Source organism: Pseudomonas helleri (assembly GCF_001043025.1).
GTDB classification, from domain to species: Bacteria; Pseudomonadota; Gammaproteobacteria; order Pseudomonadales; family Pseudomonadaceae; genus Aquipseudomonas; species Aquipseudomonas helleri.
On the sequence record NZ_JYLD01000011.1, the window covers coordinates 1 to 54,678 of the forward strand.

Consider the following 54,678-nt stretch of genomic DNA (forward strand, 5'->3'; position numbering starts at 1 on the left):
GACCGCGACCCGCTGTGGCAACACCAACCCGTGGCAAAACCGTTCAACGCCATGGCCTGGTACCAGTGCGACCACCTCGGCACGCCGATGGAACTCACCGACCAACGCGGCGAGATTGCCTGGAGTGGGACGTATCAAGCGTGGGGGCTAGCCAAGGAAAAGCGTACCGACAGCGCAACTCGCGAAAACATCCGCAACCCGCTGCGCTTTCAAGGGCAGTACTTCGACACTGAAACCGGGCTGCACTACAACCGCTATCGGTACTATGATCCGCAAGTCGGGAGGTTTATCAGCAAAGACCCGATCGGGTTTGCGGGTGGGCTGAATGTCTATGCGTATGCGCCGAATCCGGTGGGGTGGGTTGATCCGCTGGGGCTAATGGCAAAGATTACTTGCCCAATTTGCTGTGATGGCTCCCACGGAAGATCAAACAAACAAGAAAGACTTCGGGCACTGGCTGACGACCCAAAACAACCGAGTCATGTCAGAGGCTGGATACGGAATGAACTACGTCATATTGAGACAGGAAATCGGACATCAATTCGACTCCCCAGTAATTCACGAAAATCAAAATCTCCCGGCCTCGAACTAGCTCACGGCCATACAACACCGGCCAAAACAGGCCACTGCTATCGCCACTCAGAACCACAGAATGCAGACATACATAAAATTCAGCACAGAATAGGTGGTTACTAATGAACACTCACCCGAACAAGATTCAAAACGTCATATCACTAACTCAACAAGAACGATATGACTACTTTGTCCGAAAAACAGCAGATTCAATGCACCTATGGGGATTATTCCAAGATGGCTGGGCAATCTCACAAGGGAATTCAATTTCAATTCCATTCTGGCCCGAAGAATGTTTCGCACAAATGTGTGCCACAGCTGAATGGTCGGGGCTAAATGCAAAATGCATTGAAATGGACAAGTTCTTAGAAAACTGGCTCCCAGGAATGGAAAGAGATAATCGAACATGCCTTATATTTCCAACACCTACAGACAAAGGGCTATTGAAGGCACCCCAAGCTCTTAAATTCGACCTAAGAAATGAGCTCAACAAGTATGAATAAGCTCCCCACGTTTGTATTCACTCAGATCAATCCTAGCAGACGTAATACTCAGTAATCAGACCGAGCACGGTGACATGAAGACAATAGTACGACTCGACGACACCACTAACCACGGTGGATTAGTCATCGAATCCATCCCCCGCACCCGACTCAACGGTAAACCTATGGCGGGAAATGGCAATCTGGTGATGTGCCCCCTTATGTAAAGGCCGCTCCCTATTGTCGACGGCAGCAGCAACTATTCCATCAACGGAGTTCCTATCGCCTTGGACGGCATGAAGACCGCCTGCGGTGCCAGCCTGATCGCCACAGGCTCTCACGCATCGGTACATCGCTGACCCTACAATTCATCGTTCTTTAACAGCCCAATAACATTGACCCAGCGCTACCAATGCCGATGGTGTACGTACTTACGACCTGTCCGGCCGTTTGCTCAGCGCCACCACCCTCAAAGGCGAAGAAACCTTCGCCTTCGACCCGGCCAGCAACCTGCTGGACCCCAAGGCCCCGCGCCGACCCATCCACCACCCGCCGCCCAAGCTCCTCGATAACCTGCTGCGTGACTACGTCGGCCAGCACTACACCTACGACGCCCGTGGCAACCTGCTTGAACGCCTCGACAAGGGCAAAAAAGCCCGCTTCACCTGGGATCTCTACGACCGCCTGACCCGTTACGAAGACGACCGCCTCACCGCCGACTTCGCCTACGACGCACTGGGGCGAAGGGTAGCCAAATACTCCAAAGCCCACTGCCCGCCCAGCCCCGGCGCCGGCCCGGCGTGGATCGAGCAACAGCAGCGCACGCTCAACGCCCAATACGACTGCGGCCAAAACATCTAAGGCTGGGACGGCGACACCCTCGCCTACGAAACACGCTACAGCGACAACCCTGGCGAACGACGTCTGATCCACTACTTCTACGAACCGGGCAGCTTCATCCCCGTCGCCCAAACCGTCGAAAACCGCAGCCTGTCGCTAGTGCGCGAGCCAAGCCATGAAAACGGCTACCACATCGACCGCGACCCGTTGTGGCAACACCAGCCCGTGGCGAAACCGTTCAACGCCATAGCCTGGTACCAATGCGACCACCTCGGCACGCCGATGGAACTCACCGACCAACGTGGCGAGATTGCCTGGAGTGCGACGTATCAAGCGTGGGGGTTGGCCAAGGAAAAGCGTACCGACAGCGCAATACGCGAAAACATCCGCAACCCGCTGCGTTTTCAAGGGCAGTACTTCGATACCGAAACCGGGCTGCACTACAACCGCTATCGGTACTATGATCCGCAGGTCGGACGGTTTATCAGCAAAGACCCGATCGGGTTTGCGGGTGGGCTGAATGTCTATGCGTATGCGCCGAATCCGGTGGGGTGGGTTGATCCGTTTGGGTTGGCGAAGCTCACTCATGCACCTGACTTTGACACAGCGAGAGTACAGGCACTCAAAAATGCAGGAATGACAAACCCTGAAAATGTAACACTTTCAAAATACGACCCGGTAACAGGCACTGTAGTTGAGTTCAAAGGAGAGGGCGGAGCCAAAGTTGCTTACGATGCCCCTCATGCAGACATGGACCCAAAGACCGGACACGATAAACCGCATATTGGTTGGCAAACTTCTGGTAAACGCGGACGATGCGGCTGCGCTGAGCGAGGCAATATCACCTATGATGGCCCACAACATCCACATCGCCCCGATAAAAGATAGGAAGACATTTATGAATCAACAAAATAGCACCGCCCTAAAGTGTGAAATAAAAGCTGCGCTAATGGCAGCAGGAATAAGCGCAAAAGAAGTGGAAAATAAAGCGCAAGTACTATCAAAAGTAGAAGCTAGCTTTGTCAAAGATAGACCTAGAGCATGGTGGTCATCTTTGGCAGTGGCGCCAAAAATATACACTTTCAACGATAACTCAGCTTATCTACACCTAGACGAGGTGGCACCACCGACCACGGACGACGTTTGGTTAATAGTCGATGAAGATAATGATGAGAAATTTGTGTTTAGCCTACCTTTATCAAAGATCAAAAACATAATCGAAGAATGCCGATATTTTGAGTACTACATCGTAGACAAGAACCTGAAATGGCTACTAGCAGAGAATGATCATGGAGACCTAATTTTTTCCGAAAAAAAATCTTACCCCTGAGCCAACGACCCCATTCAATAGAGTTGAAAGGAAAAACCCCATAACACTTAACTGTTAATATGCGAAGTACGTAATTATCATAAAATCATAGTACAACTTTACAACAGCTCCGTTCATGGATAGGGCCTCCATTACGTCGAATGGTATGAAACCGCCCACGGTGCCAATTTGGTCGCAGTAACTTACGAGCATCGGTGCACACCCTGTTCATCGCTCATTAACAGCCAGACAACAATCGTATTGGCCTAGCGTTGCCAATACCTGTACGTATTACTACAGACATTCGCCTTCTACCTTGCCAGCGCCTGCCCGGCGTGACGACTGCGGCCAAAACATCTACGGCTGGGACGGCGACACCCTCGCTTATGAAACACGCTACAGCGACAACCCCAGCGAACGACGCCTGATCCACTACTTCTACGAACCGGGCAGCTTCATCCCCGTCGCCCAAACCGTCGAAAACCGCAGCCTGTCGCTAGTGCGCGAGCCAAGCCATGAAAACGGCTACCACATCGACCGCGACCCGCTGTGGCAACACCAACCCGTGGCGAAACCGTTCAACGCCATGGCCTGGTACCAATGCGACCACCTCGGCACGCCGATGGAACTCACCGACCAACGCGGTGAGATTGCCTGGAGTGCGACGTATCAAGCGTGGGGGCTAGCCAAGGAAAAGCGTACCGACAGCGCAATACGCGAAAACATCCGCAACCCGCTGCGCTTTCAAGGGCAGTACTTCGACACCGAAACCGGGCTGCACTACAACCGCTATCGGTACTATGATCCGCAGGTCGGACGGTTTATCAGCAAGGATCCGATAGGGTTTGCGGGTGGGCTGAACGTCTATGCGTATGCGCCGAATCCAGTGGGGTGGGTTGATCCGTTTGGGTTGAGCGTAACTCTCGCAGAACGGCTTGCGAACAAAGCCCAAAATTTACCTGCCTCCAAACGTCCGAACACAGTAGCCGTAATCACATCTACTGATGGAAAAATTACCATTGGAAAAAATCAAGGGGGAGTGACCAACCCCGAAGTGCAAAATACCCTAGACGGACTATCTCCCAACGAGTTTTCCGCCCAGTGCGCAGAAGTAAACGCAATCTCAAGAGCAAAGAACAAAGGGATAGAGTTAAAAGATTCCTCAATTTCAGTCGCAAATGTTCGTGGAAAGAAAAGCAGCAGCGGCATTCACGGAACTAGCAAGCCCCCCTGCTCAGTTTGCAATCCACTTTTAAAGAAATTTGACATGAACCTATTAGAGAGATGCCATGATAATGGATAGAACAAAAATTTTATCGGAATTCAAAAACCTCCCCGTGTCGGAAATCCAGCGATACGGCTCGTCGTGCCTAAGAGCATTTTGCGCAGAGAAAAAAATTTCACACCCAGCAATCATTGATCTACTCGATCATCTTGAATCCATGCATTTCAGCCAAAATTTACCTGAATGGGATCGTCTAGGGGCTTTATTAGAACTAAATGGAAGAGGAGATGAGATACCAGCAGATCTAGAAGAAATTTTAATAAAAAATAAAGCTACCGATTTAACTGCCCTAGTTGATAGCGTAGTAGAAATCGGAATTGTAGATCTATATGGAGGAAGAACAAACCTCCCCATAGAGTTCCTGGATCGAGCAATGACCATACTGGAAAAAAACAAGATTCAATTACCAGCACCTAGCGCATAATTAATTATCAACCGTTCTTTAATAAAAAAACCATTGGCATTAGCATTGGCGTAGCGTCGCTAATGCTTTATCGCCCGCCACACCGGGCACAAGGACGGCTTCGAGTGGCAGACCGAAACCTTTGCCTACGATGGCAACGGCAACCTGCTGCTGGCCACCAACCCGACCTGCAAACTGCAGTGGTTTTACGATGCAGCGGGCAACAACACCCGCGAACATCAGCACCTGCACCTCTACAAACCCTGCCACGTCGCCATCTGGCAGCACGAGTACGACGCCCTCAACCAACGCATTGCCACCACCCGCCCCGACGGCCACCGGGTCAGTTGGCTGACCTACGGCAGCGGCCACTTGCTGGCAATGAAAGTCGACGACATCGAACTGCTCAGCTACCAGCGCGACGACCTGCATCGCGAAATAGTCCGCCACCAAGGCAACGGCCTGCAACAGCGCCAGAGCTGGACGCCCAACGGCCAGTTGCACGAACAAACTGTAGCCCTTAGCGGCTCAAGCAGACGCCTGATGGTGCGCAACTACCGCTATGACGATGCCGGGCAACTGACCGACCTGCACGACAACCGCCGTGGCGACATCAATTACCGTTACGACCCGCTCGGCCGTTTGCTCGGAGCCAGCAGCCAGTACAAAGAAGAAACCTTCGCCTTCGACCCGGCCAGCAACCTGCTCGACCCCAAGGCCCCGCGCCGGCCCATCCACCATCCGCCGCCCAAGCTTCTCGACAACCTGCTGCGCGACTACGTCGGCCAGCACTACACCTACGACGCCCGTGGCAACCTGCTTGAACGCCTCGACAACGGCAAAAAAGCCCGCTTCACCTGGGACCTCTATGACCGCCTGACCCGCTACGAAGACGACCGCCTGACCGCCGACTTCGCCTACGACGCACTGGGGCGACGGGTAGCCAAATACTCCAAAGCCCACTGCCCACCCAGCCCCGGCGCCGGCCCTGCGTGGATCGAGCAACAGCAGCGCACGCTCAACACCCAATACGACTGCGGCCAAAACATCTACGGCTGGGACGGCGACACCCTCGCCTATGAAACGCGCTACAGCGACAACCCTGGCGAACGACGTCTGATCCACTACTTCTACGAACCGGACAGCTTCATCCCCGTCGCCCAAACCGTCGAAAACCGCAGCCTGTCGCTAGTGCGCGAACCAAGCCATGAAAACGGCTACCACATCGACCGCGACCCGCTGTGGCAACACCAACCCGTGGCGAAACCGTTCAACGCCATGGCCTGGTACCAATGCGACCACCTCGGCACGCCGATGGAACTCACCGACCAACGCGGTGAGATTGCCTGGAGTGCGACGTATCAAGCGTGGGGGCTAGCCAAGGAAAAGCGTACCGACAGCGCAATACGCGAAAACATCCGCAACCCGCTGCGCTTTCAAGGGCAGTACTTCGACACCGAAACCGGGCTGCACTACAACCGCTATCGGTACTATGATCCGCAGGTCGGGAGGTTTATCAGCAAAGACCCGATCGGGTTTGCGGGTGGACTGAATGTCTATGCGTATGCGCCGAATCCGGTGGGGTGGGTTGATCCGTTTGGGTTGGCTAAATCCACAACAAGTGGGCATAGCTCACATGCAAAACTAGGCCAAGAGTTCCACAACAACATGGAGCAATATCCATATCCTCAAGGCTATATGCGTGAGAGGAAAATTGGCAACGCGGGCAGGTCTGATGCACTCAATCCAATTGAGTGCGCGATAATAGAAAGAAAATGCACGTGTAGCACTCGAACAATACAGAGAGGAAAAAATCAACTCCAACGCTACTGTGATGAAATGAAAAAAATAACTGGGGATGATTATGCAGGGATACTGGATATCCTCAACCCCCAGACAGGAAAACGAAGCATCGACATAGTGAACCCAAAACCATGACCGCTATTAGTAAAATTTTCGGAACCGTATCTAAACAGCTCGGATTCAAAGGTTGCGGGTCTACTTTATTTATTGAATATGAAAGCTATTTCCTGACAGTAAATCTCCAGAAATCCTCACACGGAGAAGGCTTCTATATAAACGTCGCCATTACATACAAACAATTACTCGACAGTAACACTACAGAATTAGGTTCGACCACCACTTATAAAAAATGCTTATCAACGCTCCCATCACACGTCGACTTCAGGGCAGAAAACATCCCACAAGCACCTTACACCCAAAATGATTTTGACAAGTTGGCTAGCCATAAGGATTCGAACACAATTAAAGACTGCCTGCAAAAAGCCTTAGAAGCAGTAATAGACTTTACACACAAAAACCATGATCGATCCACCATCAGAAAGCTAAAAGAAGCCAATATATTTCCAGCAATAATAATGAAATCAGTTTGATGACAGCACTAACAATCTGGAATATGCATCACAACCGAGAAAATGAGCAAGGCAAACATTAAGGGCCAACTGGAAAAATAATTGACCTTAGCCAACTTAAATGCAAGGACATCAATAATGATTAAGTCAGCAAAAGAATTCACCCAACTAATTGACAATCAATCAGACAACAGTACATATCGAGCTACCACCGAAGAGGCTACAGAGCAAGTCTGGGCCGACGTATCAGAACACCACCCTGAATATGAAAAAAATATTTTACAAAACATAACAATCTCAAACAGCACCATTAAATCCTTATCAAAAAGCCCCAATCCGTTAGTCAGATGGTGGGTAGCATAAAAAAGACGAACTGGAGATGACGTACTGAAAATATCATCCCAAGATGAAGACTCAAGTGTAAGACAAGCCGTCGCTGCCAATAAAAAACCCCCATATGAAGTCCTAGAATCACTTTGCACAGACATAGAGGAAAATGTAAAAAGTGTCGCACAATACAATATAAAACTCAGAAAAAGTCCTTAAATCTCTCCTTAGAAACAAACTATTCACAACTCACCAAAACCTAACTATCAATATGCGAAGTACGCAATTATCATGAAATCATAGTACAACTTTACAACAGCTCCGTTCATGGATAGGGCCTCAATTACGTCGAATGGTATGAAACCGCCCACGGTGCCAATCTGGTCGCAGTAACTCACGAGCATAAGTGCACACCCTGTTCATCGCTCATTAACAGCCAAATAACAATCGTATTAGCCTAGCGTTGCCAATACCTGTACGTATTACTACAGATATTCGCCTTCTACCTTGCCAGCGCCTGCCCGGCGTGACGACTGCGGCCAAAACATCTACGGCTGGGACGGCGACACCCTCGCCTATGAAACACGCTACAGCGACAACCCTGGCGAACGACGTCTGATCCACTACTTCTACGAACCGGGCAGCTTCATCCCCGTCGCCCAAACCGTCGAAAACCGCAACCTGTCGCTCGTGCGCGAGCCAAGCCATGAAAACGGCTACCACATCGACCGCGACCCGCTGTGGCAACATCAATCCTTGGCGAAACCGTTCAACGCCATGGCCTGGTACCAATGCGACCACCTCGGCACGCCCATGGAACTCACCGACCAACGCGGCGAGATTGCCTGGAGTGCGACGTATCAAGCGTGGGGGCTAGCCAAGGAAAAGCGTACCGACAGCGCAATACGCGAAAACATCCGCAACCCGCTGCGCTTTCAAGGGCAGTACTTCGACACCGAAACCGGGCTGCACTACAACCGCTATCGGTACTATGATCCGCAAGTCGGACGGTTTATCAGCAAGGACCCGATAGGGTTTGCGGGTGGGCTGAATGTCTATGCGTATGCGCCGAATCCGGTGGGGTGGGTTGATCCGTTTGGGTTGAGCTCATGCCCTTGTGAGCGTGACTGCGAAAAAATTCTTGCCGATGCTGGGCTGGATGTTGATACACACAGCAATCTGACAAAAAGAAACAAAGGCACACAATATGACTCTCATCACATTTACCAAGACAACACAGTCGCCTCTGTACCCGGCTACAACCGTAACTCAGCAATCGCCATTACACTTCAAGGAAGGAATGCAGACAGGACAACCCGAGGTTCACAGCATTACAACGCCTCTCAGGCTCAAAACAATAGTAGTTCTGGCGGTTTAGTTGGCTCTGAAACCGTAGTAGCTTTTAAAGCACTACGTTCTGCTGGAATTGGCAGCCATGAATCAAAATGCGCAGTCTTGAAGGCTCGAGGCTACTTAGGTGGACTTGGAGCAAGCGCAGGGACAACAACCAACCTTCCCCAAAATAGAAGAGGCCGATGACAATGCTCATAAAAAGAGAAATTTTATTCGAATTATCCTATAACAGGATCGAAGACTTCATAGACATGTTCAACAAAAAAAATCTTGCCGGACTTGAAGACCAATTCGGTATGAGCCCCGCAATATATAATGAAGCGCGCGAGTACATGGACGATTATTTCGACACTAAAAACTATCAATTAAAGACACCACCAAAAAAAGAGACCTCGGCCCACCTCCTAGAAGAAAAATTTTTTGATATCTATGGAGTCGATGAAGACACAGACTGCTGGAGAATATACTGCAAACTATTTAGCGAGAGTGGCGAAGAAGAAATTTCAGCTAATTTCGACCTGATTCACGACAGAGAAAATTTTAAACTTATATATTTATATACTGCTTCATAACAAGTTGAGTGTAGAAATGAAAAATATAGCTCGTCTTTACGACAGCACCGACCACGGTGGAGCTGTCATCAAATCCATCCCCCTATCTCAACGGCAAACCAATGGCGGGTAATCGCAAGCTAGTGATGTGCCCCTTATGTAAGGGGCCTTTCCCTATTGTCTAGGGCAGCAGCACCTATTCCGTGAGCGAAATTACTGCCGTCTCGGACGCCATGAAAACCGCCTGCGGTGCCAGCCTGATCGCCACAGGCTCGCACGCATCGGTTCATCGCTGAACATACAGTTCATCGCTCTTTAACAGCCCAATAACATTGGCCCAGCGCTGCCAATGCCTGCGCACTTGCTACCCGCTCGGCCGTTTGCTCAGCGTCACCACCCGCCGCCCAAGCTCCTCGACAACCTGCTGCGCGACTACGTCTGCCAGCACTACACCTACGACGCCCGCGGCAACCTGCTTGAACGCCTCGACAACGGCAAAAAAGCCCGTTTCACCTGGGACCTCTACGACCGCCTGACCCGCTACGAAGACGACCGCCTCAACGCCGACTTCGCCTACGACGCACTGGGGCGACGCGTAGCCAAATACTCCAAAGCCCACTGCCCGCCCGGCGCCGGCCCGGCGTGGATCGAGCAACAACAGCGCACGCTCAACGCCCAATACGACTGCGGCCGAAACCTCTACGGCTGGGACGGCGACACCCTCGCCTATGAAACACGCTACAGCGACAACCCCGGCGAACGACGCCTGATCCACTACTTCTACGAACCGGGCAGCTTCATCCCCGTCGCCCAAACCGTCGAAAACCGCAACCTGTCGCTCGTGCGCGAGCCAAGCCATGAAAACGGCTACCACATCGACCGCGACCCGCTGTGGCAACACCAACCCGTGGCGAAACCATTCAACGCCATGGCCTGGTACCAATGCGACCACCTCGGCACGCCCATGGAACTCACCGACCAACGCGGAGAGATTGCCTGGAGTGCGACGTATCAAGCGTGGGGGTTGGCCAAGGAAAAGCGTACCGACAGCGCAATACGCGAAAACATCCGCAACCCGCTGCGCTTTCAAGGGCAGTACTTCGATTCCGAAACCGGGCTGCACTACAACCGCTATCGGTACTATGATCCGCAGGTCGGACGGTTTATCAGCAAGGATCCGATAGGGTTTGTGGGTGGGCTGAATGACTATGCGTATGCGCCGAATCCGGTGGGGTGGGTTGATACGCTGGGGTTGGCTAGAAACGATACCTTGACTCCCGGGAAAAACGCCCCTGAATCAATACTTGCACGCGGCCCCGAACGCAATTTCAACAGAGAAGAGCGCGCGAACATTAATGTTATTGGCTATAGGGATGGCTGCCACACATGCGGTTCACATAAACCGGGAACCAAAAGCGGTGACTTCATCCCAGATCACCAACCAGCAAATGCACTCAATACTGAAAATAAGCCACAACGGCTATATGCACATTGCCGACCTTGCAGCTTAAGACAAGCCGGGCAAGTCACACAGGAAAAACGGAGGATGAATCAACAGTGAAAACCTATACATTTTCAAATTGGATAGAAAGTTCTGGTGGACCATTTGTTATCATCGAAAAAAAATTCGCCTCTTTATGGGGCGGAACCAACGGCTACCCATCAGATTTCGATTTAGCTTGCAGAACCTCTAACTATATCGAAGAGATCTCAACGACTTATACAACCGCACTTATCTTGGGTGATGAACCATTACGCACGCTTGTCGCATATTCTAACGATCACAATCTAATTGTCAGATGGCGATGGGCAACTAGCGAGGAGGATGTATTAAGTAAAATACAAAACATCTGCTTCCCAAAAAAATACGAAGATCGAATAGACGTTAATTTTTGCACTGACAACCTAGAAATATTTGATTCCGCCTCGACGTATGCAGAGGCCAAATCCATCAACCTAAAGGCCAACGCAGGAAAAAACACAATTAAAACATTCAATTACTCTCCTGACCCAGAGACATCACTATTGATACATAAAATATCAAATGCCACCCAGAAACTAAAATTGGTCAACACTCAGCTATAGAGCCGCAACTATAAAGCTACTTAGTCTAAATAAGAAGACCACCTGCGGTTCCATCCTAATGGCCAGTACCTCGCGTGTATCGATGCACCATTAACCATAAGTTCATCGCTCTTTAACAGCCCAACAACTGCATTATCCCTGCACCGTTAATGCCTACACACCTTTCAAACCCCGCGACGCCGATGGCCACAGGGTCAGTTGCTGGAACAAACCGTAGCCCTTAGCAGCTCAAGCACGCGCCTGCTGGTGCGCAATTACCGCTATGACGATGCCGGGCAGTTGACCGACCTGCACGACAACCGCCGTGGCGACATCAACTACCGTTACGACCCGCTCGGCCGCCTGCTCGGTGCCAGCAGCCAATACAAAGAAGAAACCTTCGTCTTCGACCCGGCCAGCAACCTGCTCGACCCCAAGGCCCCGCGCCGGCCCATCCACCACCCGCCGCCCAAGCTCCTCGATAACCTGCTGCGCGACTACGTCGGCCAGCACTACACCTACGACGCCCGGGGCAACCTGCTTGAACGCCTCGACAACGGCAAAAAAGCCCGTTTCACCTGGGACCTCTACGACCGCCAGACCCGCTACGAAGACGACCGCCTGACCGCCGACTTCGCCCACGACGCACTGGGGCGACGCGTAGCCAAATACTCCAAAGCCCACTACCCACCCAGCCCCGGAGCCGGCCCGGCGTGGATCGAGCAACAACAGCGCACGCTCAACACCCAATACGACTGTGGCCGAAACATCTACGGCTGGGACGGCGAACTTGGCCTATAAAAGTCGCAACGGCGAAACCACTTTGCGACAACGCAAAAAAAGGTGTTTTCCACTGTAGACGGCTATAGCCCCACACTTGACGAGGCTGCACATCGAAAAGAGGGCTTTGGCCAATTAGTCAGCGTTCTTGCTCAATAGGCTCTATCAAAGAAGCTAAATGATTAGGTAAACACAATCACCGGATCTGACCATGCAGGAAGAGAACTGGCTCTACACTTTAGGCAATGCCACTTGCTTGCTTGGAACTGATTTCTGAGCAGGATCAAAGAGCAGCAACTCTGGGGATGTTCTTTCTGGCTTAAGGTGTGACTTATGTCGATTTCAACTGGCATTGCGCGGAAGCTGTGTGGCGTCTTCTCTTTCAAACGAATCACTGCGACTCGGCGGCTCAGTCGCGATGAAGCCAGCCTGATTGAGCACTACCGCATGCTTTCTGAGTCAGACCGCATTGCGATGCGCTACCTGTGTACTTCACTTAAAGAAATATCTCGCTTCTGAAGCTCGGTGATGCCCTGGACTGCTGGGCTACAGACATAGAGACATCGAACGAGATTGTGGGGGTGGCGAGAAATCGCAACGAGAAGGAGGCTGACTTTAAGGCACCTCTGATTGGGTAAACGATGGCCGCCCTACAGTCCCATTTCCCAACCCCCAGAAACGACAAAGCCCGCCAAAAGGCGGGCTCTGTCGGTGTAGCAATATGGCGGAGGCGTAGAGATTCGAACTCTAGGACCTGTTACAGTCGACGGTTTTCAAGACCGTTGCCTTAAACCACTCGGCCACACCTCCTATGTTGTTGCGGGCGCCATAATACCTGAATGAAACACGTTGTCAAACTCTCTTGATCGCTTGTTTCAGAGCCTCTGCTATGATCTTTGCTACTTAACATTTCAAACCACAGGAGTATCGCCATGCGCGAACAGGATTACGCCGTTAATAACAGCGTGCAGGCTGAGCAGCTAGAGGTTAGCCGCGTCCTGCGCAACACTTACGGTTTACTGGCTTTGACGCTCGCTTTCAGCGGCGTGATGGCTTATGTCGCTCAACAGATGCGGGTCGGTTACCCGAATATTTTCGTGGTGCTGATCGGTTTCTACGGGCTGTTTTTCTTGACCAACAAGCTGCGTGATTCGGCTTGGGGCCTGGTGTCTACGTTTGCCTTAACCGGTTTCATGGGCTTTTTGTTGGGCCCAATCCTCAACCGTTACCTGGGCATGCAGGGCGGCGCTGAGGTTGTCAGCTCGGCATTTGCCATGACCGCGCTGGTGTTTGGCGGCCTTTCTGCTTATGTGCTGATCACTCGCAAGGACATGAGCTTCCTGGGCGGCTTTATCACCGCAGGCTTCTTTGTCCTGCTGGGCGCCGTAGTTGCCAGCTTCTTCTTCCAGGTCAGCGGCCTGCAACTGGCTATCAGCGCAGGTTTTGTGCTGTTTTCTTCGGTCTGCATCTTGTTCCAGACCAGCGCTATCATTCATGGCGGCGAGCGTAACTACATCATGGCGACCATCAGCCTGTATGTTTCGATCTACAACCTGTTTATCAGCCTGCTGCAAATTTTCGGCATCATGAGCAGCGACGACTGATTGACCCCGCTACACGAAAGCCCGCTTCGGCGGGCTTTTTGTTGCCCGCTGCAAGCATCTTTGAGCATCTGCCTTTATCATTGCCGCAGATTTGCTGACAGAGCTCACCATGAAATTTGCCATTGCCCTTTATTCAGCAGCCCATGCGCCCTCTTCTCGCCGCGCCCTGCGTTTTGCCGAGGCAGCGCTGGCAAGCGGTCACGAGATCGTGCGGCTGTTCTTCTATCAAGACGGTGTGCACAGCGCCTCGAGCAATGTGGTCACACCGCAAGACGAGCAAAATATCGCGCAGCAGTGGGCCGCGTTCGTCAGCCAACATCAGTTGGACGGCGTGGTGTGTATTGCAGCAGCCCTGCGCCGCGGTGTGTTGAATGAAGATGAAGCAGCGCGCTATGAGCGCCCGGCGGTCAATCTGCAAGCGCCATGGGAATTGTCTGGCCTAGGCCAGTTACACGACGCGATTCAATCGGCTGATCGACTGATCTGCTTCGGAGGGCCTTGATATGGCTAAATCGCTGTTGATTATCAGCCGCCAGGCGCCATGGTCGGGTCCAGGCGCCAAAGAGGCACTAGACCTTGTGCTGGCGGGGGGCGCATTCGATTTGCCGATTGCACTGATGTTTATGGACGATGGGGTATTCCAGCTCGTTCCCGGACAAAACGCGGCCGCGCTGCAACAAAAAAACCTTCAGGCCAATCTGCAAGCCCTGTCACTGTTCGGGATTGATGACGTGTTTGCCTGCGACCACAGCTTGAGCGAGCGCGGCATTTCGCCCGCACATCTGGCAGTCGACGATGTACACGCCTTGTCAACCGATGAAGTACGCGCCCTAATTGACCGTTTTGACCAAGTGATAACCCTCTGATGACGACCCTACACGTCCTGAGCCACTCGCCCTTTTCAGACACACGCCTAAGCAGCTGCTTACGCGTTCTGGGCACCGATGACGCGCTGTTACTGACAGGTGATGCGGTCTACGCCTTACAACCTCAAAGCAGCTCTCTGAAGGCCCTGGAAGAAAAAAGCGCCACGCTTAAGCTTTTTGTCCTCGAAGAGGACCTGCTCGCACGCCACATCGACTGCCCACAGTGGGCGACAGCGGTGGATTACCCGGCCTTCGTCGAGCTGTCGATTCACTATGACAAGGTCAACAGCTGGCTATGAACACCCTCCTTCTCAACGGTAAACATATCGCGCTGGATAAAGACGGCTATTTGCTCGACCTTAACGATTGGTCTGCCGAGGTCGCCCATGCACTGGCGGCCGAGGCGCAGATCGAGTTGAGCCCCGAGCACTGGGAGATCCTTGAGCTGTTGCGCAGCTTCTATCAGGAGTTCGAGCTGTCACCGGCGACACGCCCACTGATCAAGTACACCGCGCTCAAGCTGGGCCCTGAAAAAGGCAACAGCTTGCACCTCAACCGCCTGTTTAATGGCACACCGGCCAAGCTCGCTGCCAAGCTGGCGGGCCTGCCAAAACCGACTAATTGCCTATGAATACGCCTGCTGCGCTGACATTAGAAACCCCGGCCGAACACCCTTTCGCGCCATATGTGCGGATTCTGGGCAAAGGTAAACGTGGCGCACGCAACTTGACCCGCGAGGAAGCGCGCGAGGCGATGGGCATGCTGCTCGACGAAAAAGTCGAGGACACGCAATTGGGTGCCTTTCTAATGTTGCTGCGTCACAAGGAAGAAAGCCCCGAGGAATTGGCCGGCTTTACCGAAGCCTTGCGTGAGCGTCTGACAGCGCCTGCGATCAACGTTGATATCGACTGGCCGACATATGCAGGCAAGAAGCGTCACCTGCCCTGGTACCTGCTGGCTGCCAAATGCCTGGCGCAAAACGGTGTGCGGATTGTGATGCACGGCGGCGGCGCTCATACCGCAGGGCGACTGTACAGTGAACAACTGCTGGACGAGTTGTCTATTCCGCTGTGCCGCGACTGGCAAAGCGTTGAAACTGCGCTCGACACCCAGCATCTGGCCTTTATGCCATTGCAGGACTGGGCGCCGCAGTTGCAGCGCATGATCGATCTGCGCAATACCTTGGGTTTGCGCTCGCCCATTCACTCACTGGCGCGCATTTTGAACCCGCTGGGCGCCCGCTGCGGCCTGCAAAGCATTTTCCATCCGGGCTACCAAAGCGTGCACCGCGAAGCCAGCGGCTTGCTGGGTGACACCAGCATCGTGATCAAAGGCGACGGTGGTGAAATCGAGGTCAACCCGGACACGATCAGCCATTTGTACGGCACCACGGCGGGCGTCAGTTGGGATGAAGAGTGGCCAGCACTGTCAGCTCGACGCCACGTGAAACCGGCCTCACTTGAGCCGGGGCAGCTCAAGGCATTGTGGCGGGGCGAGATCGAAGACAGTTACCCGCAACTGGCCCTGCTCTCGACCATGGCCCTGGCCCTTCGCGGGCTGGGCACACCGCGAGAACAAGCATTCGAGTTGGCGCAGGGTTATTGGGATAACCGCGACAAATCGATTTAACTCATTTGCGAGACCGCCTCATGCTAATTCCTTACAACCAGCTTGAACCTGACACCCTCACCCGCCTGATTGAAGACTTCGTCAGCCGCGACGGTACCGACAACGGTGATGACACCCCTCAAGAGACACGTGTCCTGCGGGTGCGTCACGCCTTAAGCAAAGGGCAAGCCGTGATCTTCTTTGATCTGGAAAGCCAGCAATGCCAGTTGATGCCAAAACATGCCGTGCCCAAAGAGTTCTTTGATTAACGCTTGCTCAACGGCCCAATGGTCAAATGCCCGGGGTCCTGATTTTTGATCCGGTCGTAGATTTCGCCCCGGTGAACGCTGACGCTCCTAGGGGCATCAATCCCCAGGCGTACGTGGCTGCCACTGATGGCAATGACATGGACAATAATGTCTTCGCCAATCGAGAAGCGTTCGCCGCTGACGCGTTTTAGAATCTGCATGGCTCTTATCCTTAAAGGTGTCTGACCACGAAGACTGAACCGCGTCATTCGCTACTTCAATCCTTACACAGCAATTCAGCTTGGGCTTACTCCTATCTGGATTAAGCCCTACATCGACTAGCTAAAAGTCCTACGCGACAGCTGTTGAATATTCCTCATCAGCAGGGGGTTTGGCTTAGGGTGCCGAAAAACGTGGGCCCAACAGAATGATGGTTGCCCCTATCACGCACAGCACCAGTCCGATCCAGTCAGAGCCCAATGGCCGGACTCGCTCCACAACCGCCAACCAGGCAATAGACGTCACGATGTAGATCCCGCCATACGCGGCATAAGCCCGGCCCGCATATGCCGCTTCGACCTTGGTCAAGAGCAGGGCAAAAACGGCCAGACTCAACACTGCCGGCACAACCCACACCACACTCTTGCCTTGACGCAGCCACATCCAGAATCCGTAGCAGCCTGCAATTTCAAACAACGCGGCCAAAAAAAACCAAACGTAATTAAGCATGAATACTTCCTTCCTTAGGCAGCGCGCCACCCTACTCGCGCCCCATCAGCCAGGCAATAGCCAACCTTTAGCACGCGTCACAGAATAAAAAGTTGAATTATTTTCACGCCCGGCAAGTCGGACTTATTAAGAGCGTACGTAGCAGTGGTTTCAACGCCACTGAACGCCGTCCTTACTGACAATAATCAATGAGGAAATAGTCATGACCCTGATACTTCTGATCATCCTGATCTTGCTGCTGGTGGGCGGGCTGCCAGTTTTCCCTCACTCACGAAACTGGGGCTACGGCCCGTCCGGTATTATCGGCACCGTACTGGTCGTACTGCTGATACTGCTCTTGCTCGGCAAAATATAGCGCCGTAGTCACGGCATTACGCGCAAAAAAAAAGAGGCCCGGAGGCCTCTTCTTTTTTCACGCTGGTTTACTTCGGATCCACGACACCCGCAGTGTTATCCAACAAGCTTTTGGTTGCTGTCTGCAAGAAGGATTCAAGCTTCTTCTTCAGTTCAGCTTCGTCTGGCGAGTCAGTCACTACTTTGGCTTGCGGGTTCGGGCCCAAGTTGTATTGCCATACTTTGGCTGGCATGTCTTTAGGCTGAACCAGCAGATGATCACCGCTGATGATGGCCACGGTCTGATCGTTGCCAGATGGCTTGATCACGCCTGAACCCTTGTCACCTTCCGGCAGGTTCAGCAGGTCACGGCCCCAGCATTGCTGACGGAACTCACCACCCAGACGACCCATGATGGTCGGTACGATGTCGATCTGCGTACCCACGGTATCAACCCGCGCACCAAACTTCTCCTGGATGCCCGGCCCGATCAACAGCAATGGAACGTTAAAGCGCCCAAGGTCCATCTCGGAGATCTGCTGCTCGTTACCAAAACCGTGATCACCCACGATCACAAACAAGGTTTCCTTGAAGTACGGCTCTTTACGCGCCTTTTCAAAGAATTGACCCAGCGCCCAGTCCGAATAGCGCATGGCGGTCAAATGCTCGTTCAACGAACCACGGTCGGTCACCCGTTCAACCGGCAGTGGCGTCGGCAAGGCATACGGCGTGTGGTTGGACAGGGTTTGCAGCAAGGCATAGAACGGCTCTTTGCCTTCACGCTTTTTCAGCTCTTCCAGGCCACGGTTGAACATGTCCTGGTCGGACACGCCCCACGTAGGATCAGAGAACACCGGGTTCACGAAATCATTACGGCCAACGAACGTGGTCATGCCTTGGTTGCTGAAGAAACCAGACTGGTTGTCCCAGGCAAAATCACCGTTGTACACATACACATCATCGTATTTACGGGCGCTCAGCAGCTCCGGCAGACCGGACAGTTTGTGGCTGCCTTCCGGGGTCTGCATCAGGTATTCAAAACCTGGCAGGTTCGGGAAGCACGCCATGGTGGCGAACATGCCCTGATGCGTGTGCGTACCGTTGGAGAAGAAGCGCTCAAACAGCAGGCCTTCTTTGGCCAGGTTGTCGAAGTAAGGCGTGACGTTGCCTGGACGTCCCAGTGCACCCACCGAGTGGCCGGCGAAGCTTTCCATCAAGATGACGACAACGTTCTTGATCGGCAGGGTTTTTTCTTCTGGTGGCGTGGTATCACGGCGCACAGGCGCGGTGTCCGCATCGACCAGTTTGTCGTTCGGGGTCAGCAGCATGTCGCGCACGGTCTGCTGAGCCTCAGGCTGCGGCAGGTTGGCTTTCCAGATATTGCTGCGCTCATCCGAGAAGCGGCTCTGCGCCGCTGAAATCAGCGACAAGGAACCATTGAGCCCTAACTGGTTAGCGAAGTTGGAATCCGTTGTGTAGGCATCACCCCAGCGCAGTGGAGGACCTTGGCGCAGTGTGCCGCGAGCAGCGACCACACACACCACCAGAATCACCATGAACACGGCAATGCGCGCATACCATGGCGCGACGGCACGTTGAGTGCCAGCGCCAGCAGCCGATGTCGCACGGGTGCGGGTTAAACGGTCTGCACCTTTAAATGCAAAGTACAGGATCACCGTCCCGACGGCCCAGGCCAGCAGGTAACGCACCACCGGGAAACCGTACCAGAGCATGCTCATGACGGTTTTCGGGTCTTCCTTCACGTATTGGAAGACCAGACCGTTGAGGCGCTGGTGGAATTCACGGTAGAAGTCCATCTCCATCAGGCCCAGGAACAGCGCCAGGCTGGAGGCGGCAGTCAGCCAGAAACGCATGGCACCGCGCAGTCGCATCGCATGCGCACTGAGCAATGACAGCAACAAAGGAATGCTGAGATAAACCACGATGCGCAGGTCAAAGCGCAGACCATTGAAAAAGGCTTCGAGGAACGTTGAGGCCGGGGTATCCAGGATCATTTCCCGGTTGTAAACCAGCAATGCCACCCGCAACAGGGTAAACATCAGCATCATGATCAAGGCGCTGAGCAGCGTAAACGCCAGATGCGATTTGACGGTCGGTTGCAACATTCGCTGGGCAGCGTTCTGTTGTTTTAAGGCGTCCGGGTTTGCCATGTCGTTTTAGGACCCAATTGATTCAAGTTGAAGTGGCTTTTCTGTGCACGGCCAGCACCTGCGCCTGTAGGGCGCACGTGCAAGGAGGTCATGCGCGGGCGGGCAAATGTTGCACGATCACCGGTGATTTACCACTGATACTGCACCCTTTAATGCACAGGGTTTGGCTCGACACCTGAACTGGAAATCCAGGTGAATGGCTTCTGAGAAGCAGCCGAGCCGAAATTTTGCACGCAAATTGTCATGGACGGCACGTGAAAATTTTGTGCAAACGCATAATTTGAAACATAAGAAAGGGCCTTTCGGCCCTTTCTGTAACTCACTGCGCGTTAAACGTTGCCTGGCTTGTTAATCGCCTGCAAAACGTATTGCGGCAAGGCAAACGAACCTTGGTGAACTTCAGGGTTGTAATAGCGAGTAACAATGCCACTGCCAATAAAGCGCTGACGCAGCGTCTCCAGCGGCAACTTGCGGTAGTCGCTGTTGGTTGAGCCCCAGGCAAAGGTCATCGAACCGCCGATGTAAGTCGGCACGGCCGCTTGATAGAAGTGCCAATCGGCGAACAAACCACGCATGCGCTCTGCGGTGGTTTTAACTTCTTGCAGTTGCATGAACGGCGTGCCGTTTTGCGTCACCAGCACACCGCCTTCATTCAGGCAGCGATGGCAGGCTTGATAGAAGTTTTCAGAGAACAACACTTCACCCGGGCCGATCGGGTCGGTGGAGTCAGAAATGATCACATCGAACTTTTCTTCAGTGGTTGCCACAAAGCGCATGCCGTCATCGATCACCAGATTCAGGCGCGGATCGTCGTAGGCCCCTTTGGAGTGGTTCGGCAAAAACTCTTTGCACATTTCAACCACGGTGCCGTCGATCTCGACCATGGTGATGTGCTCAATGCCCACATGCTTGGTCACTTCGCGCAGCATGCCACCGTCGCCGCCGCCAATGATCAGCACGCGCTTGACCGTGCCGTGCGCCAGAATCGGCACATGAGTCAGCATCTCGTGGTAGATGAACTCATCCTTTTCCGTGGTCTGAATCACGCCATCCAATGCCATGACCCGGCCCATCACCGGGTTTTCGAAAATCACCAGGCGCTGGTGGTCAGTGCGCACTTCGTGCAGCAGCTTGTCCATACGAAAACGCTGACCATAACCCTCGTAGAGGGTTTCGAGATAGTCGGTGCTAAGTACTTCAGTCATGGGAAGTCCCTTTGAATGCAGATGGCAACGGACGGTCACCCGCCCATGATCGGCAGCTTGAGCGTTTACCACCGTTGCGGTACACGCGTTCAACTGCCCAAGAAAGGCGCGCATTCTACGACGACGAGCATGACAGGTCGAACCTTGACTCAGACAAACTCAGCGGGTGACGGCAAATAAAGCCGTCGCCACCCGCTGGCCGACGACTTAAATGCGCACATTGCCTCGCGGCCCGGCGATGGCCCAGATAATGAGGCCGAGCACCGGCAAGAAGATAATCAACAGCACCCAAAGGATTTTCATCCCGGTTCCGACGTTACTTTTGAGCACATTGATGATGGCCCAAATATCCAGCGCCAGAATAATCAGACCTACCAGACCATTAAACGTCGACCCCATGGTGATGCTCCTGAGTGAGTGCGTGTTTACTTAGGATAGTCAGCTACGGCGAGGGTTCCGTTTTTTTATTGCAGGCCGGGCATCAAACGTGAACAGCGACCTTCAACGCTTCCAGCGCAGGCGCAGCACTGATACCTACCTCGGCACACAAGGCCAGCACGCGTGGCACGTCATTGCCATACACCAGCACCATTTGCAGTTCATCATCCAGCGGCTGACTCAGATTCAGCAGCACATAGCCGCCGTTCTCCGGGTTCATGCTGCCCATCTGGATCTGGATACGGTTCAACGCCGTCAGCGCTTCGGTTTTGGCCAATTGCTTGGGCTTGATGTTGAAAGGCACGCCAGGACCAAACGAGGCAACGATCTGGGTGAACAGGTCGACATAGGTGTCAGCCTGGAACAGGACGGTTTCCGGCAGGCTGCCAATGACGACCCACTCGCCCAACGCAATAGGGTAAGTGTCGTCGTAGTTGATGTCCGGGTTTGCCGCCAGAAAAGCGTCTTGATCAGCGTAGGCTTGTGCTGCTTCATCAGCTATTTTTGCAATTTCTTCGTCGCCCATGCACCCAGAGCTGATTTTGCTGATGAGTTCAACGAGAGTGTTTTTCATGGGCAAGGCCTGTCACAAGGAAAATTGAGGGCGCGCAGGATATATCAATTGCGCGCCTCAAGGGCATGTAATCAGCCCAACAACTCGTTCAACAGCGCGACGCTATCGTTTGCGCCCATTGTCTTGGCAGCATCCAGCGCAGTGATCTCATTGGCATCCTTGGCTTTTGGATCGGCGCCTTTGCTGATCAGGTACTTAATGATTTCGGTGCGATTAAACATCGCAGCCATCATCAAGGCGGTACGACCATCAAACGAAGCGCCTTCAACCTGCGCCCCGCCCTCGATCAGGGTTTTGACCATCTCCAAATCGCCTTTGAACGCCGCGCCAGCAATCGGGCTTTGACCGTTGTCATTGCGAATTTCAGGGTCAGCCTTGTGCTCAAGCAATACCCTCACAGCGTCAACATGCCCGTGATAGCTGGCCAGCATCAGCAAGGTGTCGCCCTTGTGATTACGCAAATTAGGCGGCAAGCCCTTGCTCATCAGAGCTGCCAGCATGGCGGCGTCGCCTTCGCGGGCTTTATTGAAAACCTGCTCGGCAAACTCAGCCGCTTCCTCGGGGGTCATCTGCCGTTGTTGATCGGCTGGCTTGTTGTCTGACATATGAGGCTCCAGATTGGCTACACAAAGCCGTAGTTTCCCGAGAGCGGCCAACGGTGTCATCCCCTTTTTACTCAAGAGCGTCATAGAGACAATCAATCAGCAACACGACTCTTGTACAAACGCGCCAACAAACTGTGTGGCTGGGCAAAATGCAGGATGCATGATGGCCATTCATGCAAAATGCACGAAGGGAGCATCTCAACCAAAATCTAAGCCATTGATTTAAAAGGATTTTATTAAATGGCCATACTGGCACAATCACTGCAACTACCTCTCCATGCAAGCACAGATGAGCTAATGGAGCTGATTGACATGAGCCTGATCCAAGAAAAATTCGCGTCCCTATTTTCGAACTACACCGTCAACGTTAAGCCCCGCCCGGATGGTGGAGTATTGCTGACGTTGTGTGACAGCGAAGGTAAACAGACTCAGCGGGTCATTTCATACGCGCAGTTGCACACCGCAGAGCAACTGACTTGGGTGATCAGCGCGATTCGTCGTGATCTGGCAGGTACGGCCAGCGAACTGCCGACCATTTCACTGCTGCAAAGCCAGCATCGCTTTGCCCTGCCGACCTATCACACGCGTTGATAAAAGCCTGATCAAACTGTAGGAGCTTGCCTCGCGAGCTTTTGATGTTGGCTATATTTACGGCCGCTACGCGCCCGGACGTAGCCTCGCAAAGCTCGTCAACTGCTACGGGGGTGTTCGCTCGCAGCCTTCGTGCCTTGTCAGCGACTACAGGATGTAAGCGATCCAACTGTAGGAGTGAGCTTGCCTCGCGATCTTTTGATCGCGGCCGCTGCGCGCCCGGACGTAGCCTCGCAAGGCTCGTCAACTGCTACGGGGGTGTTCGCTCGCAGCCTTCGTGCCTTGTCAGCGACTACAGGATGTAAGCGATCCAACTGTAGAAGTGAGCTTGCCTCGCGATCTTTCCAACATCAAAGATCGCAAGCAAGCTCGCTCCTTCACGTTCAAAGATTAAATATCGATCTCGGCAAAGCTGCTGACCGTCAGATGATCACCCAACTTCTTCCCGCCTTCTCGCGCCAGACCACAGGTTTGCATGCCGGCTTGTTGTGCCGCGTCCAGCTCTTCGACGATGTCCGATAGAAACAGGATTTTCCCCGCCGGGCAGCCGATGGCTTCGGTGATGTGCCGGTACGATTGGGCTTCGCGCTTGGGTCCGGACGTGGTGTCGAAATAGCCGCTGAACAAGGGTGTCAGATCGCCCGCTTCCGAACAGCCAAAAATCAGCTGTTGCGCCTGGATCGAACCTGACGAGTACACGTACAAGTCATAGCCCTTTTCGTGCCAGGCCTTGAGTGCCTCGACGGCATCCGGGTAGACGTGCCCTTTCAACTCGCCCGCCTCGTAACCCTGCTTCCAGATCATGCCCTGCAGCGCCTTAAGCGGCGTGGCTTTGCGGTCTTCAGCGATCCACTGTTGCAGGATCTCGATCACCCGCTCAACGTCCGCCTCGGGCTCGCCGCTGTCCAGACGCACCGCCCCCAGTTGCATCGCAACCTCAGGGTCTTCGGCATGTTCACGGACGAAGTCAGGCAGGTATTTGGCCGCAAATGGAAACAACACGTCAAACACAAAGCTGACGGCGCTGGTGGTGCCTTCAATGTCAGTGAGGATGGCTTTGATCGGCATACGGTGTCCTTAGTCTTCGAGGCGCGGGAAGCGGCTGGCGATGTCTTCGCCGGTAAAGTTGGCAACCCAGCCTTCAGGGTTGTTAAACAACCGGATGGCCACAAAGTGCGGGTGCTCGCCCATGTCAAACCAATGCGGGGTGCCCGCTGGCACTGAGATCAGGTCGTTTTTTTCGCACAGCACGGCATACACATAGTCACCAATGTGCAAGGTAAACAGCCCACGGCCCGCCACGAAAAAACGCACTTCATCTTCGCCATGACGGTGTTCATCGAGGAACTTGGCGCGCAGCTCGGCTTTTTGCGGGTGGTCGCTGTTGAGGCTGATGACATCAACGGTGACGTAACCCTGCTCAGTCATCAATTGATCAATCTGCGTGCGATAGGCGTCGATCACTTCGTCCTGGCTGGCGCCCGGCTGGATCGGCGCAGCCGCCTGCCAGCGCTCAAAGCGCACGCCCTGCTCGGCCAGCGTGGAGGCGATGTCTTCAAGGTGGGTCAATACCTTGTTGGGTATTTCCGGGCTTGAAACGTGGTAAACAGAAAGGCTGCTCATGGGGGTATTCCTCAGCTTCGGCGTGCACTTTCGGCTTTTTCCAGGCCGTTCAGGCAGACCGTTGAAATCAGGCGGTGGGCTTCTTCGACGTGAAGTCAGCGTTAACGGTTAAGCACAGCGCGGGTTTTCAACTCGCATTCAAACAAAAACTCAAAGGCTTCGATCTGGCGCAAGGCATCGCTCATGCGCGCACCCCACGTATACAGACCGTGCCCACGAATCAGGTAACCCACGCAGCCAGGGTGTGCCTCAAGCCAGGGCTGAACCTTGGCAGCCAGTCGCTCGATGTCCTGATCATTGTCAAAAATCGGCACCCGAACTGTTGACTCATGAGTAGACACACCACTGAAGGCTTTTTGCAGTTCGTAGTCTTCAAATTCGATGCTGTCACCCGGCGTCAGCCGCGACAACACCGTGGCATTCACCGAATGCGTGTGCAACACCGCGCCGATCTCCGGGCGCCAGCTGTACAGCTGAGTGTGCAGCAAGGTTTCCGCAGAAGGCTTTTTGCCCGGTTCCAGGCTGTTGCCTGACAAATCCGTGGCCAGCACATCATCAATGCCCAACTGGCCTTTGTGCTTGCCTGACACCGTCAGCAGCGCCTCGGTGGCCGATAGCCGGGCCGAGTAGTTGCTGCTGGTGGCCGGCGACCAGCCGCGACCATATAAAAAACGCCCGGCTTCAATGATTTCCAGGCTCAAGTGTTCACGGGTAAGGCTCATGCCCTGTCCTCTTGCAATCGAGTAGCGATGATAACGGCTGCAGCCAGTGCTGCGAGGCTTGCCATACTAAAGGTGATAGTCGGCCCGAGTGTGTTCCAGCTGTAACCGGCATAAAGCGCTCCCGCCGCGCCGCCCATACCGGCCAGGGTGGCGTAGAGCGCTTGCCCCTGCCCTTGTTGACCAGGCCCGAAACTGCGCTGCACGAAACTCATTGCCGACGCATGAAAACTGCCAAACGTTGCCGCGTGCATCAACTGCGCCAACAGCAACACCCACAGGTATTCGGCAAATGATCCCAGCAACAGCCAGCGCAAGGCGGCCAAGGCAAAGCTGGCCATCAACACGCGACGCAGCGAAAACTTGAGCAGGATGCGGCGCATGGCCAAAAACATCAGAACCTCAGCCACAACCCCCAACGCCCACAGCATACCGATCACGCCACGGCTGTAACCCAGGCTTTCAAGGTGCAAGGTGATGAAGGTGTAATACGGGCCATGGCTCAGTTGCATCAGCGCAACGGTCACATAAAACGCAATCACGCCGGGGCTGCGCAATTGCTTGAAAAAGCCGCCCTCGTGAGGTTTACGCCCCTGATTCGAAGGCTGGGCATTGGGCACCCACAAGCTGCACAACACTATGCCGCCCATGATCACGACCAGCGCCACCGGATAAATATCCAGGCTCAGCCATTCAAACAGGCGACCCAGAATCACCACGGTGAGGATAAAACCAATCGATCCCCACAAACGCACCTGGCTGTAACGCTCCGGTTGTTCACGCAAATGAGCAAAGGTGATGACTTCGAACTGCGGCAGCACCGCGTGCCAGAAGAACGCATGCAACGCCATCACCAGCGCCAGCCAGGCGTAGCTCTTGCTGATAAAGATCAGGCTGAAGCCGAGCAAGGTGCACAACGCACCCAGCCGCACGATCAGCAGGCGCTTGCCGGTGTAATCACCCAGCCAGCCCCACAAGTTGGGTGCTACGCAGCGCATCAGCATGGGAATGGCGACCAACTCGCCGATCCGTGCACTGGAGAATCCGAGGTGATGGAAGTACAGCGCCAGAAAAGGCGCTGTAGCACCGAGCAAAGCGAAGTAAAAAAGGTAAAACCCTGACAAACGCCAGTAAGGAAGAGGCGCCATTGCCATCAGACCATGGCGCTCAACGACCGCTGAATCACAATTGGCCCAGCACAGGCGTCGTCACACGCACATCAGCGTTTTGCCCGCGATGACGCAACAGGTGGTCCATCAGCACGATGGCCATCATGGCTTCGGCAATCGGGGTCGCCCGAATGCCAACGCACGGGTCATGACGACCTTTAGTGATGACGTCGACCGGGTTGCCGTCTTTATCAATCGAGCGGCCCGGGGTGGTGATGCTCGACGTAGGCTTGAGCGCCAGGTGCGCCACGATGGGCTGGCCCGACGAAATACCGCCCAAAATGCCGCCCGCATTGTTGCTCACAAAGCCCTGCGGGGTCAGTTCATCACGGTGCTCGGTACCGCGCTGGGCAACGCTGGCAAAGCCGGCGCCGATTTCGATGCCCTTGACCGCATTGATGCTCATCAAGGCGTGCGCCAGATCAGCATCCAGACGGTCGAAAATGGGCTCGCCCAACCCCGGAATCACACCTTCGGCCACCACGGTGATCTTGGCCCCAACCGAGTCCTGATCACGGCGCAGTTGGTCCATGTAGGCTTCAAGCTCTGGCACTTTGTCCGGATCAGGGCTGAAAAAGGCGTTTTCTTCGACCGAATCCCAGGTTTTGAACGGGATTTCAATCGGGCCCAACTGGCTCATGTAGCCGCGAATCACAATGCCCTGGGTCGCCAAATACTTTTTGGCAATCGCCCCGGCCGCTACCCGCATGGCAGTTTCACGTGCAGAACTGCGTCCACCTCCGCGATAATCGCGCTCGCCGTATTTGTGGTGGTAGGTGTAGTCGGCGTGGGCCGGGCGGAACAGGTCCTTGATCGCCGAATAGTCCTTGGACTTCTGATCGGTGTTGCGGATCAACAAACCGATGGCGCACCCGGTGGTGCGGCCTTCAAACACACCGGATAGAATCTCGACTTCGTCGGCTTCCTGACGCTGTGTGGTGTGGCGGCTAGTGCCCGGTTTGCGGCGGTCCAGATCACGTTGCAGGTCTTCAAGAGACAGCTCGAGCCCGGGTGGACAGCCATCTACAATAGCGACCAACGCCGGACCATGGCTTTCGCCTGCGGTGGTAACAGTGAACAGCTTGCCGAAGGTATTGCCGGACATTCAGGGCGCTCCGTGAAAATCAGCCTAAAAACTAAGCTTGGATAACTAAGCGCGCCAGTATACGCAGGCTGCCTCTGTAGTTCATCCTCCAACCTTACTCATCCGGTGTTGTGTAACCGGCACTTTCAACAATGATGGCGTGATGATGCTGCGAATACTCCTTCTGGTTCTAACCCTGTTTGGTACTCAGGCCTTTGCGGCGACTCAGTCCAACGTCTTGCTGCGCCCCATCGAGCTGGATACCGGCTCCGGTACTCTGTACGGCTCGCTGGTGTTGCCAAAAAGTGACAAGCCGGTGCCGGTGGTCCTGCTTATTGCCGGTTCCGGGCCAACCGACCGCGATGGCAACAACCCGATTGGCGGGCGCAACGACAGCTTGAAAAAACTCGCCTGGCGTCTGGCGCAAAACAACATTGCCAGCGTGCGCTTTGACAAGCGCGGCATTGCGCAAAGCCAGCCGGCCGCCCCGGATGAGCGCCAACTGAGCGTCGATCAATACGTCAACGACGCCGTGGCCTGGGGCGACAAGCTCAAGGCCGACCCGCGTTTTGGCAAAGTGTTTTTGCTCGGTCACAGCGAAGGCGCACTGATTGCCGTCCTGGCCGCCCCGCGAATCGACGCCGCCGGGGTTATCTCGATTGCCGGTTCCGGGCGCCCTGTCGGTCAGTTGCTGCGTGAGCAGTTGCAGCGCAACAACTTGCCGCCTGCCCTGCTCAAGCGCAGCTTTGAGCTGATCGCCAGCCTCGAAGCCGGGCATACCGACGACAACGTGCCGCCAGCCCTTGAAGCGATCTTTCGCCCAAGCGTGCAGCCTTACCTGATCAGCCTGCTGCGCTATAACCCGGCCAAAGCCTTCGCTGCACTGAAGATGCCGGCGATGATTATTCAGGGCACCCACGACATTCAGGTCGAGGTCAAAGATGCGCGCCTGCTTAAAGCCGCCAAGCCAGATGCATCCCTGACCCTGGTACACGGCATGAACCACGTCATGCGCATTGTGCCGATGGACATCAAACGCCAAGTGCTGTCCTACAACGACCCCAACCAACGCCTCGCGGGTGAAGTCGGTGACCGGATTGTGCGCTTTATCGCAAAAGTGAATGCCGCTCAGCCCTCCAGTCCTGCGCATAACGGCCGATAAAACATTGTCGGCCGTCTTCATTGAGCCGACATATCGTGCTTGCACAGGATTTTGCCGTTATGAGCGACACCCCATCACAACCTGCCGACTCGCCAGAGCCGGCCACGCCCGAGGCGCTCCCGCGACCTTGGGCTGACGTGCAGCCCGAGCATTTCAAAATGCTGCGCCTGGCGCCATTGCCCACCGATCGCAGCACCGGGGCGCGGCCTTTGCGCTTCGTCCAGTTTGGGTATGCCGAGCGCCACAACAAAGAGCAGAGCTTGCTGCGCCTGAGCATTTCGCTGCCGGGCCAACAGGTCCGCAAAGAGCAAAACCAGCTCGATATCTGGCTTGATCACACCACCCAACTTGCCAGCATCAGCCCTGAACGCGGCGTGCTGGTTGAGCCGCTGAACCGGGGTATCGGACGCTTTCTCATGGCCCAGGGCGCGCAGTGGGTTCAGAAAAAGTGGTCACGCTATCGCTTTGAAAGCTTCGATTTGCCGACCAAGGACGCCCTGCACGAAGACATGCGCCTGCGCCGCGACCATTGCTTGCGCACCCAGGGCTTTGACGTGATCTATGAAGACGCCCTGCATCGCAAGGCGCGGATTGAAACGGGGCTTGCGGCAGATTTGTACAACACCTGGAACAGCGAAAAAATCCAGTTTGTCGAAATTCTGGAAGCAGCGCAGATGCTCCAGCAAGCCGAACAGAACTTGCAGGAACAAGAGCTGAAGCTGCGCGAAAAAGACGAGAAGATCAGCAAGTTCAAGCGTGAAGACACCGGTTTGCGCTTCACCATCACCTGTCTGGTGGCGTTCGCCGTGTTTCAGGCCGCCTTACTGATCTGGATTGCCACCCATCGCTGAAGGCAGGCCCCCTTGCAGGGCCTGCCGGGTTTCACCCTTTAAACCCGTGCAGCAAACAGCGCCTGATGCTCGCGGCACTGCTCAGCGGTCAGCATAAACACGCCGTGGCCGCCATGTTCAAAGTCGAGCCAGGCAAAATCCACTTCCGGGTACAACGCTTCAACATGCACCTGGCTGTTGCCCACTTCGACAATCAACAACCCTTTGTCGGTCAGATGATCCCCTGCTTCGGCCAGCATCCGCCGTACCAGGTTCAAACCGTCATCACCGCAGGCCAGGCTCAGCTCAGGCTCGTGCTGATATTCGGCAGGCATGTCGGCAAAGTCTTCGGCATCCACATACGGCGGGTTCGACACGATCAAGTCAAAACGCTGGCCCGGCAAGCCATCAAAGCCATCGCCCTGCACCGTGTACACACGCTCATCGACGCCGTGGCGCTCAATGTTCTGATTGGCCACTTCCAGCGCTTCAAACGACAGATCCGCCAGCACTACCTCGGCATTCTGGAACTCATCGGCACACGCGATACCGATGCAGCCCGAGCCGGTGCACAAGTCGAGAATGCGCGCCGGTTCAGCGCCCAGCCATGGCTCGAAACGTTTTTCGATCAACTCACCGATCGGTGAACGCGGAATCAACACGCGCTCGTCGACAATAAACGACATGCCGCAGAACCAGGCTTCGCCTAACAGGTACGCCGTGGGCACGCGCTCCTCGATGCGACGCTTGAGCAAATGCTGAAGGTTAACCAGCTCGTCGTCTTCAAGGCGGCAATCGAGGTAGCTGTCGGCAATTTCCCACGGCAGGTTCAACGCCCCCAGCACCAGTTGACGAGCCTCGTCCCAAGCGTTGTCGGTGCCATGACCAAAAAATAGATCTTCCCTGTGAAAATGGCTAACAGCCCAGCGAATATGGTCGCGCAGTGTGCGCAGTCGGGAAGTGATCAACGGTCTTACTCCTCAAAATCGACCCACGATTCTAACAGCCAAATTCCGACGCGGCCAAAGTTGTGCCGGACGGTGATCCGGGGCACACATTTGTACGCGTCTGAATCCGTTACAAAAAACTTAAAAACGTTACATTTCGTAGGTTTATGCACGTTTGCAATGTTTCTTGACATCGCTGTAGGCCAACAACGGCGTGGCTTACACGACTGCCCATTCACATAAACGCTCGGCCAGTGGAGAATGTCGCAAAAGCCCCACTCAAAGGAGCCCCCGAATGTCCGCTTTAAAGACGATGTTTCAACTCACTGGGCGTGGTTATGCCGCAGCTAATCTGAGCAATGCCAGCCTGCTGATCATCGATGCGCAAAACGAATACCTCAGCGGCCCTCTGGCCCTGTCCGGGATGGAAGCCGCGACTGCCAACATCGCCCTGCTCCTCGAAGCCGCCCGCAAGGCCAAACGCCCGGTGGTACACGTTCGCCATCTGGGCACGGTCGGCGGCATGTTCGACCCGCAAGGCCCACGCGGCGAGTTCATCGCCGGGCTTGAGCCGACAGGCGATGAAGTGGTTATCGAGAAGCGCATGCCCAACGCCTTCAACGACACCCGCCTGCGAGAAGCACTGGAAACACAGGGTCATCTGGACCTGATCGTCTGCGGCTTCATGAGCCACTCCAGCGTCAGCACCACCGTGCGCGCCGCCAAAGACTACGGCTTTCGCTGCACCCTGGTCGAAGATGCCTGCGCCACCCGCGACCTGCCCACCGCCAACGGCGTCATCAGCGCGGCAGACGTGCAGCGAACCGAAATGGCGATCATGAATGACAACTTCGCCACCCTGGCCCAAACCAAAAACCTCATCTGAGCCTGCCACTGATAGGCGGCGCCCTTTGACCGCCTATCTGCACCCTTGCTGTGCGCCAGCTTGAACTCCGATTTCGGAGCACCTCAGGAACAACCCGCCCATGTTCCTGTCTGAAGGGCCGATACCCTATAAGGAAAGATCGGAATGAAGATCTCCGATGGTTTTGATGCACGACGCTTACGCCCTAAAGAACACCGAAACTGGCGCGCATGGCTGATTCTGACCCTGGCTGCCCTGCTGACACTGGCAGGGGTCGCGTTACTGTTGACCGGCGCCAGCAGCCTGATCGGCCACCCGGCGGCTCTGGGCGACCTGAACGCCAACCCCACCGCTGCCGTACTGGTGCTGATCGCCGGGCTACTGGTCAGTTGGCTGGGCATCTGGCTATGGCGCCGCAGCCGTCGGCGCATGCGTGCTCCATTTGGCTTGAACATGGCGCCGCACCTGATGAAAAAGCGCGACTAATACACATCGGCCTGCCGATTGTCGTCGACTTGGGTAAACTGTGCGCCCTTCGCGGAGGCTGACATGCAAGACGACGACTTTTCCCTGTTCAAAAACGAGATTCGCGGTGTCAAACCGATCAAGCATGATCGCGCCGACACCGGCAAACCCAAAACTGACCGTGCGCAACTGGCCAAACTGCGGCAAAACGCAATTGTGCGCAGCAACACCACGATCATTGACGGTTTGTCTGACCAGTTTGTGATTGATGTCGGCCCCGAAGATCAACTGCACTGGGCCCGCGATGGCGTGCAAGAAAGCCAGATGCGCAAACTCAAGCTGGGCCAGATCAGCTTCGAAGGCAGCCTGGACCTGCACGGCATGACCGTCGAAAAGGCCCGCGAAACGCTCTGGGAGTTCCTCGGCGAAGCCACCCGCCTTGAAGTCCGCTGCGTGCGCGTCACCCACGGCAAGGCCGTGCGTCTGGACGGCAAAAAACCCATGATCAAAAGCCACGTCAACACCTGGTTGCGCCAACATGCCCAAGTCCTGGGTTTCTGCTCCTGCCAGGCCAAACATGGCGGCGCTGGCGCCGTTTACGTCATGCTCAAACGCACCATGATGGAAGGCCGCGACGAGTAACCGCGCATCGCCACACTTGCAGCGCCGAGTCAGCCCCCGTACCCTTGCCCTTTGCGAAAAATCCCACAGGTAGATTAATGTCCCTGGAACAAAACTACACCGCCATCCTCGGTCAGCTTGGCGAAGACGTCTCCCGCGAAGGTCTGCTGGACACGCCCAAGCGTGCCGCCAAAGCCATGAAATACCTTTGCCGCGGTTATGAGCAGACCCTCGAAGAAGTCACCAACGGTGCCTTGTTCAGCTCTGACAACAGCGAAATGGTGCTGGTCAAGGACATCGAGTTGTACTCGTTGTGCGAACACCACTTGCTGCCTTTTATCGGCAAGGCGCACGTGGCCTACATTCCAAGCGGTAAAGTGCTGGGCTTGTCGAAAGTCGCACGCATCGTCGACATGTATGCCCGTCGCTTGCAGATTCAAGAGAACCTGAGCCGTCAGATCGCCGACGCGGTGATGCAAGTCACTGGCGCCCTGGGCGTTGCCGTGGTGATTGAAGCCAAGCACATGTGCATGATGATGCGCGGCGTCGAGAAGCAAAACTCGTCGATGATCACTTCGGTGATGCTGGGTGAGTTCCGCGAAAACGCGGCCACACGCAGTGAGTTTCTCAGCCTGATCAAGTAATCCGGGCATAAAAGAGCCGGCGTTCATCGCCGGTTTTTTTTCGCCTGGCTGTTTCGGCTAAGCTCCATCTTTTATTTAATTGCCCATGAGGCTTTCTACTGTGTTTATCAAAGCGCTTCGCATCGGTTTGGGCCAATTGATCATCGCCGGGGATTTCATTACCCGCCCCAGCAAAAAACAGCGCCCTGCTGCTGACCAGGCAAAAGTTGATCAAGCGGCCAAAAGCCTGACCCTGTATCAGTTCCACGCCTGCCCGTTTTGCGTGAAAACCCGCCGTAACCTGCGCCGCCTGAACGTGCCAGTGGCCCTGCGCGACGCGAAAAACAACGAGCAAGATCGCCATACCCTGCTGGAGCAAGGCGGCAAGATCAAAGTGCCTTGCCTGCGGATCGAAGAAGACGGCAAGACCACCTGGATGTATGACTCCAAAGTGATCATTGAGTACTTGAACACACGGTTTGCCAGCGTTTAAACGCCAGTAGCAGCTGCAAGCTGCGATTTATTGATGTTTAAAATCAACCCATCGCAGCCTGCGGCAGTCCCAGCTTAATCCAGCATCCCGACATAGCGCGGCTGACTCGCCACGCGCTGTATCCAGGCCTGGATCCCCGGGAACCTGCTCAGATCAAACCCGCCCTGATGCGCCACGTGGGTGTAGGCATACAGCGTAACGTCAGCAATCGAGAAGTGCTCACCCACCAGATACCGCGTGCGCTGCAATTGCTGCTCCATCACATCCAGCGCCCTGTAACCGCGCTTTTGCAGCTTGCGGTATTCCTCTAGCCGCTCTTCGGGCAAGCCCAGATAGAACTGGATAAACCGTGCCACCGCAATGTAGGGCTCGTGGCTGTATTGCTCAAAAAACTGCCACTGCAATACCTGGGTGCGCAAACGCGGTTCGGTCGGCAAGTACTCAGTGCCGTCTGCGAGGTAGTTGAGAATCGCGTTGGACTCCCACAGGCAGGTGCCATCTTCCAGCTCCAGCACCGGCACCTTGCCGTTCGGGTTTTTTGCCAGAAACTCAGGGGTTTGTGTGTCGCCATTGAGAATGTCGACCGACTTCCACTCATATTTCAGGCCCAGCAGGTGCAACATCAGTTTGATTTTGTAGCAGTTGCCCGAGTTGTAATCGCCATAAACCTTGAGCATCGCAACTCCTAAGCCGCCTCTGCGGCGTGTGCTTGACGGATAACCATTGCCAGACGCTTGAGACCTTCGTGCAGGCGTTCTGGATCAATGTGACTGAAGTTCAAACGCAGACTCCCCACGTTCTGGTCCGGGTCGGCGAAGAACGGCTCACCCGGCATAAACGCGACGTCTTGTGCCAGCGCTGGCTTGAGCAAGGTGCGGGTATCCAGCGGCTGCTTGAGGGTCAGCCAGAAAAATAGCCCACCCTGCGGCACCTGCCAATCCGCCAGGTCCGAAAAGTGTTCTTCCAGCGCGGCCTGGAAGCCGTCACGGCGCACGCGGTAAAAATCACGCAACACCGCCAGATGGTTGGCCATTTTCTCGGTACCGATCCACTGCAACGCCTGCCACTGACCAATACGATTGGTGTGCAAATCCGCCGACTGTTTAAGCCGCAGCAAGTGCGGGAACAAATCCGGGCTGGCAATCAGGAAGCCCACGCGCAGGCCCGGCAACAGGGTTTTCGACACCGTGCCGGTGTAGATCCAGCTGGCTGTTTTCAAGCGACTGACAATGGGCGTCGCGCTGCCGCCATCAAAGGTCAGTTCGCGGTACGGCTCGTCTTCAATCAGGGTGACACCGAACTCGTCGAGCAGCGCGGCCACGGCGTCGCGCTTGGCTTCGCTGTAACGCACGGCAGACGGGTTCTGAAAGGTCGGAATCAAATAGATAAAGGCCGGGCGGTGTTTAGCCAGCTGAACACGCAGCGCTGCCAGGTCCGGGCCATCGGCCTGTAGCGGGAACGTCAGGCACTCGGCGCCGAACAGTTGGAAGATTTGCAGCGCTGCCAGATAGGTCGGCGCTTCGAGCATGATTTCGGTACCTTTGTCGATGTACAGCTTGGCTGCCAGGTCGAGTGCCTGTTGCGAACCGCTGAGCACCAGCACCTGGCTCGCCTCGCAGTTGACTCCTAACGCACGAGCCTCTGCGGCCAGCGCCTCACGCAGGGCCGGTTCGCCTTCACTCATGCCGTACTGGCCCAGAGCGACGGGCATCTCGGTCCAGTCGACTTTAGGCAGCATCGACTCTGCCGGCAGCCCGCCGGCAAAGGACATGACTTCCGGACGCTGAGCAGCCGCCAGAATTTCACGGATCAAAGAACTTTTAAGGCGCGATACACGTTCGGAGAAAGCCATTGAGGTCACCCGTAGCAGAAATCATTGGAAATAAGTCAAACTGGTTGACCGAAATTACGCCTCAGCGACTGGATACGTCAATATGCTTGACCTTAAAAACCCGACCACCCAGCGTGCAGCCATGCAAGCCTTCTTCTTTGGCTACCAGGCGTTCACGGCCAAGGCCGACGAGATGCTCGCCCGGCGCGGGCTGAGCCGGGTTCATCAGCGCATCGTGTTTTTCATCGCCCATTACCCTGGTGTCAGCGTCAAGGAACTGCTCACCTTGCTCGGCGTGAGCAAGCAGGCCCTCAACACACCGTTGCGCCAGTTGATCGAAATGGATTTGGTCGTCAGCGTGGTGCCGCCCTCCGACAAGCGCAAACGCCTGCTGGAACTGACCGCCGACGGTGTCCGCTTTGAGGCCAGCCTGCGCCGTGAACAGGTTAAATTGCTGCAACGGGTGTTCGAACAAGCCGGTGAAGAAGCGGTGAACGGCTGGCTGACGATCAACCAGGCGCTGGGGCAAAGCCGTTCAAGCTGACAAACCTTGTAAATTTGAAAACAATACTTGCTTTATTTGTATACAAACGCATAAATCAGCAGACCCCGATCGTGCAACGGGAAACGCTTGTACGGGTATATGGAGAAAGTAATGAGTCTGGAAACCTGGCTGCTGTTCAGCAGTGCCGCCTTGGTCGTGATCCTGATTCCAGGGCCACTGTCGTTATTGATGATCAGCAACAGCCTGAACTACGGCTTGCGCCGTTCTTACCCGGCGTTTTTGGGTGGGGTGATTGCCTCGATTTGCTTGCTCAGCGCGTCGGCACTGGGCTTGGGCGCCTTGTTGCTGGCATCGGAGCAATTGTTCAGCGCCCTGAAAATCGTCGGCGCGCTGTACCTGTTCTACCTGGCCTGGCAAAGCTGGAAGCAATCGCGCCAACCGGCAAGAGCCACTACAGTGCCGGACGCAGCACCAAAACCGCGCTTTCGCGCACTCTTTGGGCGCGCGTTTGTGCTCGGCGCCAGCAACCCGAAAGACATTTTGTTCTTTACCGCGTTCTTGCCGCAGTTTCTTGACCCCAACCAACCCTTTTTGGGGCAACTGCTGGTGATGATTGCCACCTGGACCGTACTCGACCTGCTCTGCAAGCTGGCCTACGGCCTGGGCGCCCACGGCGCGGCGAGCTACCTGCGCAGTGGCAAGGGGCAAAGCTGGTTCAATAAGGTCAGCGCTGGCTTGTTCAGCGTGGCGGGCACGGCCTCGTTGTTGAGTCGTTAAATCACACCGCCACTGTAGGAGCGAGCTTGCCTCGCGATCTTTTAAAAGGTCAAAAGATCGCGAGGCAAGCTCGCTCCTACAGGTTTTGCTTAAATCGCGGGCAAAAAAAAGCCCGCAGTGTGAGCGGGCAAATCATCTACCACGATGCGAACTTTTAAACCCTAACTACCACGGTACGTCGAGTAACTGTACGGCGAGATCAGCAACGGCACATGGTAGTGATCCTGCTCGGCACTGATCCCGAAACGCAGCACCACCACATCCAGAAACGCCGGCTCCGGCAATTTCACACCCCGTGCGCGGTAGTAATCACCGGCACTGAACTGCACCTGGTAAACCCCTGAACGGTAGTCGTCACCCTGCAACAGCGGTGCGTCGCAGCGCCCGTCTTCGTTGGTCAAGGCACTCGCCACCAAGGTCAATTGGGCACCTTCAACGCGGTACAGCTCGACCTTGATCGAACTGCCCGGACATCCGTGTGCGGCATCCAAAACGTGTGTAGTCAAACGTCCCATTGAGTGTGCGACCTCCCCGACTCGGTGAATAAATCCGGCTGCCGTGCTTTCAGATAAGCCCCGGAAGACACGGCGATGCGAAGATTAAGACACTTATTCAAAAAATTGTACACAATTAAAAATGCTATTTTTCGCGACACGTCTAACCTGAGGTTTGGAGACTATCAACGCTCAAAGACACGGCCTTTAGAGACTTTGTATTCAGAACCTGACCAATCAGGCAAGTTTTTTGCAAGTACCCTTCAAGCACAAAGCATGATAAAAATGCACAAATTCAGGGTTACAAATTTATTATTAAGTTGTATACAATCAAGTCATCGCAGAGACGCCAAGTCTGGCCAGTCGACTGTTAACACCCACAATAAGGAAGACTGTAGTGAGCGCTGACTACCCACGCGACCTGATTGGTTACGGTCCAAACCCTCCTCATCCGCACTGGCCGGACAACGCCCGTATCGCCCTGTCTTTTGTGCTCAATTACGAAGAAGGCGGCGAACGCAGCCTTCTGCATGGCGACAAAGAATCGGAAGCCTTCCTCTCGGAGATGGTCTCGGCGCAGCCGCTGCAAGGCGAGCGCAACCTGTGCATGGAGTCCTTGTACGAATACGGTAGCCGCGCAGGCGTGTGGCGGGTGCTCAAGCTGTTCCAGGAATTCGACATTCCGCTCACGGTCTTCGCCGTGGCCATGGCCGCGCAGCGTCACCCGGACGTGATCCGCCACATGGTTGCCGCCGGCCACGAGATCTGCAGCCACGGTTATCGCTGGATCGACTACCAGTACATGGATGAAACGCTAGAACGCGAGCACATGCTCGAAGCGATCCGCATCCTCACCGAAATCACCGGTGAACGCCCGCTGGGCTGGTACACCGGCCGCACCGGCCCGAACACCCGTCGGCTGGTCATGGAAGAAGGCGGCTTCTTGTATGACAGCGACACCTACGACGACGACCTGCCCTACTGGGAACCCAACAACCCGACCGGCAAAGCACATCTGGTGATCCCGTACACACTGGACACCAATGACATGCGCTTTACCCAGGCGCAGGGTTTTAACACCGGCGAGCAATTCTTCCAGTACCTCAAGGATGCTTTCGATGTGCTGTACGCCGAAGGCGCAGAGTCGCCGAAAATGCTTTCAATCGGCCTGCATTGCCGCCTCATTGGCCGCCCTGCGCGTCTCGCCGCCCTCAAGCGCTTCATCGAGTACGCCAAAGGCCACGAACAGGTCTGGTTCACCCGCCGCGTGGACATTGCCCGGCACTGGCACGCCACCCACCCTTTTGTAGCCGAGACCGACCGATGAGCGCCTTCAAGACCCTCAAACCGTCCACCCTGAGCCGCGATGAGTTCGTCGCAGCCTTTGCCGACATTTACGAGCACTCGCCCTGGGTGGCCGAAAAGGCTTACGACCTGGGCCTGGACGCCAGCGTCGATCAGATCGACACCCTGCACCAGCGCATGAGCGACCTGTTATTGAGCGCCGATCACGACCGCCAACTGGCACTGATCAACGCTCACCCGGACCTGGCCGGCAAAGCTGCCGTCCAGGGTCAACTGACCGAAGCCAGCACTAATGAACAAGCCGGCGCCGGTATTCACCAATGCACGGAAGAAGAGTTTCAGCGCTTCACCGAGCTGAACGAGGCCTACAAAGCCAAGTTCAAGTTTCCCTTCATCATGGCGGTAAAAGGCAGCGACCGGCACCAGATCCTCGCCGCGTTCGAAACTCGCATCCACAACCCGGCAGACGTCGAGTTCAAATGCGCGTTGGCAGAAATCAACAAAATAGCCCTGTTCCGATTACGCCAGCTCTAAGCCGATCCGGCAGGTGCCGGTGACGTATCTCCAGCCACTTATTTAAAGGCAGACCAGAAGAATGAAAGCTTACGCCGTACCGTTCGAGAAGTTCGTCAACCTGGCCGACGCCCGTCTTGGCACCAAAATTGTTTCGGTGACCGATGACTGGTTCGCAGACGCCAACCGCCTGTTCCAGCCGACCCCGGCCGTGTGGAAGGAGGGCGTTTTCGATGACAACGGCAAGTGGATGGACGGCTGGGAGTCCCGCCGCAAGCGCTTTGAAGGCTATGACAGTGCCGTCATCCGCCTCGGCGTTCCGGGCTCTATCAAGGGCGTCGACATCGACACTTCATTCTTCACCGGTAACTTCCCGCCATCGGCCTCCCTCGAAGCCTGCTTTTTGGCTGAAGGCGAGCCGACTGAAAACACCCAATGGGTTGAAGTGCTGTCGGCGGTCGAGTTGCAAGGCAACAGCCACCACTACCACGAAATCACTAACGACCAAGCGTTCAGCCACCTGCGTTTCAACATCTACCCGGACGGCGGCGTAGCACGTCTGCGTGTGTATGGCGTGCCATTCCGTGACTGGTCTGCGCTGGGTGACAACGAACAGGTCGACCTGGCCGCCGCCCTCAATGGTGGCCGCGCCCTCGCCTGCTCCGACGAACACTTCGGCCGCATGAGCAACATTCTTAACCCGGGCCGTGGCATCAACATGGGCGATGGTTGGGAAACCGCACGTCGTCGTACCCCTGGCAATGACTGGGTCATCGTCGCGCTGGGTCACGCCGGTGAAGTTGAAAAAATCGTCGTCGACACCCTGCACTTCAAAGGCAACTACCCGGACAGCTGCTCGATCCAGGGCGCGTTCGTCAAGGGCGGTACCGACAGCCAGATCGAAACCCAGAGCCTGTTCTGGCGTGAATTGCTGCCGAGCCAAAAACTCGAAATGCACGCCGAGCACAGCTTCAGCGAACAGATCAAAGCGCTGGGCCCGATCACCCACATCCGCCTCAACCTGTTCCCGGACGGCGGTGTAAGCCGCCTGCGTGTACTGGGCAAGGTCGCTAAATAAGGAAAACCCGATCGCGGGCAAGCCCGGCTCCCACAGGGAATGCATTTCAAATGTGGGAGCGGGCTTGCCCGCGATAGCAACACCACAAACACCACAGCAATCCAGATAAGAAGACCAACATGCGCACATTACAGATTGAACCGCTGACCAAAGAAGCCTTCGCCCCGTTCGGTGACGTGATTGAAACCGATGGCAGCGATCACTTCATGATCAACAACGGTTCAACCATGCGCTTTCATCGTCTGGCCGAGGTCCAAACGGCGACGCCAGAGTGCAAGGCGATCATCAGCATCTTCCGCGCCGAGGCGCAGGACATGCCGTTCACTGTGTGCATGCTGGAGCGCCATCCGCTGGGCAGCCAGGCGTTTATTCCGCTGCTCGGCAACCCCTTTCTGATCGTGGTCGCGCCCGTTGGCGATGCACCTGTATCAGGCTTGGTCCGCGCCTTTGTCAGTAATGGCAGGCAGGGCATTAATTACCATCGCGGCGTCTGGCACCACCCGGTGCTGACGATCGAAAAGCGGGATGACTTCCTGGTGGTTGATCGCAGTGGCTCAGGCAATAACTGCGATGAGCATTTCTTTAAAGAGGATGAGCGTTTGATCCTCGCCCCCCACCAATAAGAGAAGGTCTGCTCATTCACTCAAGAGTGACAGGCGAGAGGTAAAGACTGTGCAAGCACATCTGATGGAATGGCTGAATCTGGGCGTGCGCTGGATTCATATGATTACCGGTGTGGCCTGGATTGGCGCGTCGTTTTATTTTGTCTGGCTTGAGAACAACCTCAATCGAGCCAACCCCAAAGACGGCCTGTCCGGCGACTTATGGGCCATTCACGGGGGGGGTATCTACCACCTCGAAAAATACAAGCTGGCCCCACCGACCATGCCGGAAAACCTGCACTGGTTTAAATGGGAAGCCTACTTCACCTGGATGTCCGGCATCGCCCTGCTATGCCTGGTGTTCTATTTCAACCCGGCGCTGTACCTGATCGCTCCCGGCTCCAGCATGAGCGGCCCGGAAGCGGTTGCCATCGGTATTGGTTCGCTGATTGCCGGCTGGTTTGTCTACGACTTCCTGTGCGACTCTGCTTTGGGCAAGCGCCCGGCACTGCTCGGTTTTATCCTCTTTTTGCTGCTGGTTGCCGCAGCGTTCGGCCTGAGCAAAGTGTTCAGCGGGCGCGGCGCGTATCTGCATGTCGGCGCCATTATCGGCACCATCATGGTCGGCAACGTGTTCCGCATCATCATGCCCGCCCAGCGAGCCCTGGTTGCGGCCATCAAAGAAGGCCGCACGCCCGATCCAACGCTGCCAGCCAAAGGCCTGCTGCGTTCGCGTCACAACAACTACTTCACCTTGCCGGTGCTGTTCATCATGATCAGCAACCACTTCCCGAGCACCTACGGCAGCCAATACAACTGGCTGATCCTGGCCGGGATTGCGGTACTCGCGGTGTTGGTACGCCATTACTTCAACACCCGCCACGACAGCCACAAATATGCCTGGACCTTACCGGTCGCGGCATTGGGCATGGTCTGCCTGGCGTATGTCACTGGCCCCAAACCGGCACCTGCGACGCCTGACGTGGCCAAGGTCATCAAATACCAACCGCTGCCAGAAACGGCCGTGGGCGGTGTTAAAGCAGCAGATGCGCCGCCAGCAGCAGCGCCCGCGCCTGCCGCTCCCGCCGCCCCGGTGGCCGGCGTTGACTTCGAAAAAGTCCACGCAGTAATCCAGGAACGCTGCACGGTTTGCCATTCCGCCTCCCCTACCAGCCCGCTGTTCAGCGTGGCTCCGGCCGGGGTGATGTTTGACACCGCGCAACAAATTCAACTGATGGCCCCGCGCATTCAAGCGCAAGCCGTCGCCACACCGATCATGCCGCTGGGCAACATCACTCAGATGACCCAGCAAGAACGCGACTTGGTCGGTGCCTGGGTCAACTCAGGAGCCCACATCAACTGACGCACACGGGCGGCCGCAAACCGTGGGCGGCCACCCACCACACCATTAGCTCACAACAATAAAAATGACCGAGGTGTTGCATGTCCGACTTAACCGAACCGCGCATACCCGCAGTAACCGCACCACCACCCATCCAGCGGCTACCGTTGTTGCAATTGATTCTGGTCGGTCTGCAGCACGTGCTGCTGATGTACGGGGGTGCTGTCGCCGTCCCCCTGATCATCGGCCAGGCAGCCGGGCTGAGTCGTGAGGAAATCGCCTTTCTGATCAACGCCGACCTGCTGGTGGCAGGCGTGGCAACCATCGTCCAGTCGTGGGGCATCGGCCCTATGGGCATTCGCATGCCGGTGATGATGGGCGCCAGTTTTGCCGCCGTTGGCAGCATGGTGGCGATGGCCGGGATGCCGGGCATCGGCATGACCGGTATTTTCGGGGCAACCATTGCCGCCGGTTTCTTCGGGATGATCATTGCGCCGTTCATGTCCAAGGTGGTGCGCTTCTTTCCGCCGCTGGTCACCGGCACCGTAATTACCTCCATTGGCCTGTCACTGTTCCCGGTCGCCGTCAATTGGGCGGGCGGCGGCAGCACGGCGGCGCAATTCGGCTCTCCGATCTACCTGTTTATTGCGGCGTTGGTGCTGGGCACCATTTTGCTCATCAATCGCTTTATGCGCGGTTTCTGGGTCAACGTTTCGGTACTGATCGGCATGGCACTGGGCTATGCCCTGTGTGGTGCCATCGGCATGGTCAACTTGCAAGGCATCGGCCTCGCGCCGTGGTTCCAGATCGTCACGCCGCTGCACTTCGGCATGCCTGAGTTCCATCTGGCACCGATCCTGTCGATGTGTCTGGTGGTGGTGATCATTTTTGTCGAGTCCACCGGGATGTTTCTGGCGCTGGGCAAGATCACCGACCAGGAAGTCACCCCACGCATGCTCCGTCGCGGCTTGCTGTGCGACGCCGGAGCTTCATTTCTGGCGGGCTTTTTCAACACCTTCACCCACTCCTCATTCGCCCAGAACATCGGTCTGGTGCAAATGACCGGCGTGCGTTGCCGCTCGGTGACGATCATGGCCGGGATCTTCCTGATCACCCTCAGCCTGTTGCCTAAAGCCGCGTTCCTGGTGGCCTCGATTCCGCCTGCGGTACTGGGCGGCGCAGCCATTGCGATGTTCGGCATGGTTGCCGCCACGGGGATCAAAATCCTCCAGGAGGCCGACATTGCCGACCGCCGCAATCAACTGCTGGTGGCTGTGAGTATCGGTATGGGCCTGATCCCGGTGGTGCGCCCCGAGTTCTTCGCGCACTTGCCACTCTGGATGGGCCCGATCACCCACAGCGGCATCGCCATGGCGGCAGTCAGCGCCGTGTCCCTGAACCTGCTGTTCAACGTACTGGGCGGCGCCGAGCGTGCAGCCATGAGCGGTCACGTGCATCAGCATTGATGCGCGATGGATGAGTGTTTGTGTGGGAGCGGGCTTGCTCGCGATGAAATCGCTACGGTTTACCTGAAAAACCGCAGCGCCTGAATCGCGAGCAAGCCCGCTCCCACCCACCTGCCAATCTCTGGCACACACAATAATAAAAAAGGAAGCATCCCATGCACTGCAAACACTGGGGCGTCACGCTCGCGGGTGGGCTTTTGGCTGCAGGTCAGGCCATGGCCGGTGATCTGTTCTTGTGGCAAACCAACAGCCTCACCTACCTGTACGGCAAGAACTTCGCGATCAACCCGTCGATCCAGCAAACGATCACCTTTGAACACGCCGACAAATGGAAATACGGCGACAACTTCCTGTTTGTCGACCGCATTTTCTACAACGGTAAAGCCGACCCCAACAAAGGCCCGCACACCTATTACGGCGAGTTCAGCCCACGCCTGTCGTTCGGCAAGATCTTCGACCAAAAACTCGAATACGGCCCCATCAAAGACGTGCTCCTGGCCATGACCTACGAGTACGGCGAAGGCGACAGCGAGGCCTACCTCATTGGTCCGGGCTTTGACTTGGCGGTGCCCGGCTTTAACTACTTCACCCTCAACTTTTATCGCCGCCACACCGAAGGGCCACGCCCTGGCACGGGGGTTTGGCAGATCACTCCGTCGTTCTCCTATACCATTCCAGTGGGCCGCTCCAACGTGCTGATCGATGGCTACATGGACTGGGTGGTCGATAATGACCAGAACTCACGCGGCACGTATCACGCCAACCTGCACTTCAACCCGCAGGTCAAATATGACCTTGGAAAGGCCCTCAACCTGGGCGAAAAACAGCTGTATGTCGGCTTTGAATACAGCTACTGGAAAAACAAGTACGGCATCGAAAGCAGCAGCCGTCTGGACACCAACCAAAACACCGCCAGCGCCCTGATCAAAGTCCACTTTTAAGCCTTGCTGCGCCCGGGCAACCACAGCGCGCTTGAGTACCGACGCCAGAGTCAGTACTCTGCGCGGCCGCTCAAAAACGGGCGCTGTTTTAAAGCTGACTCTGAAGCCAACTTTATCGTTCAACTCAAGTGTTTACGGCCTGCATTAGTCTCCCGCCACTCAACTGTCCATGGACAGCCGAGCGATGTCTCTTTGCCGTAAAACAGGGTGTTCAAACGACGTTAAGTTGACCACAAAGACAAGTTTTAAAACAAAAGAACCAAGGTGCCGCACAGAGCGCCGAGTTCTACTCATGCAGCATTGATTAATTTTTGGAGCAACCGAATGAAGCGCATTCTGACCGGCCTGGTGCTTGCGGGGAGCCTGCTGGGCGGTACAACGGCAGCCGCAGAAGACTTGCTGCAGTGGCAAACCAACAGCTTGACGTACTTGTATGGCAAGGATTTTCAGGTCAATCCCAAGATCCAACAGACCTTGACCTTCGAACACGCCGACAGCTGGAAATACGGTGATAACTTTCTGTTCGTCGACCGTATTTTTTACAACGGCAAAGAAGACAGTAACTTAGGTACCAACACTTACTACGGCGAGTTCACGCCGCGCTTGTCGTTCGGCAAGATCTTCGATCAGAAGTTTGAGTTTGGCCCTATCAAAGACGTGTTGCTGGCCCTCACCTACGAGTTTGGCGAAGGCGATTCAGACTCCTACTTGATCGGCCCAGGTTTTGACCTGAATGTGCCCGGCTTCGACTTCTTCCAGTTGAACTTCTACAAACGCTACCCAGAGGGCAACCGCCCGGGCCGTGGCGTCTGGCAGATCACCCCGGTGTGGTCATGGACCCAGCCCGTGGGCAACTCCGATGTGGTCATCGACGGCTACATGGACTGGGTGGTCGACAACGACCAGAACGCGCGCGGCACCTACCACGCCAACCTGCACTTCAACCCACAGATCAAATATGACTTGGGCAAGGCGTTGAACTGGAGCGCGAAACAACTGTACGTCGGTATCGAATACGACTACTGGAAAAACAAGTACGGCATCGAAGACAGCGGCTCCTTCAAAACCAACCAGGACACCGCGAGCCTGTTGGTCAAGTACCACTTCTGATGCACCCGCTTCAGCCACTGCATTCGCGTGGCTGAAGCTCTCCTCCCTGAGCAGCAACCTCCCCTCATTGGCCACCTTTATTTGACATACGCCGCGCATGCGTATATTTCTGCATACGCCATGTATGTCAAAACACCTTTCTTACCTGCAACGTCACGGAGCTTGTATGGCCAACCCCTATCGCGAGATTTTCAGCGCCCCCGGCAGCAAAGCATTTTGCGCCGCAGGCCTGATCGCCCGAATGCCCATATCCATGGCAGGTATCGGCATCATCACCATGCTTTCGCAGTTGCACGGCTCGTATTGGTTGGCGGGCGCGGTGGCGGCCACCTTTGCACTGGCCATGGCCCTGCTGGCACCACAAATTTCTCGCGCGGTTGATCGTTACGGGCAACGCCGGATCTTGCCCGGCGTGGCGGCGGTTGGCGTCTGCGCCATGCTTGCGTTGCTGCTGTGCAGCTACCTGAACGCGCCCGACTGGACGCTGTTTGTCTGCGCCGCCCTGGCCGGCTGCATGCCCAGCATGCCGGCCATGGTCCGCGCCCGCTGGAGTGAGCTGTACCGCGGCTCGCCCAAGCTGCACACGGCGTTCTCGTTTGAATCGGTGCTGGACGAAGTCTGCTTTATCATCGGCCCGCCCATTTCCGTGGGCCTGAGCGTGGCCCTTTTCCCCCAGGCCGGGCCGTTGGCGGCCGCGATCTTGCTGGCGGTGGGCGTAACGGCCTTTGTCATGCAACACAAAACCGAACCGCCCGTGCACCCGCGCACCCTGGAGAATGACGTCACGGTCTTGCGCCAGGGCGCGGTTCTGGTGCTGATGATGGCCTTGATCGGCCTGGGCACCATTGTCGGCACCGTGGATGTGGTCAGCGTGGCCTTTGCCCAACACCAGGGTGAACCGGCGGCCGCGAGTATCGTCCTGTCAGTGTATGCGCTGGGTTCATGCCTGGCCGGGCTGGTGTTTGGCAGCCTCAAATTGAACATGCCCCTGCCACGGTTGTTTTTGTTGGGCGCGTTGGCCACGGCAATCACCATGGTGCCGCTGATGTGGGCCAACAGCATCATCACCCTGGCCGCGGCCATGTTTCTCGCCGGGCTGTTCTTCGCCCCAACCCTGATCACCGCCATGGCGCTGGTCGAAAACATCGTCGCCCCGGCCAAACTGACCGAAGGCCTGACCTGGATGATCACCGGCCTGGGCATGGGTGTTGCCCTCGGCGCGGTGGTCGGTGGCTGGGTGATCGATGCTTACGGTGCACCGGCGGGCTTCAGGGTGTCGTTGATCGCAGGTTTGGGCATGTTGCTGTTTGCCGTCGCGGGCTATCGGCTGTTGCAAAACAGCACCTCGCAACCCGCTAATGCGCTGGCCTGACGGCTGGCGTACGACCGCCTGCAAGCAGCTGTCTTGAGACGTTTGCAATCACGGTGCTACCATGCCCGACCGCCAAAACAGGCAAGGAAATACCGGGTTTATGAGTAGCATCCGCGAGCGCAACAAAGAACTGATTTTGCGAGCCGCCAGCGAGGAATTCGCCGACAAAGGGTTTGCCGCCAGCAAAACCAGCGACATCGCGGCCAAGGCGGGGGTGCCCAAGCCCAACGTCTATTACTACTTTAAATCCAAGGAAAACCTGTACCGCGAAGTGCTCGAAAGCATCATCGAGCCGATCCTGCGTGTATCGACGCCGTTCAACGCCGATGGCGAGCCGAACGAGGTGTTAAGCAACTACATCCGTTCCAAAATCCTGATTTCTCGCGAACTGCCGTTTGCCTCGAAAGTGTTCGCCAGCGAAATCATGCACGGCGCCCCGCACCTCAGTGAAAAACAGGTCGAACTGCTTAACGACCAGGCCAAACACAACATCGCCTGCATCCAGACCTGGATCGACCGCGGCCTGATCGCCCCGATCGACCCGCACCACCTGATGTTCAGCATCTGGGCCGCGACCCAGACCTACGCCGACTTCGACTGGCAAATTTCCGCCATCACCGGCAAGGCCAAGCTCGACGACAGCGACTACGAAGCTGCAACGCAGACCATTATTCGGCTGGTGCTTAAAGGCTGTGCGCCGGACCAATAAGCAACACCGAAATCCGTAATTACATGGACTCGCCCAAGCCGAGGCGTCTGTGCGCCACGGTGGCATTCTATTAGAAGCCAACGACAGCGAGGGCGAGTCCATGAAAAAGAATACGACGACCAATCAGTACGTGCCAACCGATGTTTTGAAATGCACCGTCATTGCCGTAGACCTTGCTAAAAGGGTCTTCCAGGTGGCTGGTCAGGATGCTGCTGGCCTTACGGTGTATGAGGAACGCATCAATTCGCGTGAGTCCTTTCATGCATTTCTTCGTAAGCTGCCAACAAGCATAACCGTGCTGGTGGAGACCGGTCCGGGGGCTCAGGCATGGGCGCAACTGCTGAAAACTCAAGGCAATCCTGTCCGGATATTGCCAGCCCAGCATGTCGCCAATCACCGCAGCGGCCCCAAGAACGATCGTAACGATGCACTGGCCATATTGCGCGCAGGCAGAGATACCAGCATCTCGTCGGTACCGGTCAAGAGTGCTGCAGCCTTGGCTATGCAAGCTCTGCATCGTGTTCGGCAAGGTTACGTGCGCCGTCGCACGGCAATGAGTAATCAGATGCGCGGTTTGCTGTTGGAGCACGGTCTTGCCATGGCGCAGGGCGATTCCGCGTTTAGCCAGGGCATCCCCCGCATTCTGGAAGATGCCACCCAGCCATTGCCTGATATGTTGCGCGAATTGATTGATGAGTTACTGGGCGAATGGAGTCAGTTGGGCGAGCGTATCAACGTACTGACCGGTCGACTGGAAACAGCTGCAAAAAATGACGAAACAGCCAAGCGGCTGATGACCGTGCGCGGTATCGGTCCGATTATTTCTACAGCAGTGATCGCTAAACAAACCGAGCCTGAGCGCTTCGCCAACGCGAGGCTGTTCGCTGCTTACTTTGGATTAGTGCCCAAGCAGAACAGCAGCGGAGAGAAAGTCCGATTGGGCAAGATGAGCAAGCATGGCGATGCCTACTTGCGAAGCTTGGCGATTCAGGGCGCTCACGCGGTGTTGAGGCAGGTGAAAGCTAATTCAGAGGATCCAGATGACCGGCGATTGCAACGCTGGGTGTCCAGGTTGGGCCGTAAAGAGGCGGCCGTGCGGTTAGCCAACCGCAATTTGCGCATCATCTGGGTGCTGTTACAAAACGACCAAACTTATCGCCGCCAAGTGAACAATGACCTGGAGAAAGCGATGAGCTAAGGATCCAAAGAGTTCTGCCACCGGGGTGTAAACCGCTCCAACCCATGCTTAGGAACATTGATCACAGGTCAGACCGTCGCGAATTTATGCCTGCGCTCCTACCGGCCCTTGAGGCCTAACTGTAATTGGCATATCGCGAGCTCATAAAATGTTGGCCAGAAGCCGATTATGGCTTCCTAGAATAGGCCTTATACATAGATGCAGCCGGGTGTCAGTGGGAAAAAGCGGGTTGACAGTGGGGGGCGAGTCCATACATAGGAGCGAGCTTGCCTCGCGATCTTTTAAAAGATCGCGAGGCAAGCTCGCTCCTACAGAAAAAGTGATTAAGCCACCACTCCCGCATCCGCGCGCAGCCCTTGCCCTTCTATTGCACTGATGGCGCATTGCTCATCAATGTCCGAGGTATCGCCGCTGATACCGATCGCCCCCATTACCTTGCCCTGAGCATCGCGGATCAAGACGCCACCCGGTACCGGCACGATATCGCCTTGGCCCATGCCATTGAGCGCCGCGAAAAACGTCGGGCGCTGCTGCGCGTCCAGCGCCAGTGCACGTGATCCCTTGCCCAAGGCAATCGCCCCCCAGGCCTTGCCAATCGCAATGTTGGGGCGCAACAAGCTGGCGCCGTCCTCACGCTGCAACGCCAGCAAATACCCACCCGAATCGAGTACCGCGACCGTCAGCGGGGATGCGTTGATGCTGCGACCCGCGTTCAAGGCTTGAGCCGCCAGGGTTAAAGCGACTTTCAAGGTTAAAGCACTCATGGTTGCCGTCCTTATTTTGTTATTGGAAGCCTTGCCCCGCCTGCTTCAGGCAGAACCAATGAGAGCAATAGAACACAAAAATCCGTTTATTTGTATACACTTTTTCAGATAACAAATCCCAAAAAACCTAAAACCTCGTGAAATAGGGCCTCCCGACCGTCTAGCCATGGATTAAACAAAAGCCATTGACCTGCAGGGCGGACCATGAATAAACTCAGCCATCAGCCACTTGTATACAATTATAAAACGTAAGAGGCACAATCAAATGAGCAAAATGAGAGCAATCGAAGCCGCTGTTTTGGTGATGCGTCGTGAAGGTGTCGACACCGCTTTTGGTATTCCGGGCGCCGCCATCAACCCGCTGTATTCAGCCTTGCAAAAAGTGGGCGGCATCGATCACGTCCTCGCTCGCCACGTGGAAGGCGCCTCGCATATGGCCGAGGGCTACACCCGCACCAAAGCCGGCAATATTGGCGTGTGCATCGGCACCTCCGGCCCTGCGGGCACTGACATGGTGACCGGCCTTTACAGCGCCTCTGCCGATTCGATCCCGATTCTGTGCATCACCGGCCAAGCGCCACGGGCGCGTCTGCATAAAGAAGACTTCCAGGCCGTGGACATCACCAGCATCGTCAAGCCGGTGACCAAGTGGGCAACCACTGTGCTCGAGCCGGGCCAGGTGCCTTACGCCTTCCAGAAAGCCTTTTATGAAATGCGCTCCGGGCGCCCTGGCCCCGTGCTGATTGACCTGCCGTTTGATGTGCAAATGGCTGAAATCGAATTCGACATTGACGCTTACGAACCCCTGCCGCTGGCCAAGCCTTCGGCCACCCGGGTACAGGTCGAAAAAGCGTTGGCCATGCTCGACCAGGCCGAACGCCCACTGCTGGTCAGCGGCGGTGGCGTCATCAACGCCGACGCCAGCGCGTTGCTGGTGGAGTTCGCCGAGTTGACCGGCATTCCGGTCATCCCGACCTTGATGGGCTGGGGCAGCATTGCTGACGACCACCCGCTGATGGTCGGCATGGTCGGCCTGCAAACCTCGCACCGTTATGGCAACGCCACCCTGCTCAAATCTGACGTCGTGCTGGGCATCGGCAACCGCTGGGCCAACCGCCACACCGGTTCGGTCGAGGTGTACACCGAAGGCCGTAAATTCATCCACGTGGACATTGAGCCGACGCAAATCGGCCGCGTTTTCACCCCGGACCTGGGCATCGTTTCCGACGCAGGCGCAGCCCTCACTGTGTTCCTGGAAGTGGCCCGCGAATGGAAAGCCGCCGGCAAGCTGAAAAACCGCAGCGCCTGGCTGCAAGACTGCCAACAACGCAAAGCCACCCTGCACCGCAAGACTCACTTCGACTCCGTGCCGGTCAAGCCGCAACGTGTGTACGAAGAGATGAACCAGGTGTTCGGCAAAGACACCTGCTATGTCAGCACCATCGGTTTGTCGCAGATTGCCGGGGCGCAATTCCTGCACGTTTACAAGCCACGCCACTGGATCAACTGCGGCCAGGCCGGGCCATTGGGCTGGACTATTCCGGCGGCGCTGGGCGTGGTCAAAGCCGACCCGAGCCGCAACGTTGTAGCCCTGTCGGGTGACTATGACTTCCAGTTCATGATCGAAGAACTGGCCGTGGGCGCGCAGTTCAACCTGCCCTATATCCACGTGGTGGTGAACAACTCCTACCTTGGCCTGATCCGTCAGGCACAACGTGGATTCGAAATGGACTACTGCGTGCAGCTGTCTTTCGACAACCTTAATGCCCCAGAACTGAATGGCTACGGCGTCGACCACGTCGCCGTGGTCGAAGGCCTGGGCTGCAAAGCGCTGCGCGTATTCGAACCGGCTCAAATCCAGCCTGCACTGCGCAAGGCGCAAGACATGCTCAAAGAGTTCCGCGTACCGGTGGTCGTAGAGATTATTCTTGAGCGCGTGACCAACATCTCGATGGGCACCGAAATCAACGCCGTCAATGAATTTGAAGATCTGGCGCTGGTGGGTAACGATGCACCGACCGCCATTTCAATGCTCGATTAACCCCTAAGCCCTAGCCCTCTCCTGCGTGGAGAGGGAACAAAAAAAGCAGGAGTTCACCATGCCGCGTTTTGCCGCCAACCTGTCCATGCTGTTCACCGAACAGGATTTCCTTGTCCGTTTCCAAGCGGCTGCCAACGCTGGTTTTCACGGCGTTGAATACCTGTTTCCGTACGACTACAGCGCTGAAGAAATCAAACATCACCTGGAAGCCAACAAACTGACCCAGGTGCTGTTCAACCTGCCCGCCGGCGATTGGGCCAAGGGCGAGCGCGGGATTGCCTGCCACCCCGACCGGGTCGAGGAATTCCACGCAGGCGTCGACAAGGCCATCGCCTACGCCAAAGTACTGGGCAACTCGCAAATCAACTGCCTGGCCGGGATTCGCCCACAAGGCGTAGACGACGCCACCGTCGAAAGAACCTTCATCAGCAACCTCAAGTACGCCGCCGACAAACTGCAAGCGGTGGGCATCAAGCTGGTGATGGAAGCGATCAATACCCGCGACATTCCGGGCTTCTACCTCAACAACACCGCACAGGCGCTGGCGATTCAGGACAAGGTCGGCAGTGCCAACCTGTTCCTGCAATACGACATCTATCACATGCAAATCATGGAAGGCGACCTGGCGCGCACCATGCAAACGCACCTGGCGCAGATCAACCACATCCAGCTGGCCGACAACCCCGGCCGCCATGAACCGGGCACCGGCGAGATCAACTACCGCTTCCTGTTCGACCACCTCGACAGCATCGGCTATGAGGGCTGGGTCGGTTGCGAGTACAAGCCGCTGACCAGCACCGAAGCCGGGCTGGTGTGGCTCAAGACGCATAACGCGGTGTAAGAAAACGGGTTGCTCCGCAACCCTTCGCAGCCTTCGGCAGCGACTACGGCTTTTTATCCAATAAAAACAAGAGGATTTGTCATGGCTAAAATCGGATTTATCGGCACCGGGATCATGGGTTCGCCTATGGCCAGCAACCTGCAAAAGGCCGGGCACAGCCTGTTTTTGTCGACCCATCGCGGCGCAGCACCTAGCGACCTGCTGTCGGCTGGCGCCATCGCCTTGGCCAGCCCGAAAGAAGTCGCTCAAGAAGCCGAATTCATCATCATCATGGTGCCCGACACCCCGCAGGTCGACGAAGTCCTGTTCAGTGAAAACGGGATTGCCGCAGGCCTGAGCCCGAACAAAGTGGTGATCGACATGAGTTCGATCTCGCCCACTGCGACCAAAGCCTTCGCAGAAAAAATCAACGCCAAGGGCGCGCAATACCTCGACGCCCCGGTGTCTGGCGGTGAAGTCGGCGCAAAGGCTGGCACCCTGAGCATCATGGTGGGCGGTGACGAAAAAACCTTCGCCCGTGCCCTGCCCCTGCTGCAAAGCATGGGTAAAAACATCACTCTGGTCGGCGGCAATGGCGACGGCCAAACTGCCAAAGTGGCCAACCAGATCATTGTCGCCCTGAACATTCAGGCCGTGGCCGAAGCCCTGGTGTTTGCCGCCAAAAACGGCGCGGACCCGGCCAAGGTTCGCGAAGCCCTGATGGGCGGTTTCGCCTCTTCGAAGATCCTCGAAGTGCACGGCGAGCGCATGATCAAAGGCACCTTCGATCCGGGGTTCCGCATCAGCCTGCACCAGAAAGACCTCAACCTGGCGCTGGCTGGCGCCCGTGAGCTGGGGATCAACCTGCCCAACACCGCCAGCGCCCAGCAAGTGTTCAGCACCTGCGCCGCTCTCGGTGGCAGCAACTGGGACCACTCGGCGCTCATCAAAGGCCTGGAACAGATGGCCAACTTCTCCATTCGCGACAAATAACCTCTGCACGCAACGTGTTGTAGTCGCTGACGAAGAATGAGGCTGCGAAGCGGTCCGCTTCGCAGCCTCGTGCCTCGTCAGCGACTACACAGATGTCGCAAAGCCCAAAGGCTGTATCGATACCGTGATCCCTGCGGGGCATTCGTTCACCCTCAAGAAAGTTGATTGCGCCATGACTCATTGCCCTGACTGGGCCACGGCCCTGTGCAATGGTTTCAGCCAAGTCTTCCTGCAACGTCACCCACTCTGCGGCGTGCTGTGCCTGCTGGCCATTGTCGTCAGCGCACCTGCGTTGCTCGGCGGGGCGTTGCTCGGTGCAGTCGCAGGCTTGCTGACGGCACAACGTCGCGGCTACGCCAAAACCGAACGTCAGGCCGGGCTCTACAGCTACAACGGTGTGTTGCTGGGGCTGCTGCTGAGCCATCAACTGCCGTGGTCAGCCATGCTGCCACTGTTGATCATCGCCAGCGCCGGGATCAGCAGCATGGTGGTGCATCAATGGCTCAAACGCGCCACGCATCCCCATAGCCTGATGATTTACACCGCTCCTTTTGTCGCCATCGGCTGGGTCCTGCTCACCCTGCAAGGAACACCGGAGTACAGCATTGAACCGTACGCCCTCAACGCCTGGACGCTGCTGCAAGCCCTGTTCAAGGGGATCAGCCAAGTCATGCTGCTAAATCACCCGGTCGCCGGGCTGCTGATTGTCATCGGCTTGTGCCTGAGCCACTGGCGGGCGGCCCTGTGGGCGCTGACTGGCTCACTCGCCGGGCTGTTATGGAGCCTCTACCAACAGGACACCGGCGCCGCACTAAACGGGCTGGCTGGCTACAACCCGGCGCTGGCAGCATTGGCCTTGAGCCAGCAAGGGAGCCGAATCTGCAAGCCGTTGCTGGGCATCGTCG

67 protein-coding genes, 1 tRNA gene and 2 pseudogenes (1 of these 70 only partly in view) are annotated in these 54,678 nt (G+C 55.9%); 51 read left to right on the forward strand and 19 right to left on the reverse strand.

Annotated features, from left to right (window positions below):
- From TU84_RS17580 to TU84_RS26095, 8 genes and pseudogenes are all read left to right on the forward strand, one after another.
- Window positions 1-696 (forward strand): RHS repeat-associated core domain-containing protein (locus tag TU84_RS17580; protein WP_174479336.1); only part of this gene is annotated, 696 nt, incomplete at its 5' end.
- The gene (locus TU84_RS25650) at window positions 696-1,076 is read left to right on the forward strand and encodes a DUF2750 domain-containing protein (RefSeq protein ID WP_082148748.1); all 381 of its coding nucleotides are present in this window, start codon (window positions 696-698) and stop codon (window positions 1,074-1,076) included. The genes TU84_RS17580 and TU84_RS25650, both read left to right, overlap by 1 nt.
- 74 nt (window positions 1,077-1,150) lie before the next feature.
- A pseudogene (locus TU84_RS25655) lies at window positions 1,151-1,324 on the forward strand (PAAR domain-containing protein); the annotation flags it as partial.
- A gap of 181 nt (window positions 1,325-1,505) precedes the next feature.
- Entirely contained in the window at window positions 1,506-1,916 is a 411-nt protein-coding gene (locus tag TU84_RS17585; protein WP_048371219.1) for a hypothetical protein, read from the forward strand.
- Between the two features lie 138 nt (window positions 1,917-2,054).
- On the forward strand, window positions 2,055-2,783 hold the full coding sequence (locus TU84_RS25660; protein WP_088500398.1) for a polymorphic toxin type 47 domain-containing protein: 729 nt from the start codon (window positions 2,055-2,057) through the stop codon (window positions 2,781-2,783).
- 10 nt (window positions 2,784-2,793) lie between these two features.
- The gene (locus TU84_RS25265; protein WP_082148749.1) at window positions 2,794-3,225 is read left to right on the forward strand and encodes a DUF6756 family protein; all 432 of its coding nucleotides are present in this window, start codon (window positions 2,794-2,796) and stop codon (window positions 3,223-3,225) included.
- Window positions 3,226-3,520: 295 nt separating this feature from the next.
- Window positions 3,521-4,507, forward strand: coding sequence for an RHS repeat-associated core domain-containing protein (locus TU84_RS26770; RefSeq protein ID WP_053225263.1), 987 nt, complete (start codon window positions 3,521-3,523; stop codon window positions 4,505-4,507).
- Entirely contained in the window at window positions 4,500-4,913 is a 414-nt protein-coding gene (locus TU84_RS26095) for a hypothetical protein (protein ID WP_157403809.1), read from the forward strand. The genes TU84_RS26770 and TU84_RS26095 overlap by 8 nt, the downstream gene beginning before the upstream one ends.
- 39 nt (window positions 4,914-4,952) lie before the next feature.
- On the opposite strand, the gene TU84_RS26335 is transcribed toward TU84_RS26095, so the two are convergent.
- Window positions 4,953-5,324, reverse strand: coding sequence for a hypothetical protein (locus TU84_RS26335; RefSeq protein WP_167343312.1), 372 nt, complete (start codon window positions 5,322-5,324; stop codon window positions 4,953-4,955).
- Between TU84_RS26335 and TU84_RS17605 the strand changes: the two genes are divergently transcribed.
- The 10 genes and pseudogenes from TU84_RS17605 (at window position 5,274) to TU84_RS26105 (ending at window position 12,858) form a co-directional block, all read left to right on the forward strand.
- Window positions 5,274-6,830, forward strand: coding sequence for an RHS repeat-associated core domain-containing protein (locus TU84_RS17605; RefSeq protein WP_167343313.1), 1,557 nt, complete (start codon window positions 5,274-5,276; stop codon window positions 6,828-6,830). The genes TU84_RS26335 and TU84_RS17605 overlap by 51 nt on opposite strands.
- Window positions 6,827-7,285 (forward strand): DUF4304 domain-containing protein, encoded by a 459-nt coding sequence (locus TU84_RS17610; RefSeq protein ID WP_048371223.1) that lies wholly within the window; start codon window positions 6,827-6,829, stop codon window positions 7,283-7,285. Before TU84_RS17605 ends, TU84_RS17610 begins: the two co-directional genes overlap by 4 nt.
- 117 nt (window positions 7,286-7,402) lie before the next feature.
- Window positions 7,403-7,627: a hypothetical protein gene (locus TU84_RS26100; protein WP_153427932.1), complete on the forward strand. Its 225-nt coding sequence runs from the start codon at window positions 7,403-7,405 to the stop codon at window positions 7,625-7,627.
- 471 nt (window positions 7,628-8,098) lie between these two features.
- Window positions 8,099-9,130 carry an RHS repeat-associated core domain-containing protein gene (locus TU84_RS26775; protein WP_082148752.1) on the forward strand — a complete coding sequence of 344 codons (1,032 nt, stop codon included), beginning with the start codon at window positions 8,099-8,101 and terminating at the stop codon, window positions 9,128-9,130.
- A complete protein-coding gene (locus TU84_RS17620; protein WP_048371225.1) occupies window positions 9,127-9,516 on the forward strand; it encodes a hypothetical protein in 390 nt (129 codons plus the stop codon). The genes TU84_RS26775 and TU84_RS17620 overlap by 4 nt, the downstream gene beginning before the upstream one ends.
- A gap of 16 nt (window positions 9,517-9,532) precedes the next feature.
- A pseudogene (locus tag TU84_RS26520) lies at window positions 9,533-9,791 on the forward strand (PAAR domain-containing protein).
- 53 nt (window positions 9,792-9,844) lie between these two features.
- On the forward strand, window positions 9,845-11,056 hold the full coding sequence (locus TU84_RS17625; RefSeq protein ID WP_048371227.1) for an RHS repeat domain-containing protein: 1,212 nt from the start codon (window positions 9,845-9,847) through the stop codon (window positions 11,054-11,056).
- A complete protein-coding gene (locus tag TU84_RS25675) occupies window positions 11,053-11,580 on the forward strand; it encodes an Imm21 family immunity protein (protein ID WP_157403810.1) in 528 nt (175 codons plus the stop codon). The genes TU84_RS17625 and TU84_RS25675 overlap by 4 nt, the downstream gene beginning before the upstream one ends.
- A gap of 198 nt (window positions 11,581-11,778) precedes the next feature.
- Window positions 11,779-12,360, forward strand: coding sequence for a hypothetical protein (locus TU84_RS17630; RefSeq protein ID WP_048371229.1), 582 nt, complete (start codon window positions 11,779-11,781; stop codon window positions 12,358-12,360).
- Between the two features lie 312 nt (window positions 12,361-12,672).
- A complete protein-coding gene (locus TU84_RS26105) occupies window positions 12,673-12,858 on the forward strand; it encodes a hypothetical protein (RefSeq protein WP_082148753.1) in 186 nt (61 codons plus the stop codon).
- 203 nt (window positions 12,859-13,061) lie between these two features.
- Here TU84_RS26105 and TU84_RS17635 read toward each other — a convergent pair.
- Window positions 13,062-13,149 (reverse strand) — tRNA-Ser (locus tag TU84_RS17635).
- Between the two features lie 122 nt (window positions 13,150-13,271).
- Between TU84_RS17635 and TU84_RS17640 the strand changes: the two genes are divergently transcribed.
- From TU84_RS17640 to TU84_RS17670, 7 genes are all read left to right on the forward strand, one after another.
- The gene (locus tag TU84_RS17640) at window positions 13,272-13,943 is read left to right on the forward strand and encodes a Bax inhibitor-1/YccA family protein (protein WP_048371231.1); all 672 of its coding nucleotides are present in this window, start codon (window positions 13,272-13,274) and stop codon (window positions 13,941-13,943) included.
- Window positions 13,944-14,052: 109 nt separating this feature from the next.
- Window positions 14,053-14,445: a sulfurtransferase complex subunit TusD gene (gene tusD, locus TU84_RS17645; RefSeq protein WP_048371233.1), complete on the forward strand. Its 393-nt coding sequence runs from the start codon at window positions 14,053-14,055 to the stop codon at window positions 14,443-14,445.
- Window position 14,446: 1 nt separating this feature from the next.
- Entirely contained in the window at window positions 14,447-14,809 is a 363-nt protein-coding gene (gene tusC, locus TU84_RS17650; protein WP_048371234.1) for a sulfurtransferase complex subunit TusC, read from the forward strand.
- Window positions 14,809-15,108 (forward strand): sulfurtransferase complex subunit TusB, encoded by a 300-nt coding sequence (gene tusB / locus TU84_RS17655; RefSeq protein ID WP_048371236.1) that lies wholly within the window; start codon window positions 14,809-14,811, stop codon window positions 15,106-15,108. The genes tusC and tusB overlap by 1 nt, the downstream gene beginning before the upstream one ends.
- Window positions 15,105-15,440: a TusE/DsrC/DsvC family sulfur relay protein gene (locus tag TU84_RS17660; RefSeq protein ID WP_048371238.1), complete on the forward strand. Its 336-nt coding sequence runs from the start codon at window positions 15,105-15,107 to the stop codon at window positions 15,438-15,440. The genes tusB and TU84_RS17660 overlap by 4 nt, the downstream gene beginning before the upstream one ends.
- Window positions 15,437-16,438, forward strand: coding sequence for a glycosyl transferase family protein (locus TU84_RS17665; RefSeq protein ID WP_048371239.1), 1,002 nt, complete (start codon window positions 15,437-15,439; stop codon window positions 16,436-16,438). The genes TU84_RS17660 and TU84_RS17665 overlap by 4 nt, the downstream gene beginning before the upstream one ends.
- A gap of 20 nt (window positions 16,439-16,458) precedes the next feature.
- Window positions 16,459-16,686: a YheU family protein gene (locus TU84_RS17670; protein WP_048371241.1), complete on the forward strand. Its 228-nt coding sequence runs from the start codon at window positions 16,459-16,461 to the stop codon at window positions 16,684-16,686.
- Here the strand turns inward: TU84_RS17670 and TU84_RS17675 are convergent.
- Both TU84_RS17675 and TU84_RS17680 read right to left on the reverse strand, forming a co-directional pair.
- Window positions 16,683-16,886, reverse strand: a complete 204-nt coding sequence (locus TU84_RS17675) for a carbon storage regulator (protein WP_048371242.1) — start codon at window positions 16,884-16,886, stop codon at window positions 16,683-16,685. The genes TU84_RS17670 and TU84_RS17675 overlap by 4 nt on opposite strands.
- Window positions 16,887-17,061: 175 nt before the next feature.
- Window positions 17,062-17,394 (reverse strand): YnfA family protein, encoded by a 333-nt coding sequence (locus tag TU84_RS17680; RefSeq protein WP_048371244.1) that lies wholly within the window; start codon window positions 17,392-17,394, stop codon window positions 17,062-17,064.
- A gap of 202 nt (window positions 17,395-17,596) precedes the next feature.
- Between TU84_RS17680 and TU84_RS25685 the strand changes: the two genes are divergently transcribed.
- Entirely contained in the window at window positions 17,597-17,749 is a 153-nt protein-coding gene (locus TU84_RS25685; protein ID WP_048371247.1) for a DUF3309 family protein, read from the forward strand.
- Window positions 17,750-17,816: 67 nt separating this feature from the next.
- On the opposite strand, the gene TU84_RS17690 is transcribed toward TU84_RS25685, so the two are convergent.
- The 5 genes from TU84_RS17690 to TU84_RS17710 form a co-directional block, all read right to left on the reverse strand.
- The gene (locus TU84_RS17690; RefSeq protein ID WP_048371250.1) at window positions 17,817-19,898 is read right to left on the reverse strand and encodes an LTA synthase family protein; all 2,082 of its coding nucleotides are present in this window, start codon (window positions 19,896-19,898) and stop codon (window positions 17,817-17,819) included.
- A 329-nt stretch (window positions 19,899-20,227) separates the two neighbouring features.
- Window positions 20,228-21,103: a polyamine aminopropyltransferase gene (gene speE / locus TU84_RS17695; RefSeq protein WP_048371251.1), complete on the reverse strand. Its 876-nt coding sequence runs from the start codon at window positions 21,101-21,103 to the stop codon at window positions 20,228-20,230.
- 207 nt (window positions 21,104-21,310) lie between these two features.
- Window positions 21,311-21,502 (reverse strand): PLDc N-terminal domain-containing protein, encoded by a 192-nt coding sequence (locus TU84_RS17700; protein ID WP_048371254.1) that lies wholly within the window; start codon window positions 21,500-21,502, stop codon window positions 21,311-21,313.
- 82 nt (window positions 21,503-21,584) lie between these two features.
- Window positions 21,585-22,115 (reverse strand): hypothetical protein, encoded by a 531-nt coding sequence (locus TU84_RS17705; protein ID WP_048371256.1) that lies wholly within the window; start codon window positions 22,113-22,115, stop codon window positions 21,585-21,587.
- 71 nt (window positions 22,116-22,186) lie between these two features.
- Complete coding sequence (locus TU84_RS17710) at window positions 22,187-22,720, reverse strand: ankyrin repeat domain-containing protein (RefSeq protein WP_048371258.1); 534 nt, start codon at window positions 22,718-22,720, stop codon at window positions 22,187-22,189.
- 312 nt (window positions 22,721-23,032) lie between these two features.
- On the opposite strand from TU84_RS17710, the gene TU84_RS17715 reads away from it, so the two are divergent.
- The gene (locus tag TU84_RS17715; protein ID WP_048371628.1) at window positions 23,033-23,311 is read left to right on the forward strand and encodes a DUF3509 domain-containing protein; all 279 of its coding nucleotides are present in this window, start codon (window positions 23,033-23,035) and stop codon (window positions 23,309-23,311) included.
- Between the two features lie 390 nt (window positions 23,312-23,701).
- On the opposite strand, the gene mtnC is transcribed toward TU84_RS17715, so the two are convergent.
- From mtnC to aroC, 5 genes are all read right to left on the reverse strand, one after another.
- A complete protein-coding gene (gene mtnC / locus TU84_RS17720; RefSeq protein WP_048371259.1) occupies window positions 23,702-24,379 on the reverse strand; it encodes an acireductone synthase in 678 nt (225 codons plus the stop codon).
- Window positions 24,380-24,388: 9 nt separating this feature from the next.
- The gene (locus tag TU84_RS17725) at window positions 24,389-24,934 is read right to left on the reverse strand and encodes a 1,2-dihydroxy-3-keto-5-methylthiopentene dioxygenase (RefSeq protein ID WP_048371260.1); all 546 of its coding nucleotides are present in this window, start codon (window positions 24,932-24,934) and stop codon (window positions 24,389-24,391) included.
- Between the two features lie 101 nt (window positions 24,935-25,035).
- Entirely contained in the window at window positions 25,036-25,656 is a 621-nt protein-coding gene (locus tag TU84_RS17730; RefSeq protein WP_048371262.1) for a methylthioribulose 1-phosphate dehydratase, read from the reverse strand.
- The gene (locus tag TU84_RS17735) at window positions 25,653-26,801 is read right to left on the reverse strand and encodes an MFS transporter (RefSeq protein ID WP_048371265.1); all 1,149 of its coding nucleotides are present in this window, start codon (window positions 26,799-26,801) and stop codon (window positions 25,653-25,655) included. Before TU84_RS17735 ends, TU84_RS17730 begins: the two co-directional genes overlap by 4 nt.
- A 34-nt stretch (window positions 26,802-26,835) precedes the next feature.
- Entirely contained in the window at window positions 26,836-27,927 is a 1,092-nt protein-coding gene (gene aroC, locus TU84_RS17740) for a chorismate synthase (protein ID WP_048371267.1), read from the reverse strand.
- Window positions 27,928-28,069: 142 nt separating this feature from the next.
- Here aroC and TU84_RS17745 point away from each other — a divergent pair, with 142 nt between their 5' ends.
- Entirely contained in the window at window positions 28,070-29,068 is a 999-nt protein-coding gene (locus tag TU84_RS17745; RefSeq protein WP_048371269.1) for an alpha/beta hydrolase, read from the forward strand.
- Between the two features lie 59 nt (window positions 29,069-29,127).
- Complete coding sequence (locus TU84_RS17750; protein ID WP_048371271.1) at window positions 29,128-29,919, forward strand: hypothetical protein; 792 nt, start codon at window positions 29,128-29,130, stop codon at window positions 29,917-29,919.
- 38 nt (window positions 29,920-29,957) lie between these two features.
- Here TU84_RS17750 and prmB read toward each other — a convergent pair whose 3' ends face one another.
- Complete coding sequence (prmB, locus tag TU84_RS17755; protein WP_048371273.1) at window positions 29,958-30,866, reverse strand: 50S ribosomal protein L3 N(5)-glutamine methyltransferase; 909 nt, start codon at window positions 30,864-30,866, stop codon at window positions 29,958-29,960.
- Window positions 30,867-31,140: 274 nt separating this feature from the next.
- Between prmB and TU84_RS17760 the strand changes: the two genes are divergently transcribed.
- From TU84_RS17760 to TU84_RS17780, 5 genes are all read left to right on the forward strand, one after another.
- A complete protein-coding gene (locus tag TU84_RS17760) occupies window positions 31,141-31,731 on the forward strand; it encodes a cysteine hydrolase family protein (protein WP_048371275.1) in 591 nt (196 codons plus the stop codon).
- Window positions 31,732-31,875: 144 nt separating this feature from the next.
- Window positions 31,876-32,196, forward strand: a complete 321-nt coding sequence (locus TU84_RS17765; RefSeq protein ID WP_048371276.1) for a hypothetical protein — start codon at window positions 31,876-31,878, stop codon at window positions 32,194-32,196.
- 63 nt (window positions 32,197-32,259) lie between these two features.
- Window positions 32,260-32,817, forward strand: coding sequence for a Smr/MutS family protein (locus TU84_RS17770; RefSeq protein ID WP_048371278.1), 558 nt, complete (start codon window positions 32,260-32,262; stop codon window positions 32,815-32,817).
- A gap of 77 nt (window positions 32,818-32,894) precedes the next feature.
- Complete coding sequence (gene folE, locus TU84_RS17775) at window positions 32,895-33,440, forward strand: GTP cyclohydrolase I FolE (RefSeq protein ID WP_048371280.1); 546 nt, start codon at window positions 32,895-32,897, stop codon at window positions 33,438-33,440.
- 100 nt (window positions 33,441-33,540) lie between these two features.
- Window positions 33,541-33,912, forward strand: a complete 372-nt coding sequence (locus TU84_RS17780; RefSeq protein WP_048371282.1) for a glutathione S-transferase N-terminal domain-containing protein — start codon at window positions 33,541-33,543, stop codon at window positions 33,910-33,912.
- A gap of 74 nt (window positions 33,913-33,986) precedes the next feature.
- Here the strand turns inward: TU84_RS17780 and TU84_RS17785 are convergent, their stop codons facing one another.
- Both TU84_RS17785 and TU84_RS17790 read right to left on the reverse strand, forming a co-directional pair.
- Entirely contained in the window at window positions 33,987-34,589 is a 603-nt protein-coding gene (locus TU84_RS17785; RefSeq protein WP_048371283.1) for a glutathione S-transferase family protein, read from the reverse strand.
- An 8-nt stretch (window positions 34,590-34,597) separates the two neighbouring features.
- Window positions 34,598-35,764, reverse strand: a complete 1,167-nt coding sequence (locus TU84_RS17790) for an aminotransferase-like domain-containing protein (protein ID WP_048371284.1) — start codon at window positions 35,762-35,764, stop codon at window positions 34,598-34,600.
- Window positions 35,765-35,846: 82 nt separating this feature from the next.
- Between TU84_RS17790 and TU84_RS17795 the strand changes: the two genes are divergently transcribed.
- Window positions 35,847-36,287 (forward strand): MarR family winged helix-turn-helix transcriptional regulator, encoded by a 441-nt coding sequence (locus TU84_RS17795; protein WP_048371286.1) that lies wholly within the window; start codon window positions 35,847-35,849, stop codon window positions 36,285-36,287.
- 111 nt (window positions 36,288-36,398) lie between these two features.
- Window positions 36,399-37,025 (forward strand): LysE family translocator, encoded by a 627-nt coding sequence (locus tag TU84_RS17800; RefSeq protein WP_048371289.1) that lies wholly within the window; start codon window positions 36,399-36,401, stop codon window positions 37,023-37,025.
- Between the two features lie 161 nt (window positions 37,026-37,186).
- Here the strand turns inward: TU84_RS17800 and uraH are convergent, their stop codons facing one another.
- On the reverse strand, window positions 37,187-37,540 hold the full coding sequence (gene uraH / locus TU84_RS17805) for a hydroxyisourate hydrolase (protein ID WP_048371291.1): 354 nt from the start codon (window positions 37,538-37,540) through the stop codon (window positions 37,187-37,189).
- 376 nt (window positions 37,541-37,916) lie between these two features.
- On the opposite strand from uraH, the gene puuE reads away from it, so the two are divergent.
- The 11 genes from puuE to TU84_RS17860 all read left to right on the forward strand — a co-directional run bounded on the left by puuE (window position 37,917) and on the right by TU84_RS17860 (window position 49,155).
- Window positions 37,917-38,846 carry an allantoinase PuuE gene (gene puuE, locus TU84_RS17810; protein WP_048371293.1) on the forward strand — a complete coding sequence of 310 codons (930 nt, stop codon included), beginning with the start codon at window positions 37,917-37,919 and terminating at the stop codon, window positions 38,844-38,846.
- Window positions 38,843-39,358, forward strand: a complete 516-nt coding sequence (gene uraD / locus TU84_RS17815) for a 2-oxo-4-hydroxy-4-carboxy-5-ureidoimidazoline decarboxylase (RefSeq protein ID WP_048371295.1) — start codon at window positions 38,843-38,845, stop codon at window positions 39,356-39,358. Before puuE ends, uraD begins: the two co-directional genes overlap by 4 nt.
- Before the next feature lie 61 nt (window positions 39,359-39,419).
- Complete coding sequence (gene alc, locus TU84_RS17820) at window positions 39,420-40,415, forward strand: allantoicase (RefSeq protein ID WP_048371297.1); 996 nt, start codon at window positions 39,420-39,422, stop codon at window positions 40,413-40,415.
- Between the two features lie 119 nt (window positions 40,416-40,534).
- Window positions 40,535-41,038 (forward strand): ureidoglycolate lyase, encoded by a 504-nt coding sequence (locus tag TU84_RS17825; protein ID WP_048371299.1) that lies wholly within the window; start codon window positions 40,535-40,537, stop codon window positions 41,036-41,038.
- Window positions 41,039-41,087: 49 nt separating this feature from the next.
- Window positions 41,088-42,380 carry a urate hydroxylase PuuD gene (locus TU84_RS17830; protein ID WP_048371301.1) on the forward strand — a complete coding sequence of 431 codons (1,293 nt, stop codon included), beginning with the start codon at window positions 41,088-41,090 and terminating at the stop codon, window positions 42,378-42,380.
- An 80-nt stretch (window positions 42,381-42,460) separates the two neighbouring features.
- Window positions 42,461-43,825, forward strand: coding sequence for a nucleobase:cation symporter-2 family protein (locus tag TU84_RS17835; RefSeq protein ID WP_048371302.1), 1,365 nt, complete (start codon window positions 42,461-42,463; stop codon window positions 43,823-43,825).
- Between the two features lie 155 nt (window positions 43,826-43,980).
- Window positions 43,981-44,766 carry an outer membrane protein OmpK gene (locus TU84_RS17840; protein ID WP_048371304.1) on the forward strand — a complete coding sequence of 262 codons (786 nt, stop codon included), beginning with the start codon at window positions 43,981-43,983 and terminating at the stop codon, window positions 44,764-44,766.
- A 324-nt stretch (window positions 44,767-45,090) separates the two neighbouring features.
- Window positions 45,091-45,876 carry an outer membrane protein OmpK gene (locus TU84_RS17845; protein ID WP_048371305.1) on the forward strand — a complete coding sequence of 262 codons (786 nt, stop codon included), beginning with the start codon at window positions 45,091-45,093 and terminating at the stop codon, window positions 45,874-45,876.
- A 166-nt stretch (window positions 45,877-46,042) separates the two neighbouring features.
- The gene (locus TU84_RS17850; protein WP_048371307.1) at window positions 46,043-47,248 is read left to right on the forward strand and encodes an MFS transporter; all 1,206 of its coding nucleotides are present in this window, start codon (window positions 46,043-46,045) and stop codon (window positions 47,246-47,248) included.
- Between the two features lie 100 nt (window positions 47,249-47,348).
- Complete coding sequence (locus tag TU84_RS17855) at window positions 47,349-47,957, forward strand: TetR/AcrR family transcriptional regulator (protein WP_048371308.1); 609 nt, start codon at window positions 47,349-47,351, stop codon at window positions 47,955-47,957.
- A 100-nt stretch (window positions 47,958-48,057) separates the two neighbouring features.
- The gene (locus TU84_RS17860; protein ID WP_048371310.1) at window positions 48,058-49,155 is read left to right on the forward strand and encodes an IS110 family RNA-guided transposase; all 1,098 of its coding nucleotides are present in this window, start codon (window positions 48,058-48,060) and stop codon (window positions 49,153-49,155) included.
- A 323-nt stretch (window positions 49,156-49,478) separates the two neighbouring features.
- Here TU84_RS17860 and TU84_RS17865 read toward each other — a convergent pair whose 3' ends face one another.
- The gene (locus TU84_RS17865) at window positions 49,479-49,919 is read right to left on the reverse strand and encodes a GlcG/HbpS family heme-binding protein (protein ID WP_048371313.1); all 441 of its coding nucleotides are present in this window, start codon (window positions 49,917-49,919) and stop codon (window positions 49,479-49,481) included.
- Window positions 49,920-50,184: 265 nt separating this feature from the next.
- Here TU84_RS17865 and gcl point away from each other — a divergent pair, with 265 nt between their 5' ends.
- The 4 genes from gcl to TU84_RS17885 form a co-directional block, all read left to right on the forward strand.
- Window positions 50,185-51,960: a glyoxylate carboligase gene (gcl, locus tag TU84_RS17870; RefSeq protein ID WP_048371314.1), complete on the forward strand. Its 1,776-nt coding sequence runs from the start codon at window positions 50,185-50,187 to the stop codon at window positions 51,958-51,960.
- 58 nt (window positions 51,961-52,018) lie between these two features.
- Window positions 52,019-52,801 carry a hydroxypyruvate isomerase gene (gene hyi / locus TU84_RS17875; RefSeq protein ID WP_048371316.1) on the forward strand — a complete coding sequence of 261 codons (783 nt, stop codon included), beginning with the start codon at window positions 52,019-52,021 and terminating at the stop codon, window positions 52,799-52,801.
- An 81-nt stretch (window positions 52,802-52,882) separates the two neighbouring features.
- The gene (locus tag TU84_RS17880; RefSeq protein ID WP_048371317.1) at window positions 52,883-53,773 is read left to right on the forward strand and encodes a 2-hydroxy-3-oxopropionate reductase; all 891 of its coding nucleotides are present in this window, start codon (window positions 52,883-52,885) and stop codon (window positions 53,771-53,773) included.
- Between the two features lie 172 nt (window positions 53,774-53,945).
- Window positions 53,946-54,678 carry the 5' portion of an urea transporter gene (locus tag TU84_RS17885; protein ID WP_048371319.1) on the forward strand. The gene runs 158 nt beyond the window's last position, so 733 of the gene's 891 nt are visible here — the first part of the coding sequence; its start codon is at window positions 53,946-53,948; its stop codon lies off the right edge, out of view.

Excerpts from the sequence above, each read along its gene's own strand:
- aroC (WP_048371267.1), bottom strand. The coding sequence starts at position 27,927 with ATGTCCGGCAATACCTTCGGCAAGCTGTTCACTGTTACCACCGCAGGC.
- TU84_RS26335 (WP_167343312.1), bottom strand. The coding sequence starts at position 5,324 with ATGCAGGTCGTCGCGCTGGTAGCTGAGCAGTTCGATGTCGTCGACTTT.
- TU84_RS17710 (WP_048371258.1), bottom strand. The coding sequence starts at position 22,720 with ATGTCAGACAACAAGCCAGCCGATCAACAACGGCAGATGACCCCCGAG.
- TU84_RS25685 (WP_048371247.1), top strand. The coding sequence starts at position 17,597 with ATGACCCTGATACTTCTGATCATCCTGATCTTGCTGCTGGTGGGCGGG.
- TU84_RS17680 (WP_048371244.1), bottom strand. The coding sequence starts at position 17,394 with ATGCTTAATTACGTTTGGTTTTTTTTGGCCGCGTTGTTTGAAATTGCA.
- TU84_RS17750 (WP_048371271.1), top strand. The coding sequence starts at position 29,128 with ATGAGCGACACCCCATCACAACCTGCCGACTCGCCAGAGCCGGCCACG.
- TU84_RS17610 (WP_048371223.1), top strand. The coding sequence starts at position 6,827 with ATGACCGCTATTAGTAAAATTTTCGGAACCGTATCTAAACAGCTCGGA.
- mtnC (WP_048371259.1), bottom strand. The coding sequence starts at position 24,379 with ATGCCGATCAAAGCCATCCTCACTGACATTGAAGGCACCACCAGCGCC.
- TU84_RS17790 (WP_048371284.1), bottom strand. The coding sequence starts at position 35,764 with ATGGCTTTCTCCGAACGTGTATCGCGCCTTAAAAGTTCTTTGATCCGT.
- TU84_RS17675 (WP_048371242.1), bottom strand. The coding sequence starts at position 16,886 with ATGCAGATTCTAAAACGCGTCAGCGGCGAACGCTTCTCGATTGGCGAA.
- TU84_RS17855 (WP_048371308.1), top strand. The coding sequence starts at position 47,349 with ATGAGTAGCATCCGCGAGCGCAACAAAGAACTGATTTTGCGAGCCGCC.
- TU84_RS17660 (WP_048371238.1), top strand. The coding sequence starts at position 15,105 with ATGAACACCCTCCTTCTCAACGGTAAACATATCGCGCTGGATAAAGAC.
- TU84_RS17825 (WP_048371299.1), top strand. The coding sequence starts at position 40,535 with ATGCGCACATTACAGATTGAACCGCTGACCAAAGAAGCCTTCGCCCCG.
- TU84_RS26095 (WP_157403809.1), top strand. The coding sequence starts at position 4,500 with ATGGATAGAACAAAAATTTTATCGGAATTCAAAAACCTCCCCGTGTCG.
- TU84_RS17765 (WP_048371276.1), top strand. The coding sequence starts at position 31,876 with ATGAAGATCTCCGATGGTTTTGATGCACGACGCTTACGCCCTAAAGAA.
- TU84_RS17735 (WP_048371265.1), bottom strand. The coding sequence starts at position 26,801 with ATGGCGCCTCTTCCTTACTGGCGTTTGTCAGGGTTTTACCTTTTTTAC.
- TU84_RS25265 (WP_082148749.1), top strand. The coding sequence starts at position 2,794 with ATGAATCAACAAAATAGCACCGCCCTAAAGTGTGAAATAAAAGCTGCG.
- folE (WP_048371280.1), top strand. The coding sequence starts at position 32,895 with ATGTCCCTGGAACAAAACTACACCGCCATCCTCGGTCAGCTTGGCGAA.
- TU84_RS17835 (WP_048371302.1), top strand. The coding sequence starts at position 42,461 with ATGTCCGACTTAACCGAACCGCGCATACCCGCAGTAACCGCACCACCA.
- TU84_RS26105 (WP_082148753.1), top strand. The coding sequence starts at position 12,673 with ATGTCGATTTCAACTGGCATTGCGCGGAAGCTGTGTGGCGTCTTCTCT.
- uraD (WP_048371295.1), top strand. The coding sequence starts at position 38,843 with ATGAGCGCCTTCAAGACCCTCAAACCGTCCACCCTGAGCCGCGATGAG.
- TU84_RS17860 (WP_048371310.1), top strand. The coding sequence starts at position 48,058 with ATGAAAAAGAATACGACGACCAATCAGTACGTGCCAACCGATGTTTTG.
- TU84_RS17800 (WP_048371289.1), top strand. The coding sequence starts at position 36,399 with ATGAGTCTGGAAACCTGGCTGCTGTTCAGCAGTGCCGCCTTGGTCGTG.
- TU84_RS26100 (WP_153427932.1), top strand. The coding sequence starts at position 7,403 with ATGATTAAGTCAGCAAAAGAATTCACCCAACTAATTGACAATCAATCA.
- TU84_RS17640 (WP_048371231.1), top strand. The coding sequence starts at position 13,272 with ATGCGCGAACAGGATTACGCCGTTAATAACAGCGTGCAGGCTGAGCAG.
- TU84_RS17690 (WP_048371250.1), bottom strand. The coding sequence starts at position 19,898 with ATGGCAAACCCGGACGCCTTAAAACAACAGAACGCTGCCCAGCGAATG.
- alc (WP_048371297.1), top strand. The coding sequence starts at position 39,420 with ATGAAAGCTTACGCCGTACCGTTCGAGAAGTTCGTCAACCTGGCCGAC.
- TU84_RS17845 (WP_048371305.1), top strand. The coding sequence starts at position 45,091 with ATGAAGCGCATTCTGACCGGCCTGGTGCTTGCGGGGAGCCTGCTGGGC.
- TU84_RS17605 (WP_167343313.1), top strand. The coding sequence starts at position 5,274 with ATGAAAGTCGACGACATCGAACTGCTCAGCTACCAGCGCGACGACCTG.
- gcl (WP_048371314.1), top strand. The coding sequence starts at position 50,185 with ATGAGCAAAATGAGAGCAATCGAAGCCGCTGTTTTGGTGATGCGTCGT.
- TU84_RS17840 (WP_048371304.1), top strand. The coding sequence starts at position 43,981 with ATGCACTGCAAACACTGGGGCGTCACGCTCGCGGGTGGGCTTTTGGCT.
- TU84_RS17725 (WP_048371260.1), bottom strand. The coding sequence starts at position 24,934 with ATGAGCAGCCTTTCTGTTTACCACGTTTCAAGCCCGGAAATACCCAAC.
- tusC (WP_048371234.1), top strand. The coding sequence starts at position 14,447 with ATGGCTAAATCGCTGTTGATTATCAGCCGCCAGGCGCCATGGTCGGGT.
- TU84_RS17795 (WP_048371286.1), top strand. The coding sequence starts at position 35,847 with ATGCTTGACCTTAAAAACCCGACCACCCAGCGTGCAGCCATGCAAGCC.
- uraH (WP_048371291.1), bottom strand. The coding sequence starts at position 37,540 with ATGGGACGTTTGACTACACACGTTTTGGATGCCGCACACGGATGTCCG.
- TU84_RS17760 (WP_048371275.1), top strand. The coding sequence starts at position 31,141 with ATGTCCGCTTTAAAGACGATGTTTCAACTCACTGGGCGTGGTTATGCC.
- TU84_RS17670 (WP_048371241.1), top strand. The coding sequence starts at position 16,459 with ATGCTAATTCCTTACAACCAGCTTGAACCTGACACCCTCACCCGCCTG.
- speE (WP_048371251.1), bottom strand. The coding sequence starts at position 21,103 with ATGACTGAAGTACTTAGCACCGACTATCTCGAAACCCTCTACGAGGGT.
- TU84_RS17880 (WP_048371317.1), top strand. The coding sequence starts at position 52,883 with ATGGCTAAAATCGGATTTATCGGCACCGGGATCATGGGTTCGCCTATG.
- TU84_RS17665 (WP_048371239.1), top strand. The coding sequence starts at position 15,437 with ATGAATACGCCTGCTGCGCTGACATTAGAAACCCCGGCCGAACACCCT.
- TU84_RS17850 (WP_048371307.1), top strand. The coding sequence starts at position 46,043 with ATGGCCAACCCCTATCGCGAGATTTTCAGCGCCCCCGGCAGCAAAGCA.
- TU84_RS17745 (WP_048371269.1), top strand. The coding sequence starts at position 28,070 with ATGATGCTGCGAATACTCCTTCTGGTTCTAACCCTGTTTGGTACTCAG.
- TU84_RS17770 (WP_048371278.1), top strand. The coding sequence starts at position 32,260 with ATGCAAGACGACGACTTTTCCCTGTTCAAAAACGAGATTCGCGGTGTC.
- TU84_RS17715 (WP_048371628.1), top strand. The coding sequence starts at position 23,033 with ATGAGCCTGATCCAAGAAAAATTCGCGTCCCTATTTTCGAACTACACC.
- TU84_RS17700 (WP_048371254.1), bottom strand. The coding sequence starts at position 21,502 with ATGGGGTCGACGTTTAATGGTCTGGTAGGTCTGATTATTCTGGCGCTG.
- TU84_RS25650 (WP_082148748.1), top strand. The coding sequence starts at position 696 with ATGAACACTCACCCGAACAAGATTCAAAACGTCATATCACTAACTCAA.
- TU84_RS17730 (WP_048371262.1), bottom strand. The coding sequence starts at position 25,656 with ATGAGCCTTACCCGTGAACACTTGAGCCTGGAAATCATTGAAGCCGGG.
- tusD (WP_048371233.1), top strand. The coding sequence starts at position 14,053 with ATGAAATTTGCCATTGCCCTTTATTCAGCAGCCCATGCGCCCTCTTCT.
- hyi (WP_048371316.1), top strand. The coding sequence starts at position 52,019 with ATGCCGCGTTTTGCCGCCAACCTGTCCATGCTGTTCACCGAACAGGAT.
- TU84_RS17785 (WP_048371283.1), bottom strand. The coding sequence starts at position 34,589 with ATGCTCAAGGTTTATGGCGATTACAACTCGGGCAACTGCTACAAAATC.
- TU84_RS17705 (WP_048371256.1), bottom strand. The coding sequence starts at position 22,115 with ATGAAAAACACTCTCGTTGAACTCATCAGCAAAATCAGCTCTGGGTGC.
- TU84_RS17865 (WP_048371313.1), bottom strand. The coding sequence starts at position 49,919 with ATGAGTGCTTTAACCTTGAAAGTCGCTTTAACCCTGGCGGCTCAAGCC.
- tusB (WP_048371236.1), top strand. The coding sequence starts at position 14,809 with ATGACGACCCTACACGTCCTGAGCCACTCGCCCTTTTCAGACACACGC.
- TU84_RS17625 (WP_048371227.1), top strand. The coding sequence starts at position 9,845 with ATGCCTGCGCACTTGCTACCCGCTCGGCCGTTTGCTCAGCGTCACCAC.
- TU84_RS17620 (WP_048371225.1), top strand. The coding sequence starts at position 9,127 with ATGACAATGCTCATAAAAAGAGAAATTTTATTCGAATTATCCTATAAC.